The 57,671-nt window shown below is 48.5% G+C and carries 53 protein-coding genes and 1 other RNA gene (1 of these 54 running past the window's edge); 34 read left to right on the forward strand and 20 right to left on the reverse strand.

Features of this window, described 5'->3' with window-relative positions:
• Positions 1-274: 274 nt before the first annotated feature.
• Positions 275-1,669 carry a fasciclin domain-containing protein gene (locus IEV19_RS03420; protein ID WP_188369296.1) on the forward strand — a complete coding sequence of 465 codons (1,395 nt, stop codon included), beginning with the start codon at positions 275-277 and terminating at the stop codon, positions 1,667-1,669.
• Between the two features lie 255 nt (positions 1,670-1,924).
• On the opposite strand, the gene IEV19_RS03425 is transcribed toward IEV19_RS03420, so the two are convergent.
• From IEV19_RS03425 to pyrG, 3 genes are all read right to left on the reverse strand, one after another.
• A complete protein-coding gene (locus IEV19_RS03425; RefSeq protein WP_188369297.1) occupies positions 1,925-2,485 on the reverse strand; it encodes a DUF6515 family protein in 561 nt (186 codons plus the stop codon).
• A 135-nt stretch (positions 2,486-2,620) separates the two neighbouring features.
• The gene (gene yidC, locus IEV19_RS03430) at positions 2,621-4,471 is read right to left on the reverse strand and encodes a membrane protein insertase YidC (RefSeq protein WP_188369298.1); all 1,851 of its coding nucleotides are present in this window, start codon (positions 4,469-4,471) and stop codon (positions 2,621-2,623) included.
• Between the two features lie 98 nt (positions 4,472-4,569).
• A complete protein-coding gene (pyrG, locus tag IEV19_RS03435) occupies positions 4,570-6,207 on the reverse strand; it encodes a CTP synthase (protein WP_188369299.1) in 1,638 nt (545 codons plus the stop codon).
• A 174-nt stretch (positions 6,208-6,381) separates the two neighbouring features.
• Between pyrG and IEV19_RS03440 the strand changes: the two genes are divergently transcribed.
• Positions 6,382-7,251 carry a hydroxypyruvate isomerase family protein gene (locus tag IEV19_RS03440; protein ID WP_188369300.1) on the forward strand — a complete coding sequence of 290 codons (870 nt, stop codon included), beginning with the start codon at positions 6,382-6,384 and terminating at the stop codon, positions 7,249-7,251.
• Between the two features lie 7 nt (positions 7,252-7,258).
• Here IEV19_RS03440 and IEV19_RS03445 read toward each other — a convergent pair whose 3' ends face one another.
• The 4 genes from IEV19_RS03445 to guaA are packed head-to-tail and all read right to left on the reverse strand — an operon-like array spanning position 7,259 to position 11,903.
• Positions 7,259-7,798 carry a DUF922 domain-containing protein gene (locus IEV19_RS03445; RefSeq protein ID WP_229732465.1) on the reverse strand — a complete coding sequence of 180 codons (540 nt, stop codon included), beginning with the start codon at positions 7,796-7,798 and terminating at the stop codon, positions 7,259-7,261.
• Positions 7,786-8,190, reverse strand: coding sequence for an OsmC family protein (locus IEV19_RS03450; protein ID WP_188369301.1), 405 nt, complete (start codon positions 8,188-8,190; stop codon positions 7,786-7,788). Before IEV19_RS03450 ends, IEV19_RS03445 begins: the two co-directional genes overlap by 13 nt.
• Positions 8,180-10,357 (reverse strand): LysM peptidoglycan-binding domain-containing protein, encoded by a 2,178-nt coding sequence (locus IEV19_RS03455; protein WP_188369302.1) that lies wholly within the window; start codon positions 10,355-10,357, stop codon positions 8,180-8,182. Before IEV19_RS03455 ends, IEV19_RS03450 begins: the two co-directional genes overlap by 11 nt.
• Positions 10,358-10,370: 13 nt before the next feature.
• Entirely contained in the window at positions 10,371-11,903 is a 1,533-nt protein-coding gene (gene guaA, locus IEV19_RS03460) for a glutamine-hydrolyzing GMP synthase (protein ID WP_188369303.1), read from the reverse strand.
• 301 nt (positions 11,904-12,204) lie between these two features.
• Here guaA and IEV19_RS03465 point away from each other — a divergent pair, with 301 nt between their 5' ends.
• Positions 12,205-12,750, forward strand: a complete 546-nt coding sequence (locus IEV19_RS03465; protein WP_188369304.1) for a pyridoxamine 5'-phosphate oxidase family protein — start codon at positions 12,205-12,207, stop codon at positions 12,748-12,750.
• A gap of 7 nt (positions 12,751-12,757) precedes the next feature.
• Here IEV19_RS03465 and IEV19_RS03470 read toward each other — a convergent pair whose 3' ends face one another.
• Both IEV19_RS03470 and bshC read right to left on the reverse strand, forming a co-directional pair.
• Positions 12,758-14,131, reverse strand: a complete 1,374-nt coding sequence (locus tag IEV19_RS03470; RefSeq protein WP_188369305.1) for a pyridoxal phosphate-dependent decarboxylase family protein — start codon at positions 14,129-14,131, stop codon at positions 12,758-12,760.
• Between the two features lie 52 nt (positions 14,132-14,183).
• Positions 14,184-15,788: a bacillithiol biosynthesis cysteine-adding enzyme BshC gene (gene bshC / locus IEV19_RS03475; protein ID WP_188369306.1), complete on the reverse strand. Its 1,605-nt coding sequence runs from the start codon at positions 15,786-15,788 to the stop codon at positions 14,184-14,186.
• 215 nt (positions 15,789-16,003) lie between these two features.
• Between bshC and IEV19_RS03480 the strand changes: the two genes are divergently transcribed.
• On the forward strand, positions 16,004-18,460 hold the full coding sequence (locus tag IEV19_RS03480; RefSeq protein ID WP_188369307.1) for a M14 family metallopeptidase: 2,457 nt from the start codon (positions 16,004-16,006) through the stop codon (positions 18,458-18,460).
• Positions 18,461-18,473: 13 nt separating this feature from the next.
• A complete protein-coding gene (locus IEV19_RS03485; protein WP_188369308.1) occupies positions 18,474-18,668 on the forward strand; it encodes a DUF4177 domain-containing protein in 195 nt (64 codons plus the stop codon).
• A gap of 4 nt (positions 18,669-18,672) precedes the next feature.
• On the opposite strand, the gene IEV19_RS03490 is transcribed toward IEV19_RS03485, so the two are convergent.
• Positions 18,673-19,749 carry a DUF3667 domain-containing protein gene (locus IEV19_RS03490; RefSeq protein ID WP_188369309.1) on the reverse strand — a complete coding sequence of 359 codons (1,077 nt, stop codon included), beginning with the start codon at positions 19,747-19,749 and terminating at the stop codon, positions 18,673-18,675.
• Between the two features lie 129 nt (positions 19,750-19,878).
• On the opposite strand from IEV19_RS03490, the gene IEV19_RS03495 reads away from it, so the two are divergent.
• Positions 19,879-20,562, forward strand: a complete 684-nt coding sequence (locus IEV19_RS03495) for a DNA alkylation repair protein (RefSeq protein ID WP_188369310.1) — start codon at positions 19,879-19,881, stop codon at positions 20,560-20,562.
• A gap of 6 nt (positions 20,563-20,568) precedes the next feature.
• On the opposite strand, the gene IEV19_RS03500 is transcribed toward IEV19_RS03495, so the two are convergent.
• Positions 20,569-21,810, reverse strand: a complete 1,242-nt coding sequence (locus IEV19_RS03500) for a cation:proton antiporter (protein ID WP_188369311.1) — start codon at positions 21,808-21,810, stop codon at positions 20,569-20,571.
• A gap of 291 nt (positions 21,811-22,101) precedes the next feature.
• On the opposite strand from IEV19_RS03500, the gene IEV19_RS03505 reads away from it, so the two are divergent.
• The 6 genes from IEV19_RS03505 to IEV19_RS03530 all read left to right on the forward strand — a co-directional run bounded on the left by IEV19_RS03505 (position 22,102) and on the right by IEV19_RS03530 (position 27,001).
• Positions 22,102-22,989 carry a DnaJ C-terminal domain-containing protein gene (locus IEV19_RS03505; protein WP_188369312.1) on the forward strand — a complete coding sequence of 296 codons (888 nt, stop codon included), beginning with the start codon at positions 22,102-22,104 and terminating at the stop codon, positions 22,987-22,989.
• Between the two features lie 2 nt (positions 22,990-22,991).
• Positions 22,992-23,291, forward strand: coding sequence for a chaperone modulator CbpM (locus IEV19_RS03510; RefSeq protein WP_188369313.1), 300 nt, complete (start codon positions 22,992-22,994; stop codon positions 23,289-23,291).
• A gap of 135 nt (positions 23,292-23,426) precedes the next feature.
• Positions 23,427-24,617 (forward strand): cation:proton antiporter domain-containing protein, encoded by a 1,191-nt coding sequence (locus IEV19_RS03515; protein WP_229732466.1) that lies wholly within the window; start codon positions 23,427-23,429, stop codon positions 24,615-24,617.
• A 50-nt stretch (positions 24,618-24,667) separates the two neighbouring features.
• Positions 24,668-25,369 (forward strand): VIT1/CCC1 transporter family protein, encoded by a 702-nt coding sequence (locus IEV19_RS03520; RefSeq protein WP_188369314.1) that lies wholly within the window; start codon positions 24,668-24,670, stop codon positions 25,367-25,369.
• A 103-nt stretch (positions 25,370-25,472) separates the two neighbouring features.
• Positions 25,473-26,537, forward strand: coding sequence for a magnesium/cobalt transporter CorA (corA, locus tag IEV19_RS03525; protein WP_188369315.1), 1,065 nt, complete (start codon positions 25,473-25,475; stop codon positions 26,535-26,537).
• A 47-nt stretch (positions 26,538-26,584) separates the two neighbouring features.
• On the forward strand, positions 26,585-27,001 hold the full coding sequence (locus IEV19_RS03530) for a VOC family protein (RefSeq protein ID WP_188369316.1): 417 nt from the start codon (positions 26,585-26,587) through the stop codon (positions 26,999-27,001).
• A gap of 152 nt (positions 27,002-27,153) precedes the next feature.
• On the opposite strand, the gene IEV19_RS03535 is transcribed toward IEV19_RS03530, so the two are convergent.
• Positions 27,154-27,732 (reverse strand): fasciclin domain-containing protein, encoded by a 579-nt coding sequence (locus tag IEV19_RS03535; protein ID WP_188369317.1) that lies wholly within the window; start codon positions 27,730-27,732, stop codon positions 27,154-27,156.
• 114 nt (positions 27,733-27,846) lie between these two features.
• On the opposite strand from IEV19_RS03535, the gene IEV19_RS03540 reads away from it, so the two are divergent.
• Together IEV19_RS03540 and IEV19_RS03545 are read left to right on the forward strand one after the other, a co-directional pair.
• Positions 27,847-28,281, forward strand: coding sequence for an SRPBCC family protein (locus IEV19_RS03540; protein WP_188369318.1), 435 nt, complete (start codon positions 27,847-27,849; stop codon positions 28,279-28,281).
• 16 nt (positions 28,282-28,297) lie between these two features.
• Positions 28,298-29,461, forward strand: a complete 1,164-nt coding sequence (locus IEV19_RS03545) for an MFS transporter (protein ID WP_188369319.1) — start codon at positions 28,298-28,300, stop codon at positions 29,459-29,461.
• 4 nt (positions 29,462-29,465) lie between these two features.
• Here IEV19_RS03545 and rny read toward each other — a convergent pair whose 3' ends face one another.
• The 4 genes from rny to IEV19_RS03565 all read right to left on the reverse strand — a co-directional run bounded on the left by rny (position 29,466) and on the right by IEV19_RS03565 (position 31,942).
• On the reverse strand, positions 29,466-31,034 hold the full coding sequence (rny, locus tag IEV19_RS03550) for a ribonuclease Y (protein WP_188369320.1): 1,569 nt from the start codon (positions 31,032-31,034) through the stop codon (positions 29,466-29,468).
• A gap of 149 nt (positions 31,035-31,183) precedes the next feature.
• Positions 31,184-31,290: non-coding RNA, 6S RNA (ssrS, locus tag IEV19_RS03555), on the reverse strand.
• Positions 31,291-31,342: 52 nt separating this feature from the next.
• A complete protein-coding gene (locus tag IEV19_RS03560; RefSeq protein WP_188369321.1) occupies positions 31,343-31,639 on the reverse strand; it encodes a cell division protein ZapA in 297 nt (98 codons plus the stop codon).
• A gap of 12 nt (positions 31,640-31,651) precedes the next feature.
• The gene (locus IEV19_RS03565) at positions 31,652-31,942 is read right to left on the reverse strand and encodes a coiled-coil domain-containing protein (RefSeq protein WP_188369322.1); all 291 of its coding nucleotides are present in this window, start codon (positions 31,940-31,942) and stop codon (positions 31,652-31,654) included.
• Between the two features lie 177 nt (positions 31,943-32,119).
• Between IEV19_RS03565 and IEV19_RS03570 the strand changes: the two genes are divergently transcribed.
• From IEV19_RS03570 to IEV19_RS03580, 3 genes are read left to right on the forward strand one after another with little or no spacing between them, the layout of a single operon-like run.
• Positions 32,120-33,811, forward strand: coding sequence for a M23 family metallopeptidase (locus IEV19_RS03570; protein ID WP_188369323.1), 1,692 nt, complete (start codon positions 32,120-32,122; stop codon positions 33,809-33,811).
• 4 nt (positions 33,812-33,815) lie between these two features.
• Positions 33,816-36,284, forward strand: coding sequence for a TonB-dependent receptor (locus IEV19_RS03575; RefSeq protein ID WP_308418522.1), 2,469 nt, complete (start codon positions 33,816-33,818; stop codon positions 36,282-36,284).
• Positions 36,285-36,287: 3 nt separating this feature from the next.
• Positions 36,288-36,929, forward strand: a complete 642-nt coding sequence (locus tag IEV19_RS03580) for a hypothetical protein (RefSeq protein WP_229732467.1) — start codon at positions 36,288-36,290, stop codon at positions 36,927-36,929.
• Here IEV19_RS03580 and IEV19_RS03585 read toward each other — a convergent pair.
• Entirely contained in the window at positions 36,926-38,095 is a 1,170-nt protein-coding gene (locus IEV19_RS03585; RefSeq protein WP_188369325.1) for a cysteine desulfurase family protein, read from the reverse strand. The genes IEV19_RS03580 and IEV19_RS03585 overlap by 4 nt on opposite strands.
• 114 nt (positions 38,096-38,209) lie before the next feature.
• Here IEV19_RS03585 and IEV19_RS03590 point away from each other — a divergent pair, with 114 nt between their 5' ends.
• Positions 38,210-38,716, forward strand: coding sequence for a hypothetical protein (locus IEV19_RS03590; RefSeq protein WP_188369326.1), 507 nt, complete (start codon positions 38,210-38,212; stop codon positions 38,714-38,716).
• Here the strand turns inward: IEV19_RS03590 and IEV19_RS03595 are convergent, their stop codons facing one another.
• Positions 38,717-39,274: a DUF8465 domain-containing protein gene (locus IEV19_RS03595; protein ID WP_188369327.1), complete on the reverse strand. Its 558-nt coding sequence runs from the start codon at positions 39,272-39,274 to the stop codon at positions 38,717-38,719. It abuts the gene before it with no gap.
• An 84-nt stretch (positions 39,275-39,358) separates the two neighbouring features.
• Between IEV19_RS03595 and IEV19_RS03600 the strand changes: the two genes are divergently transcribed.
• Genes IEV19_RS03600 through IEV19_RS03610 form a run of 3 tightly spaced genes read left to right on the forward strand, consistent with a single transcriptional unit; the run spans position 39,359 to position 40,329 of the window.
• Positions 39,359-39,658 (forward strand): DUF2752 domain-containing protein, encoded by a 300-nt coding sequence (locus IEV19_RS03600; protein ID WP_229732468.1) that lies wholly within the window; start codon positions 39,359-39,361, stop codon positions 39,656-39,658.
• A gap of 12 nt (positions 39,659-39,670) precedes the next feature.
• Positions 39,671-40,003, forward strand: a complete 333-nt coding sequence (locus IEV19_RS03605; RefSeq protein WP_188369328.1) for a CCC motif membrane protein — start codon at positions 39,671-39,673, stop codon at positions 40,001-40,003.
• Between the two features lie 17 nt (positions 40,004-40,020).
• Complete coding sequence (locus tag IEV19_RS03610) at positions 40,021-40,329, forward strand: CCC motif membrane protein (RefSeq protein ID WP_188369329.1); 309 nt, start codon at positions 40,021-40,023, stop codon at positions 40,327-40,329.
• 36 nt (positions 40,330-40,365) lie between these two features.
• Here IEV19_RS03610 and IEV19_RS03615 read toward each other — a convergent pair whose 3' ends face one another.
• On the reverse strand, positions 40,366-42,570 hold the full coding sequence (locus IEV19_RS03615; RefSeq protein WP_188369330.1) for a RecQ family ATP-dependent DNA helicase: 2,205 nt from the start codon (positions 42,568-42,570) through the stop codon (positions 40,366-40,368).
• Between the two features lie 229 nt (positions 42,571-42,799).
• Between IEV19_RS03615 and IEV19_RS03620 the strand changes: the two genes are divergently transcribed.
• From IEV19_RS03620 to lptB, 4 genes are read left to right on the forward strand one after another with little or no spacing between them, the layout of a single operon-like run.
• On the forward strand, positions 42,800-43,765 hold the full coding sequence (locus IEV19_RS03620) for a KpsF/GutQ family sugar-phosphate isomerase (protein WP_188369331.1): 966 nt from the start codon (positions 42,800-42,802) through the stop codon (positions 43,763-43,765).
• On the forward strand, positions 43,765-44,604 hold the full coding sequence (gene tatC, locus IEV19_RS03625) for a twin-arginine translocase subunit TatC (protein WP_188369332.1): 840 nt from the start codon (positions 43,765-43,767) through the stop codon (positions 44,602-44,604). The genes IEV19_RS03620 and tatC overlap by 1 nt, the downstream gene beginning before the upstream one ends.
• On the forward strand, positions 44,588-44,938 hold the full coding sequence (locus IEV19_RS03630; protein WP_188369333.1) for a carboxymuconolactone decarboxylase family protein: 351 nt from the start codon (positions 44,588-44,590) through the stop codon (positions 44,936-44,938). The genes tatC and IEV19_RS03630 overlap by 17 nt, the downstream gene beginning before the upstream one ends.
• 54 nt (positions 44,939-44,992) lie before the next feature.
• Positions 44,993-45,733, forward strand: coding sequence for an LPS export ABC transporter ATP-binding protein (lptB, locus tag IEV19_RS03635; protein ID WP_188369334.1), 741 nt, complete (start codon positions 44,993-44,995; stop codon positions 45,731-45,733).
• Positions 45,734-45,769: 36 nt separating this feature from the next.
• Here lptB and IEV19_RS03640 read toward each other — a convergent pair whose 3' ends face one another.
• Positions 45,770-46,513 carry a CDP-alcohol phosphatidyltransferase family protein gene (locus IEV19_RS03640; protein ID WP_188369335.1) on the reverse strand — a complete coding sequence of 248 codons (744 nt, stop codon included), beginning with the start codon at positions 46,511-46,513 and terminating at the stop codon, positions 45,770-45,772.
• Between the two features lie 113 nt (positions 46,514-46,626).
• Between IEV19_RS03640 and IEV19_RS03645 the strand changes: the two genes are divergently transcribed.
• The 9 genes from IEV19_RS03645 to IEV19_RS03685 all read left to right on the forward strand — a co-directional run.
• Positions 46,627-47,814: a lipoprotein N-acyltransferase Lnb domain-containing protein gene (locus tag IEV19_RS03645; RefSeq protein ID WP_188369336.1), complete on the forward strand. Its 1,188-nt coding sequence runs from the start codon at positions 46,627-46,629 to the stop codon at positions 47,812-47,814.
• A complete protein-coding gene (locus IEV19_RS03650; protein WP_188369337.1) occupies positions 47,811-49,694 on the forward strand; it encodes an ABC-F family ATP-binding cassette domain-containing protein in 1,884 nt (627 codons plus the stop codon). The genes IEV19_RS03645 and IEV19_RS03650 overlap by 4 nt, the downstream gene beginning before the upstream one ends.
• 17 nt (positions 49,695-49,711) lie before the next feature.
• Positions 49,712-50,224, forward strand: a complete 513-nt coding sequence (locus tag IEV19_RS03655; protein ID WP_188369338.1) for a hypothetical protein — start codon at positions 49,712-49,714, stop codon at positions 50,222-50,224.
• A 28-nt stretch (positions 50,225-50,252) separates the two neighbouring features.
• Positions 50,253-50,393 carry a hypothetical protein gene (locus IEV19_RS03660; RefSeq protein WP_188369339.1) on the forward strand — a complete coding sequence of 47 codons (141 nt, stop codon included), beginning with the start codon at positions 50,253-50,255 and terminating at the stop codon, positions 50,391-50,393.
• Positions 50,394-50,412: 19 nt separating this feature from the next.
• Positions 50,413-50,988: a cob(I)yrinic acid a,c-diamide adenosyltransferase gene (locus tag IEV19_RS03665; protein ID WP_188369340.1), complete on the forward strand. Its 576-nt coding sequence runs from the start codon at positions 50,413-50,415 to the stop codon at positions 50,986-50,988.
• A gap of 136 nt (positions 50,989-51,124) precedes the next feature.
• The gene (locus IEV19_RS03670; protein WP_013551418.1) at positions 51,125-51,349 is read left to right on the forward strand and encodes a DUF2795 domain-containing protein; all 225 of its coding nucleotides are present in this window, start codon (positions 51,125-51,127) and stop codon (positions 51,347-51,349) included.
• Between the two features lie 207 nt (positions 51,350-51,556).
• Positions 51,557-54,919, forward strand: coding sequence for a preprotein translocase subunit SecA (gene secA, locus IEV19_RS03675; protein WP_188369341.1), 3,363 nt, complete (start codon positions 51,557-51,559; stop codon positions 54,917-54,919).
• 182 nt (positions 54,920-55,101) lie between these two features.
• Positions 55,102-56,319 (forward strand): sensor histidine kinase, encoded by a 1,218-nt coding sequence (locus tag IEV19_RS03680; protein ID WP_188369342.1) that lies wholly within the window; start codon positions 55,102-55,104, stop codon positions 56,317-56,319.
• Between the two features lie 96 nt (positions 56,320-56,415).
• Positions 56,416-57,671 carry the beginning of a M14 family metallopeptidase gene (locus tag IEV19_RS03685; RefSeq protein WP_188369343.1) on the forward strand. It continues 1,261 nt past the right edge of the window, so only the first 1,256 of its 2,517 coding nucleotides appear in the window; the start codon lies at positions 56,416-56,418; the stop codon falls past the right edge of the window.

Here is a 57,671-nt window from a genome sequence, read left to right on the forward strand (position 1 = left end):
ATACAAAATAATGGGCAGTTCTATACGGCACATTACGTCCTGATCCGAAGAAGATGAAACAGGAGCGATCTCATATTTATGTTATTTATTAAACAATATTCGTTAAACATATATTACTAATGAAATTGAAGTTTAAAACTTATAACATATTGTTTTTAGTAGTCTTTTATTGAGTTTAATAGAACTTTAAGTTCTTGTGTTAAAGATTTAATAAACCTTCATTTTTGTTTAATTTTTATAATACTTTCGTTAAACACTAATTTAAAAAATCGCCATGAAAACAACTTCAAATTTCTTTAAAGCATTCCTTTTTGTATTTGCCTTGGTCGTTATGGCCTCCTGTTCAAATGATGATGGGGATCTTCCTGTAGAAAATCAGGATCCCGACATCGTGGATCTGGCTGTGGCCACTGATGACCTCAGCATTTTGGTTGCTGCCCTTCAGAGAGCCGACCTGGTGTCCGCCCTTCAGGCAGACGGACCTTTTACCGTTTTTGCCCCTACTAATGCCGCCTTCGAAGCTTTCCTGACGGCCAACAATTTTGCCACTCTGGAAGATGTTCCTGTAGACGTATTAACTCAGGTTCTGCTCAACCATGTGGTTTCAGGAGAATTTACTTCAGGTAGCCTTTCAACTCAATATGTGAGCTCTCTTTCAACTGCAGGAGCCGGCGGAAACAACTTAAGTCTTTTCATCAATACCGCCTCCGGGGTGACCATCAATGGAATCTCTGATGTCACCACTGCAGATGTGGATGCTACCAACGGAGTAGTTCACATAGTTGACGCAGTCATTGGTCTTCCTGACATCGTAGATCACGCCCTGGCAAACCCTGATCTCTCTGAATTGGTCGGAGCCCTTACAGACGGAGGGAATACCACCTTCACAGATCTGTTGTCTTCTGACAATGAAGAGTTCACCGTATTTGCCCCTGTGAATGCTGCCTTTAGCGCCTTCACCAATCCTAATGGCAATGAACTGGCCAATATCCTGTCTAACCACGTGATTATCGGAGCAACTGCCGTTTCTTCCGGCCTGAGCAACTCCTACGTGAACACTGCAGGAACCAATGCCGATGGAGATTTCCTGAGCTTATACATCAATACAGACAGCGGGGTAACCCTGAATGGGACAAGCAATGTAGCCGCTGCTGACATTATCGCCACCAACGGGGTGATCCACGCAGTTGATGCCGTGATCGACATTCCTACTGTTGTGACCTTTGCAGTGGCCGACCCAAATTTCTCTACCCTGGTAAGTGCTTTGACTGAACTGACCCCGGGTACTGATTTCGCCGGTATCCTGTCGAGGACAGAGGGAGGAAACGGAGACGGATTCGACCCTGATTTCACTGTGTTCGCCCCTACCAACGAAGCTTTCGATGCCCTGGCTTCCATTCCGGATGAGCCTGTACTGACCCAGGTGTTGTTGCACCATGTGGTAGGCGGAGCCAAAGTTCGTTCAGGTGACCTCACAGATGGCATCATGGCCACTACCCTGGAAGGAGATGACATTACCATCAACCTGCCCGGCACAGGAGATAACATTGCCGATGTAACTGACGGTTCAGGAGCCAGCGACATTGGAATCATCGCTGTGGACGTTCAGGCAGGCAATGGGGTGATCCATGTACTGAACAAGGTCATGATCCCGAATACGAATAATTAATACAGGAAAATGCCCAAAAGAAAAATGGCTGCCATGTGCAGCCATTTTTTATTTCCTATTCTCAGGAGATGATGAAGAGAAAATTCAAACACAACAGGATCGATTCTCTTAGCATACAAAATCTGATTCTTCACAACTTATCTTTTTATTTGGAGCATCAATAATGCATATTTGAAATCCCAAATCTTTCCAAACATAGCCAACAAAAAAAGCTCCCTCAGTGCAGGGAGCTTTTTGATTTTCTCTGGGATGTTCTCAATCATCCTCCTCTAACAACTCGATGACCTCATACCCATCCTCAATGGCCCGGTAGAGGGTTTCATTCAGTTCGTAGGTAGTGATTCCATCGAAATCCATCTCCTCGGCATCCTCAGGCAGTTCTGAGACCACGGCCCCTACAGGTGCGGCCACTACTTCGTATTCATCATTGACATTCCGGTAAAATACTCCGGCTGCATAATAGTACACGGCGCCCCTGACCATTAGGCGGGTGAGTGCCGGTATGGCCCTTACCCGGAATCCCCTGGGAGGAAAAGCCCGAACATAAGCTCCTCTGCGGGCGATGTAATACATTCCGCCTACGGGATAGTAAGATACGTTTCTCCAGACCACGGCCCTTGTATTGGCCGGCAGCCTTCTGAGGGTTCTGCGTCTGACCCTTCTCTTCTTTCTCCTGATCTTTCGTTTCGCAGGCCTATTTACCTTGACCACCCTGGTGGTGGTAGTTCTGCGGGCGACCACCTGGGCCTCTGCCTCAGGGGTATAAAAGAAAAACATCAGTAAAATGGCTGTTGTGAAAAGTTTCCAGTTCTTCATGGACTTGTTTTTGGGTTATCCTGTATTTTCCTATGACTCTAGGTCCGGAAAAAGGTTTAATCGTATAACCCAAAACGACAGGGCCGGCCATTTAGTATGGCTTTCGCACCTCCCTGGCTTTGATGGTATAGAAAACTACCTGTTCTTTTTCTGCTGCTCGGCCTGTTCCATCATTTCCCTCATCTTCCTCTGGAAGCGATTCTCCTTCTTTGGCTTGGCCTTGTTGAGCTGGATCTGTGCGTGGATCTTGTCCTCGTCTAGGATAAACCGTTTGATGGCCAGCATGATAAAGATGGTAATGAGGTTGGAGACAAAATAGTACAGGCTGAGTCCGCTAGCATAGTTGTTAAAGAAGAACAACATCATCAGGGGCGACAGGTACATGATGAATTTCATGTTCGGCATACCCGGTTGGGTCTGCATATTCTGCCCGGTGGTCATCATCATATAGATAAAGATCGCGATGGATGCGAGGATAGGAAAAAGGCTCACGTGATCCCCGTAAAAGGGTATACTGAAGGGCAATTGTGCGATCGTATCATAGGACGACAGGTCTTCCGCCCAAAGGAACGACTTCTGCCTGAGGGCAAAAGAGGTTGGGAAGAACATAAAGAGGGCGTAGAAGATCGGGAGTTGCAACAGAGCCGGAACACACCCACTCATAGGGCTGACCCCTGCTTTGTTGTAGAGCTTCATGGTCTCCTGTTGCTTCTTCATCGCATTGTCCTTGTACTTCTCGTTGATCTCAGTGATCTCCGGTTTCAAGACCTTCATCTTGGCCTGGGAGAGGTATGATTTATAGGTAACCGGAGACATGAGCAGCCTCACAAGAATAGTCATCACCACAATTGCGAGCCCGTAGGGCAGGAAGGAACTCAGGAACCCGTAGAAAGGGGTAAATATGTGTCGGTTGATCCATCCGAATATACCCCAGCCATAAGGGATAGACTCCACCAGTCCAAGGTCTTTGTATTGCTCCAAAACATCAATATCGGTAGGGCCATAGTACCAGTTCATGGCATAGGATAACTCCCCTCCTTCCAGTTCCAGAGGAGCCACAGTTGTGTACTCCTTGGTGAATCTGACCTCTTTGCTTTCTTCCTCCACGAGGTTTTTTGAGCTCAGTTCTGCTGTTTTAAAGGGCGTATTCGTGGTGAGGATGGAACTGAAGAAGTGCTGTCTGTAGGACAACCATTTGATGTCTTCCTCGGTTTCCTCGTCATCGCTGGATTCGGAGAGCTTACTGATCTTTCCTCCCTCGTGATTATAGGTGAGTCTTGTATACCGGTTCCCGTACTGTACACTCTTATTGTGCCTGATCCCTTTGAGTTTCCAGTTTAAGGTTACAGGCCGACTTCCATTGATGACCCCGTTGAGGCCCTGAGACCTCACAGTAAAGCCCAACAGGTACTCCCCTGGTTTTATCTCATACCTGTATTCGAGGAATTGTTGAGAAGATACCTTGGCTTTCATGGAAAGCACACTGTTATTACCTTCCTTGCTCAAAGATGGTTCAAAAAAGAGGTCTTTCGTATTCAGGACCCGGTTGTCGTTGGTTGTAAAATTGAGGTCGAATAACGCATTACCGTCCTTGATCAGGTAAACAGGAATGGAATCGTAGGTGACAAACTCCTTGAGCCTTGCCTGGGTGATCTGTCCTCCGCGGTTGCTGATCTCAAGGTAGAGGACGTCGTTTTCCAAAACGGTAATCCCCTCCTCTGCCGGGGTAAAACCGAACCCGCCTACGGTGTTCCTGTAATTTGCCAGAGCCGTTGAATCCTGAAGGTCGAGCTCCGGGGTTTCGAGGACAGGGGCAATCACTTCTTGTTCTTCAGATATTTCTGCTTCCTGCTGCTGTTCTATTTTGGCCTTTTGTGCCTCGATCTCTTCCGGTGTAGGCTGGTTCTGGTAAAACCAGAATAAGAGAATCCCGAAGATCAGGACAAAACCGATGATCGAATTAAGGTCTAGTTTTTTCTCTTCCATGAAAATTGTGTAGTGTCTACCTCATTGAGTCGAACCCATCGACCCGTGAACTGTCTTTATGACTTTTGCGAATGCAAATATAGGTCCAATTGAACAGTTTACGCCAAACTGGCATTGGTTTGTTGTTTTTTGTGGAGCTGGACAGCCTTTACAAACCCGACGAACAGGGGATGGGGATTGGCAACCGTACTCCTGTATTCGGGGTGATACTGCACCCCGATGAACCATGGGTGATCCGGCAATTCGATGATCTCCACCAGCTGGGTATCCGAGTTGATCCCAGAGGCGACAAGTCCGGCCTTCTCGAATTGTTCCTTATAGGCATTGTTGAATTCGTATCTGTGTCTGTGCCTTTCTGAAATATGGGTAGCTCCGTGATATACCTTATGAACTAGACTGCCTTCCTTAAGGTCGCAGGCCCAGGCTCCCAGTCGCATCGTTCCCCCTTTGTTGGTGATGTGTTTTTGTTCTTCCATCAGGCTGATGACAGGATAGGGTGTATTTTCGTCCATCTCGGTGGAATTGGCTCCATCCAGCCCGAGTACATTCCGGCCGAACTCGATGACCGCCATCTGCATGCCTAGGCATATACCGAGGAAGGGGATATCGTTTTCACGGGCGTATCGGACGGCCTTGATCTTGCCTTCAATACCTCTTTCCCCAAATCCGGGAGCCACGAGAATTCCATCCAGGCCTTTCATCTTCTGTTCAAAATTGGCGTGTGTGATGTGTTCCGAGTGGATCGACCTCACGTTGACCTTCACTTCGTTGATCGCCCCTGCGTGGATAAAGGATTCCAAAATCGACTTGTAGGAATCCTGGAGTTCCACGTATTTTCCGATAAGCCCCACAGTTACCTCGCTCTTGGGATGCTTGTGCCTGTCCAGGAATTCGTTCCACTGGGTGAGGTCCGGAGGAGTGTCATCAGGCAGGGCCAGTTTCTTAAGGGCTACGGTATCGAGTCCTTCCTCGTGCATCATGACAGGTACGTCATAAATGGTCGAAGCGTCTATAGACTGAATAACAGCTTCTCTCTTCACATTGCAGAAGAGGGCCAGTTTTTCTTTGATCTCATCAGAGAGTTCATGCTCTGTGCGGCAAACGAGGATATCGGCCTGTATCCCGCTCTCCATCAGTGTCTTGACTGAGTGTTGGGTAGGTTTTGTTTTCAATTCTCCTGCAGCCGAAAGAAATGGCACAAGTGTGAGGTGAACCACGATGGCATTGTTATCCCCCAGTTCCCACAGCAACTGGCGAACAGATTCTATGTATGGAAGGGATTCGATGTCGCCCACAGTTCCCCCGATCTCGGTGATCACTATATCGTAATCTCCTGTTTTCCCAAGAATTTGAATGCGTTCCTTTATCTCATTGGTGATATGAGGAATTACCTGTACGGTCTTACCCAGGAATTCACCCCTGCGTTCCTTCTCGATCACACTCTGATAGATCCTTCCTGTGGTCACATTATTGGCCTGGGAGGTCTTTACATTGAGAAATCGCTCATAATGCCCAAGGTCGAGGTCCGTTTCGGCCCCGTCATCGGTAACGTAGCACTCTCCGTGTTCGTAGGGGTTAAGGGTGCCCGGATCCACGTTGATATAAGGGTCCAGTTTCTGAATAGTGGTCTTGTATCCGCGAGCCTGGAGAAGTTTAGCCAGTGAGGCTGCAATGATGCCTTTTCCCAGTGAAGAAGAAACGCCTCCCGTAACGAATACGTATTTTGTAGCTGCCATCTCGCGATCTTTGGTTACGGGATACAAAGATAAGAATTGCAATGGCAAATCCCCGGGAATACCGGGGTAAAACTTTCCTGATTTATAAACAGGGGCGTTTCGCCACTTTTCAGGATTCGGAGCCATCCTTGTAATTTATTCATTACCTTTTCAGGAAATCAAAACCTATTTTGCATGAAGAGGAGATCCTTTATCACATCGGCTGCAACAGCCTCTGCCGGGGTGATGGCGCCCGGCCAGTTATGGGGCAGAGAAGACCGCAAATCCCTGGGACCGGAACTCAAAGGCAACATCAACCACAGTGCCTGCTATTGGTGTTATGACTCTATACCCCTGGAGAACTTCCTGCCTGAGCTAAAAAAACTCGGGGTGGGTGCTATTGATCTTGTTGGTCCGGCCGACTGGCCTTTGCTGAAGAAATACGAGATCCACGCAAGTATGTGCTGGGGTGCAGAACTCAACCTTACCGACGGCTGGTGCGACCCGCAATTCCATCCTCAGCTCATCGCAAGTTACTCCACTATGATCCCAAAAGTGGCCGAGGCAGGGTATACCAACTTGATCTGCTTTAGCGGCAGCAGGCGGGGAATGGAAGATGAGGAAGGACTAAATCATGCAGAAAAAGGCCTGAAGCAGGTCCTGAGCCTGGCAGAACAGCACGGAGTAATCCTTCAGATGGAACTGCTCAATTCCAAGGTGGATCACCAAGATTATATGTGCGACCGTACCCCCTGGGGCGTAGCCTTGTGCGACAGGCTGGGTTCAGACAATTTCAAACTCCTGTATGATATCTACCATATGCAGATCATGGAAGGGGATGTGATCCGAACCCTGGAAACGTACCGGGATTACATCGGCCATTACCACACAGGTGGAAATCCCGGAAGGCACGAGATCGATGAGACGCAGGAACTATTTTACCCTGCTATTATGAGGGCCATAGTAAAAACGGGGTTCAAAGGATATGTAGCCCAGGAATTCATCCCCAGCTGGGAAGACAAGATCGCAGCGCTTGAGCAGGGGGTCAGGATCTGTGACGTATGAGTATGGATCAATCCTGTGTACGCCTGAGGGATTCGGCAATCATGCGGTTCCACTCCCTTTGTTTATCTTCTGCTCTGGAGTAGTTGGTCTCCGCATCATATCGCCTTTGAAATTCCCGCATTTCTTCAATGGTCTCGTTGTAGATCGCCCTCATCTCGGCCTTGACCTCGGAGGAAAATCTGAATCTCCTGATCTTCTCTCTCATCCGGCGGGCAAAAAGTTCAGAGATATCAAAATGCAGCTGTTCATGACTCAGGATATTGGGATTGGCCAACTCGGGCCGGTACCAGGACGATTCCGGGTAAAAGTAAGATGCCACGGTCCAATCGACCTTCATTTCCCTTCCTTCCTCAATAGCTGAAAAACTATAGGCTATGCCGCTGGCTGTGGTGGCAGCCACCTGAGAGTCGGGAGGCGGAGGTGCCTTAAAATCTGACCAGGAAAGTCGATAGTCCGGTTCCCATAAAATACTTGGGTCTTCCTGTCCTGAACAGAGGCAGGAAACGAGACCGCACAGCATCAAAGCCAACATTCTTAATCCCCCCAATGGAATTCAATTTTCTTTTCAATATCCGGATGGATGCTGTAGAGGACCGGGCAGGTCCTGGCGGTATGTTCCAGGATGGTCCTGTTCTTTTGTGAAAAATGTCCGGGCATATACAATTCTACATCAATCCCGACGATTCGTCGAGGATCTGCCGCCATGTGCTTGGTCACTTCGGCATAGGCACCGTCCAGGTCAGACTCCCAACTCCTCGCCTTGATCCCCATGACCGTAAGCATGCAGCTGGCCAGGGCCGTGGCTACAGTATCCGTAGGAGAGAAGGCCTGCCCAAGTCCATTGTTGTCAACAGGGGCATCCGTGATGAATTCATTACCGGACCTCAGGTGTACACAGGTAGTACGCAGGTTTCCTGTATAGGTTACTTTAGAGGTCATTCGAAACCGGGTTGAGTTGTACGACACGCATATTCTCGTATTTCATAATATACGTCGCCAGATTGAAATAGCCTGAGGAGAACATCCGGGTATAATCAAATTTGTTACCCGTGTATTCAGTAAGCCCGATCAGGCTGTTAACACTGAACAGGTCGGGTTTAAAGGCGAGTTTCAGGAGCAGGTCATAGGTAAGGTCGAATCCCCTTACCGCATATTTGTCGGGTTCTCCTCCAAAGCGGTCCCGGTAACGTCTTACAAAAGCGTTGTTGCTTACATCCCTGTCGATGGAAGGATATGTAAAATTGAGGTTGGAGAGATGTGATACCGAGATTACCTCATTCTCAAATGCCTTGTTCTTGTTGGTGGTGAACATCCTGACACGAGTGGTGTCCGAGATGGCCGAATTCAGGATGGAGGTCACACTGGAGACCAGTTTAAAATTATCTGTTTCCACCAGGACCCAATTCTCCTGTTCTATACTGAGCATATTGGTCAGGGCCTCAATGTCTACAGATATATTCTTCTCATTCTCTATGACTTTCAGTGACCTGGCCGCAGGGAAACGCTGTTGCACAACAGAGCGGGTGGTGTCATTCTTGGCATCGCTTATAACGATGATCTGCTCGTCGGTCCGGGTACTTGCCATATAATCCAGCATCTTGTTCCTGAGGATACTGTCTGAAGGAACGGAGAAGAATACATGGGGCGACTCCACGTCGCTTCGTGAACTCAGCGGAGCCACGATGGGAAGGTTGTAAGGCTGCGTCAATCTGACCACTTCCTTGAGGACATCGGCTTGAAGCGGACCTATAGTGGCCTGATAGGAAGACAGGTCCTCACTTGCTAAAAGGGTCCTGACATGGGTAGGACTCAGTTCAGTGTCAAAAGTGCGCACGTTAACGGAAATCCCAAGGTCTGCTAGGGAATCTACAGCCACCAGGGCGCCGCTGTAAAGTCCCAGGCTGTATTTCAAGGCGTTGCTGCGGCTGATGGCCCTCTCGGTAGAGGCAATACTGTCCAGGTTCAGCCGGTTGATCCTGAAGGGCAGCAGCACCATGACCGAAGGTCTGTTTACCCTCCTGATACTGTCGAGGAGGTTGATCTTATCCAGGACCAGGGAATTACGCACCTCCAGAGTACCCGCTTTTTCCCTGGGCAGTTTAAGGATCATACCTGCCTTAAGGCCGCGGTTCAATTCCGGGTTAAGGGCGAGCAGTTCACTGTATCCAATCCCCAGTTTCCGGGTGAGAGAAAATTCTGTTTGCTTGGGCTTGACCTCGTAAAAGATGTAATTCTCTGCATTGACCTCTTCGGTTTTGACCTTTTTAACAGGCAACCTGAGCACCATTCCTTCCTTAAGTCCACCCTGCTCCAGGATGGCAGGGTTGAGTCTGATGATCTCCTCGGAGGTGATCCCGTATTCCCCGCTCAGGCTGTACATGGTTTTTTTGGCCGGTACAGTATAGGATTCATAGATCTGGACTTCCTGTCCTTCGACCGTTGTACCCGGGCGCTTGGGAAGCAGCAGCTCCTGGCCAATGGACAAATGATTTGTCTCTTCTTCCAGGCTGGGGTTCAGGGCCACCATACTGTCTATGGTGATCCCGTATTTGTGGGCGATGCTCCAACGTGTTTCTTTAGGAGATACTATATAGGTTTCAAAATCCTCAGAGTTGTAAAGATCTTCTTCCTCCTCGATCTCTGGAAATTCGGGGATCTGCAATCTCATTCCCTTTTGAAGTGGGGTGCTGTAAAGTTCCTTGTTATAACGTTTGAGGTCGTCCTCTGTGATCTCATACCTCCTGGAGATACCGTAAAGCGTTTCTTTTTTGCGCACCCTGTGAGTCCTGAAGCGAATGGGTTTGCGTTCTTCCTCCTGCACCTTCTTTTCGGAAACATCTGGGGTTTTTTTGGCTAATTCCTCAAAGGGATCCGAGACAGATGCGGCTTCCTGCAAAGGAATGACCAAAATTGTATTGGGTTTCAAAACATCCCCCTGTTTGAGCTCCTTGTTGTACTTCAGGATGTTGTAAGGGGTGACCCGGTAAAGTTTTGAGATGCTGTAAAGCGTCTCCCCTTCTTTTACGGCGTGGGTCTTGTATTGCTGCGCCTGTACCTGAAAGGCGAAGAACAGTAAAAAAACCAGGAAATTCAGTGCTTTCATCATCAGTATATACGGTTTATTCCCACTCTATGGTTGCCGGGGGTTTAGAACTTATGTCATAAACCACCCTGTTGACCCCGGGTACCTTGTTAATGATGTCGTTAGACATTTTCTGGAGGAACTCATAAGGCAAATTTACCCAATCTGCCGTCATACCGTCCGTACTTTCCACTGCCCTTAGGGCCACGCATTTTTCATACGTGCGTTCATCCCCCATCACTCCCACACTGTGAACCGGCAAGAGCATAGCTCCGGCCTGCCACACATCGTCATACAGCCCCCATTCCCTCAATCCATTGATAAAAATGGCATCGACTTCCTGGAGGATGGTTACTTTTTCTCTTGTCACGTCCCCCAATATCCGAATGGCCAGGCCAGGACCGGGGAATGGGTGTCTTCCCAAACGCTCGTCTGCAATCCCCAGGGTCGCACCTACCCTTCTCACCTCATCCTTAAAGAGCATTTTAAGGGGTTCTACCACTTTTAATTTCATATAGTCGGGGAGCCCGCCCACGTTGTGATGGCTCTTGATGGTAGCCGAAGGCCCTCCGGAAGCAGAAACCGATTCGATCCTGTCCGGGTAGATCGTTCCCTGTCCGAGCCATTTGGCATCTTCCACCTTATGAGCCTCATCGTCGAAGACATCGATAAAGATACCCCCGATGATCTTCCGCTTCTTTTCGGGATCCTCTTCTCCTGCAAGAGCATCCAAAAAGCGTGCCGAAGCGTCCACCCCTTTCACATTAAGGCCCATGTGCTTGTATTGTTCCAGCACTTCTTCAAATTCATTTTTCCTCAGTAAGCCGTTGTTGACGAAGATACAATGCAGGTGATTTCCGATGGCTTTGTGCAACAGGACGGCCGCAACGGTGGAATCGACTCCCCCGGAAAGCCCCAGGATCACTTTGTCATCTCCTATTTCTCTTTTAAGACTGGCTACGGTAGTTTCCACAAAGGCATCCGGTGTCCAGGTTTGCTCCAATCCCGCTATACCTACAAGGAAATTTTCCAACAGCTGCTTTCCGTCAGTGGTGTGATAGACTTCGGGGTGAAACTGGATTGCATATATCTTCTCATCTGCGATCTTGTAAGCTGCGTTTTCCACATCTTCTGTACTCGCGAGCAATTCTGCCCCTTCAGGTAATTTCTGAATCGTATCGGAATGGCTCATCCAAACCTGGGACCCTGCAGAGATATTTCTGAAAAAAGGCTCACCTTCCTTGATGGTGGCCAGCCTGGCCCTTCCGTATTCCCTGGTCTTGGACGGGGCCACATTACCCCCGTGAAAATGTGCGATATACTGAGCTCCGTAACACACGCCCAGAAGGGGGATCTTTCCCTTGATCCCGTCGAGATTGGGATGAAGCGCTTCTTCGGACCGCACTGAAAAAGGCGAGCCTGAGAGGATAACCGCCTTGTATTCGAGCAGGTCATCCGGAAGATGATTATAAGGCTTTATTTCGCAGAAAATATTTAATTCCCTGACCCTGCGTGCGATGAGCTGGGTGTACTGAGATCCGAAATCGAGGATGAGAACGTTGTTTTGCATGGCCAAAAATAGCAATTTGAGGTATTTTCGACCTAAGTTTTTTTGTTATTTATCCCCCACTTATCAACGCGGAAATTCCATATGTCAATCCCTGGGCATCATTTCGTGTAAAAGGATCAAAAAAAAAGCCCTGACCCCTACGGTCAAGGCTTTTCAAATCAAAAACCAACCTAAACACATGAATTTTTATGACACTTTGCTAATTCTCTTTTTCAAAGCAATTTCTTATAGAACAACTCATCTTTAAAAAACCCTACCCCGAACATTAAAATTTTTATATTTAAGCATAAATTATCAGGGAATGACACATACGTACCTAGAGGAAGTCAAGGCGGAACTGCAAAAGGGAGCCACCCAAAAAGACCATCCTTTTCGATATTTCACACTTGCCACGGTAGGCCTCGATCAGGTCCCCAGGCTGAGGACCGTAGTTTTGAGAAAAGTAGCCGATGACCTGAGACTGACCATTTACACGGACAGGCGTTCCAAAAAAATGATACATCTGAAGGAAAATAAGAAGGTAGGTCTTCTCTTCTACAACCCGGACACCCTTACCCAGATCAGAATTGAAGGTCCTGCTCTAATCGTTAAGGATGAGGAGGCTAAGAAAAAATACTGGAGCGAGATAGACAAGAATGCGCGGAAGGACTATACCACGACCTCTGCACCGGGCACGAGCCTGGCCAGTCCTGAAAAGCTGGATTACCTGGAAGATGAGGATCATTTTTGCATCCTGGAGATCGTTCCTTTTAAGATCGAATATCTCCGGCTGAAAAGGCCCAATCATATCCGGGTGCGCTATTCCTGGGAGGACGGCCGATGGGAAGGGGAATTTATTGTTCCCTGAAAAGAGCTCAGTCTTTTAATGTATCCAAGATCAGTTTGATATCCTCCACGGTGGTATCCGGGTTGATAAAGCAAAAGCGCAGGACCGTTTCATATCCCTTTTCTGTTTTCCACTGCGTAGGGGTCACCAGAGCAATGCCTTCCTTGTGGTTTCTGTAGGTCCACTCCCGATACCTCCCGGGATCCCATCCATCCCTCCTAAATAAGACGCATGAGAGGCTGGGTGGCCGCACCAGAGAAAGATCAGACCTTTGTTCGATAAGTTCTCCTGCGATGTTGGCGAGGGAAATCCCCCTCTCAACGGCCCATTTGTATTTATCTGTGCCGTGGGTCGCCAGGGAGAACCACAAAGGCATACCCCTTAGCCTTCGGGTTAACTGGATCTGATAATCGGCGGGATTAAAGCCACTGGCGCCTTCATCATTAAAGATATCGAGGTAGGATCCTTCCTGTTTATGTGCTTCAAGCGCCAGGGACGGATCCCGGTAGAGCACTGCCCCACAGTCATAGGGGGAGAATAGCCATTTATGCGGATCAATGGTAATACTGTCCGCTTTTTCTATCCCGTTAAAAAGGTGCCTTACAGAATCCGCTGCGAGGGCACCCCCACCATAGGCCGCATCCACGTGGTACCACAATTCTTCTTCTTTGCAAACCTCCGCAATCCCCTCAAGATCGTCAATTATACCGGCATTGGTGGTACCACCCGTGGCTACCACGGCGAAGAGACATTGTCTTTTTTCCTCCGGCAGAGTTCTTATCTCCTGGCGGAGCAAATCGGCGGTAAGCCTGTCTTCGGTCTCCACCAGATGTACATCAGCATCTATGACCTTGGCCATAGCCTTGATAGAGGAGTGCGCCCCTACCGAGGTCATGATCAACCCCTTCCTGTTCACGTGCGCATCAGGCTTCCTCCAGTATTCCCTGGCGGTTACCATGGCCGACAGGTTGGCGGCAGTACCCCCGCTCGTAAAGACCCCAAAGGCGCCTTCAGGCATTCCCGTTAAGGATATCAGCCATTTCATGGCCTGGTTCTCGCAAAAAATACCCCCTGCCCCTTCCATCCAATAGGCGCCGTGAACGCTGGAAGCTGAAGTGACCAGGTCGAACATCACCGCCGCCCTTGTCGGTGCTGCGGGTACAAAGGCCAGGTGCCTCGGGTGGTCTATTGGGACAGTCGACTTCACCAGAACGTCCCTGAACAGCTGGAATGCCCTTTCCCCTCCGATCCCTTTGGGCGTAATGGTCTCGCCGACCATAGCAAATAGTTCTTCTTCCTTTTTAATGTCCCCCAGGGATGGGGTCACGTTAGTGATCCTGTTGATGGCGTATTTCATGACATCCAGGGTCATCTCCACCAGATCGATGTCGATATTGTGCATACGATGTATTTAGGTTGAAAATATACGGGTTCTGACCGAAATGCAAACCCTTCTAAGGCGTTTGCAGCACATAAAATTCTGAAGAGAACGGATCCATGGAATCCATGAGGAACGGGATCAGACCTTTGCCCATCTCTAAATAAAGCTCAGAAAAGTTGACAACCCTTTCCTGTAGGGAGCCATTTGGGAACAACTCGTTCTGGATCTCGGTCATTCGTTCTACCTGATCTACCAGCTTGCGTTTTTGGGCCTTTAGCAGCCGCTTCTCCAGCTTATCCAGCCCTTTGATTTGCTTGACCTCCTGTGCCTTTACGGCTCCGAGGAACGATTTATCCGTTTTTTCCGCCAGGGAATACAAGGCTTCGAATTGCTTCTTTAGATGTTCCCGCTGGGGACTGAAGTCGATATCTATGTTGGAGATCTCTCGTATCTTCTTGTTGATCAACCGGTTTTGGTCCAGGAAAAGATCCCTAACGTGAAGACTCATTTTCCGGATCTTTTTCTCCTGTTTTCCGGTGAGCAGAAGGGCAGAATTCCTGAGTAACAAAGCCGGGAATGGCACATTGGCTGCATCGAAGTGGGACTTCAGCTCCAGCCAGTAGGCCAATTCGCCTCCCCCTCCTATATAACAGAGATTCGGCAAAACCACCTCCTGATACAGTGGCCTGGTGATCACGTTGGGGGAAAAGCGTTCGGGATGAGCTTCTAATTCTGCTTCGATCTCTTCCCTGCTAAACACCAGCTCCGTATTGTTGACATAATATTTCCCTTCTTTCTCAATCAGGCGTTCGCGCAGATCATCCAGGATATAAAAATAGTTGATCTCCCGGGGGTTCACCTGAATGCTGCAGGAAGGGGAAGCTTTTGTCAGGGACTCAATGGTCTCGCTGACCTGTCGGTAGGAAGTATGCTCGTAAAGGTCTTGTTTTATATATGGTAAAAAGCTTCGTTTCAGGGAAGGGTCATCCCCGTCAACTATGACGAGGCCGTAATGCCCGAAAAGCTCATTGACCAGGCAGCGGGTGGCCCGGGTCAGGTTTTCATGTCCCAGATAGGCTTTTGAGAATAACTCGCTGAGTTCTGCGGCGTATTTGCCCTGTCCCATTTCCATGGAAAACAATTCCAGCACTGCTTCCAGCCCTTCTGTTGAAAGTCGTCCCACAGGTCCGGCCGACTCCCTGTTCCACTGCAGCTTTTTTCCCTTGAAATTGAAGTAGTTGATCTCGTCAAAATCGTGGTCCTCCGTCGCCATCCAGTATACCGGTACAAAATGGTTCTCGGGATATTTCTTCCCGAGTTCTTCGGTGAGTTTGATCGTACTGATGATCTTGTACAAAAAATAAAGAGGGCCTGTAAAGATATTGAGCTGGTGGCCTGTGACTACCGTAAAGGTATTTTCCTTCGCAAGGAATTCGATATTCGCACGAACTTCCGAAGGAGGGTCCAGGTGATCGTACTGCCGATTGAGTGCCTCCAGCAGCACTTTTCGCTGTTCCGGTAAGAAAGAGGCCTTTTTTTCTTTGATCTGAGCCCCAAATGATACAATGGAAGGATAACGGTGATAAAACTCCTTCAGAACAGGAGCCTGATCCAGATAATCACAAATGATTTCTGAAAAGTAGCCTGTCTCTCTGAACGGAATTCCTGCTGGCTGCATATGGGATCGTTATCGCCCCCAAAGATAAGGTTCTGGCTTTAGCGGATTCCTAAAAATACGTTAAGTTGAAGAATTTTGAGAAGGGTGATAAGAGGAATATCTTGTCGATCAGCGAGATTATCCACCCACTGCTGCACGTCGAAGAAGGTCATTGAAATCGTTATTATTTATGGATTTTATCCTTAGATTTGGAACCTTTACCTCAGAGAAATAATATGAAAAATATCCTTCCTTTCTTTCTGCTGCTTACCTCTTTTCAGGTAGTGGCCCAAAGCATTCAGTCCCCATCCGAATTTTTGGGGTATGAACTCGGCACTGAGTTCACCCGGCACCACCAGGTAGTGGATTATTACCGTTATCTGGCTACTGCTGCTCCGGACCGGGTAAAGCTTCAGGAATATGGTAAAACCAACGAGAGGAGGCCGCTCTTGCTGGCCTATGTGAGTTCTGCGGACAATATGCGCAACCTGGAATCAATCAGGGAGGCACATCTGGAAAGTACCTCGGGAAGGGGGAATGCCAGTAAGGCTATCGTCTGGTTAAGTTACAATGTACACGGAAATGAGAGCGTGAGTACCGAGGCGTCCATGCAGACCATCTATACCCTGCTGACGGAAAAAAGCGACTATCTCGAGAATACAGTGGTGATCATAGACCCCTGCATCAACCCGGACGGGCGCGACCGCTATGTAAATTGGTACAATTCCTTTAAAAATACGCCCCACCAGGTAGATCCTGACAGCAAGGAACACCACGAAGGCTGGTTGAGCGGAAGGGCCAACCACTATATGTTCGACCTCAACAGGGACTGGGCATGGCTGACCCAGGTAGAGAGCCGACAGAGAATAAAGATGTACAACCAGTGGATGCCTCATATTCATGTGGACTTCCACGAACAGGGGGTGGATAATCCTTATTTCTTTGCTCCCTCGGCTGAACCCTTTCACGAAGTGATTACCCCCTTCCAGCGTTCTTTCCAGGAGACACTGGGCAGAAACCACGCCAGATATTTTGATGCGAACGGATGGTTCTATTTTACCAAGGAACGGTTCGACCTGTTTTATCCCAGTTACGGGGATACCTATCCCACTTACAACGGTGCCATCGGTATGACCTATGAGCAGGGTGGCAGTGGTCGTGCAGGTCTAGGCGTCATCACCAGCATAGGTGATACGCTGACTTTGAAAGACCGCATCGACCACCACTTCACCACCGGGATTTCAACGGTAGAGGTAGCTGCTCAAAACCACACGACCCTCAATGAGGAGTTCCGGAAATTCTATCAAAACAAGAATTACACCTACAAAAGTTACGTCCTCAACGGAGATATCGACCATCAAAGGGCCCTTACCCAACTCCTGGATCAGCACGGGATCCGGTATGGCTGGGGTTCAGCAGGACAGGCCAAAGGATTTGTATACACTACCGGAAGGAATGGGACGGTGCAAACCGGATCGGAAAGCCTGATCGTCTCCACGGATCAGACCAAAGGAACGCTGGTAAAAGTGTTGTTTGAGCCCGATGCCCGCCTGAGCGATTCCCTTACCTATGACATTACGGCCTGGTCCCTTCCCTACGCCTACGGCCTCGATGCCCTGGCATCTACAACGCCGGTCAGATCATCCGCTGAATCAAAATCAATCTCCTTCCCCACTCCGCCTAGGAATTCCTACGCTTATGTAACTGATTGGAACAGTATGGAGGATGCCCGCTTTCTGGCTGATCTACTAAAAGCCGGGATCAGGGTAAGGACCGCCCATCTGCCTTTTTCACTCAACGGTAAGTCGTTCGGAAGGGGAAGCCTGATCATCACCAGGGCAGATAATTCCGAACCCGGGAAAACAGACCGTCTCTTCGGCATATTTGGGAAGTATGCCCATAAAGAAATCACGGCGGTTTCTACCGGTTATGTCGATAAGGGGAAAGATTTCGGGTCCAGTGATGTGAAAATGATCCCTTTTGCCAAGGTTGGTGTACTCTCAGGGGAACCTACGTCCTCCCTACGATTTGGGGAGATCTGGCACTTTTTTGAACAACAACTCCATTACCCGCTGACTGTGCTGGAAGCAGACTATTTCGGGAGGATAGACCTTTCTGATTACGACGTCCTGATCCTGCCCGATGGATGGGGTTACCGCTCATTCCTCAATGAATCGAACCTGGGTAAGATCAGGGATTGGGTAAGAGGCGGAGGCCGGCTCATCGCCATGGGGAATGCCATCGAATCCCTCGAAGGAAAAGAAGGTTTTGGGATTAAATCGCTTAAGTCGGATAATGGTGAAAACCGAGAGCAGGAAGACCCGGGCTTGTATGAAGAAGCCCGGAGGGAGCGCATGAAAGACCAGATCACAGGGGCTATTTTCAGGACCAAGGTAGACCCCACTCATCCGTTGTCCTTTGGTTACGGCGACACCTATTTCAGTTTGAAACTCGGTAATGACAGTTACGAGTATCTGAACCGGGGAACGGTGGCCTACATAGAGGGTACGGCCAGGCCCGTAGCCGGTTTTGCAGGAAGCGAGGCTCAGAAAAAAATCTCGAATTCCCTGGTTTTCGGCGTGGAGAATTCAGGACGTGGACAGGTGGTCTACATGGTAGACAATCCTCTCTTCAGGGGATTCTGGGAAAATGGCAAGCTCTTTTTTGCCAATGCCCTTTTTATGTTGGATTAACTGATTGCTAAAGATGACACATTACAAGGTTGAAACCCTGATCTATTACACCAAACCATTTGCCAACCGCAACCATATCATGGATGCCTCCAAAAAAGGGATACAGGAACTGCTGGACAAGTACGCGGCCGACCGCTGGAGGTTGGTGTCCACGGATGCTACCCAGTTTGGCTCGGCCATGTATATCTATCTCTACTTCGAAAAGTAGGCCATCAGTAGAGCATAAAAGCCATGAATACGATTCCTACAAAGGCCATAGGCAGGATAAAAAGCATGTAGATAAAGGAGATGACATTGGCTTTGAGAAAAGCACCTATCCAGCTGCTGCGATAAAAATTTCTCAGGGCCACCATGAGATATACGAGATAGGACAGGGTGATGATTACCTCTAGCCATACAGGCACGTCAATGATCTTATTAGCAAGAATTATGATACTAAAAGCCGTGAATAAAAAGGTAAAAAAGTAGAAGCTGAACACCATATGGTGGGCAAAATTCCCCCGCCTCCAGTAAAATATTTTGAGTAAGAGGGCAAAGATCGGCATCAGCAGAAACATGGCAATAGGGATGGTATCGTAAAACGTCTGCAGTATACCCCCGCCTCTTTGCACATAGAGTTTATACATCTGCTCGTAGAATCGACGGTTTAGGCCGGAGGCTTCCTCTTCCATCCCCATGGCCACTAATTTTTCATGCATAGGAGCATCTGCTGCGATCAGGGAATCCAGTACTTTTTGATCAAAATCAAAGGTCATGCCCCGGTTCAGGCTGGAAGGGTTTTCGGCCGTTTCTGTCATGACAGAGTCGATATCCGCCATATCCTCATCGGAGATTCCCCATTTATCCTTATTCATTTTTATCATCTCTTTCGTCTTTACCAATTGGAGGGAATCATTGGAACTCAACTTGAGGGAATCCGGGGCAATCTCTACCGAATCCCGGTCCATGCCCTTTTTTAAGGCCTCAGTCATTTCAGAATCGGCTTTACGGATACTGAAAGAAAACAGAAAAAAGAAAACAACCGAAATAAAGAGATAGAATTGAGCGGGATGGAGATACTTTAACCTTTTCCCGTCTACGAAACGCCTCGCCAGGACCCCGGGTTTAAAGATCAGTGGAAAAAAGCTCCTGAAGAAGCGGGCATCCACTGAAAAGTAGTCACTGATGGTTTTACTGAACAGGACGCCGAAGGTGAGATTGTCTGTCACCTCCTGCCCGCATTTGGGACAGTAATCATATGACGGATCAAGGGGTTGGTCACAGTTCTTGCAGCGGTTGGTCTGGGTCATTGGTTATTTTTATATAAATGTAGAAAAATTCAGTGTAAGGTAACAGGGCAGCGGAGATAGTTAAAATGGCTACTGTTCTCCTTCTCCTTTGTATCTTGGAAGCAACTTACTACACTGTCCATAGGACGAATGAGATCGGAAAACGTTACCACATTCTTAGAAACCCTGGATCGGCTTTGTGCTGAGAAAGCCAATGCCGAGATCGCAGCAGGCCAAAAAGCCTATATGCGTAACCAGTTTGCTTTCTATGGCGTCAAGACCCCGGAGAGAAAAGAAATCCAGAAGGTGATATTCCAAAAAGAACTGCTGCCTTCAAAGGTTGATCTTCCCACCCTGATCAGGGTGTTGTGGGAGAAAACGGAAAGGGAAAACCAGTACATCGGACAGGAACTGGCCAGGAAATTCATCAGAAAAGCAGAAGCAGAAGACTGGGAACTTTACGAATACATGATCACCCATAAATCCTGGTGGGATACGGTCGACTTCATCGCGTCGAACCTGGTGGGACCCTACTTCATGGCGTACCCTGGGAACAGGGATGGGGTTACCGAAAAGTGGATGACTTCCGGGAATATTTGGTTGCAGCGGACTGTCCTCTTGTTCCAATTAAAGTACAAAGAAGATACCGATACGGAATTCCTGAGCAAGACTATTACCCGCCTCCTGGGTTCTCGTGAGTTCTTTATCAACAAGGCCATAGGCTGGATCCTCAGGGAATACAGCAAAACCAATCCCTCATGGGTAAAAGAGTTTGCTGCACGTACACCTCTGGAGCCTTTAAGCGCAAAGGAAGGCCTCAGACTTTTAAAGTAAGACTGTCTACTCCATTAGTTTAACAAGTTTGCCAACGGTAAGGCCCTGTGCTATGATTGAGAATACTACGACCACATAGGTGATCAGCAGAAATAATTCACGATTCATCTCAGCAGTCAGGCCCAGAGCAAGTGCTATGGAAATCGCACCGCGTAGCCCGCCCCATGTCATGATGATACCGGTACGAGGGACAAATTCGAGTTTCTGTTTAAAAAATGAAATGGGTAAAAGGAGGGAAAGATAACGACAGAGTAAAACGATAGGTATAGTGATGATCCCTGCAAGCAGGTAAGTGGAGTTAAATGTAAGGACGAGGATCTCCATCCCCAGAAGCACAAAAAGTAAGGTGTTGAGCAGGATATCTATCAGCTCCCAGAACTTGTCGACATACACCATGGTATTTTCTGACATGGCACTGTTCCTAAGCTTATCATTACCGATCATCAACCCTGCAACAACCATCGCCAACGGGGCTGAGACATGGAGTTTATGAGCGATCACGGTCCCTGTCATTACCGTGGCCAGGGTAATGATCACCTCGATATCGTAATCGTCTATGGTCCGCATCAACCTGTAGGTCGCCCAGCCCAGCAACAGGCCCAGGGCAATCCCCCCGAATACTTCCACCCCAAATAGTTTTATCACACCCAAAGCCGAAACAGCTTCCTCCGAAGGAGATGCAATCTCAAACAGGGTAAGAAAAACCACTACCCCTACCCCGTCGTTAAAAAGGGATTCTCCCACGATCTTAGCCTCCAGTTTCTTCGGTACCCCAGCCTGTTTAAGGATACCCAGAACGGCGATAGGATCAGTAGGGGAGATCAGGGCACCAAATAGCACACAATGGAGATAAGGCACGTCCATGCCAAGTGCCATCAGCAGGTAGTAGGTCACGGTCCCAACAAGGAAGGTGGAGGTCAGCACCCCAAGGGTGGCAAAGCTCAGAATGGGCCATCTCAGTTTTCTGAGTTGTTCGAAATCGGTATGCAGGGCCCCCGCGAAAAGCAGGAAACTCAGCATGATATCGAGCAAGACCGTCTTAAAGTCGATGCGTGATAGAATGTAGCGTTCTACATTCAACAGGGTGGGATCCACATAACTCCACGCGAATACGGCCAGAGTTAAGAGGATGGTTATGAACATGAGTCCGATGGTATTGGGCATTTTCAGGAAGCGAACGTTGATGTACCCGAAAATGGCCGAGAGGAATACCAAAATAGTGGTGATGGTAAACAGGTCTAACTGCATGTCCCAAATGTACTCCTCCTTAAGGAGATGACAAAAATGAGTTGTATAATTTAAAATTTTACGAAGTCCGTTTACAGCGGTTTTGGCCTGTGGGTAAAGGAGATGTAGGATGTTGAATTCCTGCCGTTCTCATTTGAAATATGCTGATTATTTGCGAACTTCAAACACCGAAATATGAGACAGGCAAGGCGATCTGCGTGAATGAAAATTCAACGCCGCTCTGAATCGTTTGGATCGATCGCCTGCCTCACCTCAATAGATTTTTTAACCTTTTGAAGGGAGTATCGCATAATGAAGTACATCGACTATTACGAGGTCCTGGGGGTTCCAAAAAATGCCTCCCAACAGGACATTAAAAAAGCCTACCGTAAGCTGGCCCGAAAATATCATCCCGATGTAAATCCCGGGGATGCCGCCGCCGAAAAGAAATTCAAAGAACTCAACGAGGCCCACGAGGTCCTGGGAAATCCTGAAAACAGGGCCAAGTACGACGAATATGGGAAGGACTGGGAGCACGCCGAAGCATTCGAAAAGGCTAAAAAGGAACAGGCGAGGTATCAGCGGTCGCACCAACAGTCCGGAAGGACCACTTTTTCGGAAGACGACTTTTCCGACTTTTTCAGCGCCATGTTCGGGGGAAGGGGCAGCCGACAGGACCGCAGCATGCAGTTCAGAGGTCAGGACATCCAGGCGGAGCTAGAATTGCCCCTGGAGGAGGTATACAGCACACACAAACGTACCCTTACCGTTGATGGCAGGAACATACGGCTTACCATCCCTGCCGGGATCCGCAACGGGCAGGTGATCAAAATAAGGAACCACGGGGCAGAAGGGATCAATGGAGGGCCCAGGGGAGACCTCCACATTCGTTTCTCCCTTGTGAACAAAACCCCTTTCAGAAGGGATGAAGACAACCTGTACACCATAGTAAAATTAGATCTCTACAAAGCCCTGCTGGGCGGTGAGATCATCGTGAATACCTTTGATGGCCAGGTAAAACTGAATGTGAAACCGGAGACTCCGAACGGGACACAGGTAAAACTGAAGGGGAAGGGGTTCCCGGTTTACAAGAAGGAAGGGCAGTACGGCGATCTCTATATCACCTATGAGATAGAACTCCCGAAAAAACTTACGCCCCGGGAGAAAGAATTATTCAAAGAACTTGCTAAATTGAGGTAATTATGGCCAAAGATGAATTATTTCCGGTAGTGCGATTATGCGAACTCTACAATCTAGAGGCAGCATTTTTCGAAGAGTTGGGGGAGTTCGGTATGATAGACCTCAGAATTTACCGGGGGGAAAGGTGCATTCATCAGGATGCCCTGCAAAAGGTCGAGAAGATCATCCGAATACACAGGGACCTGCACGTAAACCTGGAAGGCATAGACGTGGTCATGAACATGCTGAGGAGACAGGAGGAACTGGAAGAACGGATCCTCAGACTCAACAATAGATTGAGAAGGTATGAAGATCCTTTTTGATCAACTGAAGTCTATTTTCCCGGGGATTTTTTCCAGAGAAGATCGACTTACATTCATTAGTTTTAACCCTTTAGAAACGCCGTTGAAAAAACCCATTTCAGACAAATATCTAACCCTTAAACCCTGACACGTCTCATGGATTTGATATTTCTCTCATCCTTTCACTCCTCCATCACCCTGATCTGCATTGTCGGCCTTGGGGTGGTCCTGTCGGGTTTCCTTCTGAGCAAGATCAAACAACCTACCCTGATTGCCTATATCCTTATCGGGGTTTTGATAGGTCCTTTTGGGCTAGACCTGCTCGGAGAGCAGGAGACCATGATGCACATAGGAGAGCTAGGGATCATCCTGCTTTTCTTCTTTATCGGGATGGAGATCGACCTATACTCTTTTATCGGTAACTGGCGCCTGGCAGTTTTCGGGACCCTGGGCCAGATCCTGCTAAGTATTGGGGCTATGGGTGCGATCGGACTCCTCTTTGGCTGGAACAATACCCGGATCGTGGTCATGGGTTTTGTCATCGCCCTATCCAGCTCTGCCGTGATCTTTAAGTTACTTGAAGACAAGAAACTGCTCGACAAGAAGATAGGCCAAAACGTGTCGAGTATCCTGCTCGCCCAGGATATCGCTATCGCTCCCATCCTCATCCTCATCTCTATCTTTGGAGGGGAGGATACCTCAACCGAATCCATCCTCCTGAAAATCACAGGGGGTGTCCTGATCATAGGTACCATTTTGTATATCTATATCAAAAAAGAGATCTCATGGCTCCCCTTTCAAAAATCGATTATGAGGGACCATGAGTTGCAGGTCTTCCTGGCCCTGTTCTTTTGTTTTGCAGGGGCGGTGATCGCCGGGCTTTTCGGAATCTCTGAAGCGCTTGGGGCCTTTGTGGGAGGCCTTGTCATGCACGCCGGGAAGGCAACCCGCTGGATACACGATGCCATACATTCCTTCCGGATCCTATTTGTCGCTGTATTTTTTATAGCTATCGGTGCCCAGATCAATATCACTTTCTTAATGGACAATCTCCTGCCCCTCGGACTATCATTGGTCATTGTGTTTGTCCTGAACCACACCATAAACGCCCTCATCCTCCGCGCCTATAACAACAGCTGGAAAGAAGCGATCTTCGGGGGTGCCATGCTGGCCCAGATCGGGGAGTTGAGCTTCCTGATCTGCATCACAGCTTTCAATCTGGATATCCTGACCCAATACGCCTATGATTTTACGATCTCTCTAATCTCTCTGACAATAGGTATCAGTCCGTTTTGGATCGTCCTGACAGAAAAGTTGAGCAGTCGAAAACAAAAAATAATTGCCTAATTCCGTACCTTGAAAGAAAAGGACGCACCCTGTAGACCGGGATAGAATTTATGGACAACCTGACCAAGAAAGAGGATCATTACCTGGGCCGGAGCAATTGGCTCAGGGCTTCCATTCTCGGCGCCAATGACGGTATCCTCTCTACTGCGAGTATCATCGTGGGGGTGGCCGCTGCTTCCGCCTCCAGGGAACCCATCGTGGTGGCGGGGGTGGCCGGACTTGTGGCGGGCGCTCTATCTATGGCCGCAGGAGAATACGTCTCTGTAAGTTCTCAGACCGATATTGAGACTTCGGACCTCGACAGGGAACGCAGGGAGCTCAGGGATATGCCTGAGGAAGAATTGAAAGAACTGGCAGGTATTTACAGATCAAGAGGTCTGAGTCCGGACCTGGCTATGAAGGTAGCTCAGGAACTCACGGCACATGATGCCCTGGGGGCGCATGCAAGGGATGAACTGGGTATCCACAGCATGACCCGGGCCAAACCCCTGGAAGCTGCTTTGGCATCAGGCGCTTCCTTTATTTTCGGGGGTATACTCCCCGTGATCGCTGCCCTGCTGATCCCGGTAAAGCTCATGATCCTATGGCAATACATCCTGACCATCCTTTTCCTGATCATTCTGGGGGCCTATGCCGCAAAGGCAGGAGGTTCAAGCGTGAGAAAGGCCGTCATCAGGATCACCTTCTGGGGAACCATCGCCATGGGAGTCACGGCATATATCGGTCACCTTTTCGGGGTTTCGGTCTCCTGACGATCCGACCTTAAATCCGGTTTGATATCATAAAAATTCGTAGCTTTTTAGAGAAATTATGTCTGACGGGACATGAGTAAAAGCAATGGTAAAAAAAATCAATATGGCTAGATTCGTCAAAAAGGCAAAACAGGATATTGGTCTGGCTCCTGATGATCTGATTTTTCGGGGAAAGAAAAAGGCCAACGAGGTACTGCTTCGCATCATAGACTTCAATGAGAACACCCTGGAAGAAGATGCTTTACAACTGGTTCGGGACGTACTCAAATACAAGGAAAAGGATACGGTCACCTGGCTGAATGTTGACGGGCTCCACAATGAGGCAATCATGAAAGAGATCGCCGAGACCCTGGACCTCGACACACTTGTCCTCGCTGAGGTCATGCAAACTCAGGCCAGACCCAGGGTGATCGAATACGACAATTGCATCCTGGTCACCATTAAGATGATGCAGCAGAAAGAAAACTCCCACCAGATCATCGTGGAGAACCTGAGCATCATCCTTACCGAGGATATGCTGATCTCCTTCCAGGAAAGAAGAGGGGATGTTTTTGAACCGGTTCGCGAGCGCATACGGAAACAGAAAAAGAGAATCCGTCACGGGGGAACGGATTACCTTGCATTTGCCCTGTTGGATATCGTCATCGACAATTACCTCTACGTACTGAGCGTCCTGGGAGAAAAGATTGAGGCCCTGGAAGATACCCTGGTGGTCAATCCCAATGAAGTGATCATCAACGAGATCAATAACTACAAAAGGGAACTGAATTTTCTGCGGAAGAATATCAAACCGGCAAAAGAGATGATCTTTTCCCTGGGGAAACTGGAAACAGATTTTATTGATGAATCCACCTATGTTCACTTCAAAGAGCTGGAAGACAACATCAGCCAGGCTAATGAGGTTTCGGACAGTTACAGGGACATCCTTTCCGACCAGCTCAATATCTATCACACCACCATCAGCAGCAAACTAAACGATGTGATGAAGGTACTGACCATATTCTCCGTGATCTTTATCCCCCTCACCTTTATCGCCGGGATCTACGGGACCAATTTTGATTTTCTCCCGGAACTGCATTACCAGTACAGCTATTTCATTATGCTGGGGGTGATGATCGTGATCGCGTTGGGGATGCTGGTATACTTTAAGAGGAATAAATGGTTGTGAAAATTCCGGCTAAATCCTGGCCCCGGAATCACTAAAATTAAAATTCTATGAAATCCTATTTCGACACCTACAGGCCTGAAGGCTTTAGCACAGTTACCCCTTACCTGTTTGCTGAAGACCCTGCCCGTTTGATCGATTTCCTCACCCATGGATTGAGGGCGGAGGAGTTGCAGCGCACCAAGGATCCGGAATCAGGCACCATCAACAACTGTATCTTAAAACTCGGAAGCAGCTGTTTCATGATAGGGAAGGCACGGCCTCCTTTTTCAGGAATGAGAGCGTCTTTCTACCTCTATGTTAGAGATGTGGATGAGATGCACAAACTGGCCGTTTCTGAAGGGGCAAAAGAAATCATGGCTCCGGCCGACATGGATTACAATGACCGCCAATCCGGTATTCAGGATCCTGAGGGAAATTACTGGTGGATTTCTAAGCGACTCGTAGAAAAAGCATATGATGATTAGCCCCGACTGGTGAAACTGTGGCTAGCAGATAGGACCATTGATTTTTTATCGATAGTCCTTATCAATATCATGAATAAAAAAACCGCCGATGCTTAAACACCGACGGTTCCACTAAAAAACCAACCTAACAACTAACTAAACTGGAAATGAATCTACATGACCGGTAAAACCACAGTATCGATCACATGAATGACACCATTAGACTGGTTTACATCGCTGATAGATACAGTTGAAATATTTCCGGCTACATCTTTTAACTGAACTTTTTTTCCTTTGAGCATGGCAGTCAGGGTAGCTCCATTAACCGTGGAAAATGTAGCCTTTCCCTTTCCTTTTTTAATGGCCTCAACTATATCTGCCGCATTGTACTTGCCGGCCAGAACATGATAGGTCAGTACCGCTTGCAGCGTCGATTTATTTTTTGGTTCCAGTAGGGATGAAACCGTACCCTCGGGTAATTTGTCGAAAGCCTCGTTAGTTGGGGCAAAAACGGTAAACGGGCCGTCTCCCTGCAGGGTCTCCACCAGACCGGCAGCCTTTACAGCTGCTACAAGAGTAGTGTGATCCTTTGAGTTAACCGCGTTGGATATAATATCCTTGCTCGGATACATGGCGGCTCCACCGACCATCTTTGTTTTTTGCTCCATCATGGATTCCTGAGCCATCAGCGTTGTGGCAGAGAAAAGGATCAGCGCGAGGGAGGTGATTTTGAACATTTTACGTGTCTTCATAATTATTTATTTATTTTAGGATTTGCCTTACCTACGGAAGGTTGGAACCGGAGGTTTGGTTTTTTACGACCTTTTTCAAAAATTTAACATATGAGCGTGTAATCACAGTTAATCATGAAAAAATCAGACCCCCCGATCATCGTCAAGGCCTCTTTTGAAAGGAGTGCAGCCTCCCTTTGGAAGGCCCTCACCTATCTACCCGAGATGAAAAAATGGTATTTTGAGATGATCCCGGCTTTTAAAGCTGAGGAAGGTTTCCAAACATCCTTTAAAGTGCGATCCGAGGAACGCCAGTTTACCCATCAATGGGAAATACTGGAGGTTATCCCGGGATCAAGGATTACCTATCGCTGGACATTTGAGGAATATCCGGGGGCCTCAACCTCTACCTTCGAGGTTAGCGGAGATGAGGATCAGGCTCATTTGCTACTTACCGTCCTTGTTCAGGAGGACTTCCCCGACCAGGTTCCGGAATTCAGGCGGGAAAGCTGTATAGGAGGATGGGACTACTTCATTCACGGGAACCTGAAAAACTACCTTTCTGCCTAATCCACATAAGTGACCTATGCAGAGAAATACTATCCTGCTCCTTATCGTAGTATCCCAATTCTTCTGTACTTCCCTCTGGTTTGCGGGAAATGGAGTACTGGAAGACCTGATCCTGGAATACGGTCTTACCTCCTACTCTCTCGGGCATCTCACTTCTGCAGTTCAACTGGGCTTTATTTCCGGCACGCTTGTTTTTGCTGTGACTACTCTAGCCGACCGGTATTCGCCCTCCCGGGTCTTTTTTGTTTCTGCCCTGGCCGCGGGAATCGCTAACCTCGGTTTGCTGTGGGTGGGGAATACGCTGCTCACCCTCTTTGTATCGAGACTTTTCACCGGATTCTTCCTGGCAGGTATTTATCCTGTTGGGATGAAGATCGCCGCAGATTATTTTGAAAAAGGGCTGGGCAGATCACTCTCATTCCTGGTAGGAGCCCTGGTGCTGGGCACGGCGCTTCCCCATCTTCTCAAGGGTAATTTTTTACTGTCAGACTGGAAGTACGTGGTCATTGTGACCACCGGCCTTTCTTTCACAGGGGGCACTCTGGTCTGGATCGGAATCCCGGACGGACCCTTTCGAAAAGCGGCCACTGATTTTAGATGGAATGCCGTTTTCACGGTCTTTGGAAATTTGAAACTCCGACAGGCAGCCATAGGGTATTTCGGGCATATGTGGGAACTCTATGCCTTCTGGGCCTTTATCCCCTTTGTCTTAAGGGCTTATCAAGTTCGGTGGGAGATCGCCGTCGATACCTCCTTCTGGGCCTTTCTGATAATTGCCATAGGTTCTCTCGGATGCGTGATGGGCGGATTCCTATCTGATCGATTGGGAAGTAAGAAAACTGCGTTCCGCGCTTTATTGTTTTCATGCACCTGCTGCTTGTTATCCCCCCTGGTCTTTTTTCAGGCGTCCATTACAGTGTTCCTTGCTTTTTACCTGCTCTGGGGTATGTTTGTGATTGCAGATTCACCTTTGTTCTCTACTCTGGTAGCACAGAACGCAGAAGGGCCTCTGAAAGGATCCGCACTGACCCTGGTCAATTGTATAGGGTTTGGAATTACCGTTGTGAGCATTCAATTGCTCAACACCTTACAGGACATTGTCCCTCCGGCCTGGATCTTTACTGTCCTGGCGCTGGGGCCTGTGATCGGACTGGTGACGCTGAGTAAAAAGTTAGGGTGATCCCTTACTTTGCCACATTCACGGCCCGGGTCTCCCGGATCACGGTCACTTTTACCTGCCCGGGATAGGTCATATCGGTCTGTATCTTCTGGGAGATCTCGAAGGACAGCTGAGCTGCCTTTTCGTCACTGACCTTTTCGCTTTCGACAATGACCCTTAATTCCCTGCCCGCCTGGATGGCATAGGCCTTCTGTACCCCTCCGAAACCAAAGGCGATATCTTCGAGGTCTTTGAGTCGCTGAATATAGGAATCCAGGACCTGTCTTCTGGCACCCGGTCTGGCTCCACTGATCGCATCGCAGACCTGAATGATTGGAGAGATCAGGGTATTCATCTCAATCTCGTCATGGTGTGCCCCTATGGCGTTGCACACTTCTGGTTTCTCCCCGTATTTTTCTGCCCATTGCATCCCCAGGATGGCGTGTGGCGTCTCGAGTTCAGTTTCCGTATTGGGTACCTTACCGATGTCGTGCAGCAGGCCTGCCCGTTTCGCGAGTTTAGGGTTCAGTCCCAGTTCAGCTGCCATCACCCCGCAGAGTTTGGCCACCTCCCTGGAATGCTGCAACAGGTTCTGGCCATAAGACGACCTGTATTTCATGCGGCCCACCGCCTTGATGAGCTCCGGGTGGAGTCCGTGTATCCCGAGATCGATCACGGTGCGTTTCCCGATCTCCACGATCTCCTGTTCGATCTGTTTTTCCGTTTTGCGAACCACCTCCTCGATGCGGGCAGGGTGGATACGACCGTCAGTCACGAGTTTGTGAAGGGACAGTCTGGCCACCTCCCTGCGTACACTGTCAAAACAGGAAAGAATGATGGCTTCGGGGGTGTCATCCACAATGATCTCTACACCCGTCACGGATTCCAGAGCACGGATATTTCGTCCTTCCCGGCCAATGATCCGACCTTTCACATCGTCAGACTCCAGGTTAAAGACGGAGACACAGTTCTCCACGGCCTCTTCCGTTCCTATTCGCTGGATAGTGTTGATCACTATCTTTTTCGCCTCCTGCTGAGCCGTGAGCTTCGCTTCTTCAAGGGTGGATTGCATAAAGGCCATGGCGTCCGATTTTGCGGTCTCCTTTAAGGATTCCAGCAACTGGTTCGTAGCCTCTTCCGCTGAAAGTCCTGAGATCACCTCGAGTTGCTGCACCTGGCTCTTGTGTAATTTTTCCAGCTCAGTCTGCTTCTTTTCGTACAATTCTACCTTGTGGTCTAGATCCCTGATCTTGCCCTCCAGTTGTTCGTTCAGCTTTCTGTTCCTGGCCAGTTCACTGCTTACCTGGGATTCTTTGTCCCGGGTTCGTTTTTCAGATTCCGAGATTTTCTTCTCCTTGTTGATAATGACCTTTTCGTGCTCGGCCTTCAGTTCCAGGAACTTTTCCTTCGCCTGGAAGATCTTGTCTTTCTTGATACTTTCTCCCTCTGATTCTGCATTCTTCAGGAGGGCGGCTGCCTCTTTCTTAGCATTGGCCAGGGTTTTCGAGGCCTTCCCTTTTTCGAGGAATTTGGCGATCAAAAAACCTATGATCAGCCCTATGACCCCTGCTATGAGTATTGTTGTAGTGTCCATGAGTTAGTATTGTTTTAAGAGGACAACTGTCCTCCGAATATATTTCGGGGAATCCATGGCGTCTGCACATACGGATTTCCCCTGATATCTTTCCTTAAACTCTTGTTAGGAAAGAATAAAAAAAGCCCACATTGATGGAAGTTTTGTACAAACTCCTATAAACAGGTTTAGGGCTAACAGACTGCTCAAGGATCCTTTCTGGAAGGCCTGCTTTTACAATCTAAACTCACCCTTTTTAATCTAATTAATGTTGAGTTTGTCAAAAATTATTTACCAATGTGGGCAGTAAATTATGTATGTTAAAGAACTTATTTCAAACTAAGCTTTTCGTTTACCAGCTGGTCGAGGGCCGTGAGTCGTTCCACGACTTCCCGGGTATCCTCTACTCTATCTATACCGCGTTGTTCGATTTTTGAAGCAAACTGCAAGGCACACATAGCCAGTACATCCTGCTTATCCCTCACGGCATAATTCTGCTCAAATTTTTTGGCGAGTTGCTCGATATTCTTAGCGGCCTTTCGCAGCCCTTCTTCCTGACTCGGGTCGATCGTCAGAGGGTAAACACGGTCTGCAATCGACAACTTGATTTTGAGTTTCTCCGCCATATGTTGAGTCCACTATTCAGCGAGTTGGGAGATACAATGGTCCAACTCCCTGATCAAGGTATTTATTTTGAGCTTGGCTTCTGTTTTATTGTTTTCACTGCCCAACATTGAATTTGCCAGCTTCAGGGATTCATATTTTTCCTCCCATTCTTTTACGGAGTTCTTTGTGGCTTCATGATCCTGTCTTATCTGGATCAATTCGTCCTCCAGTCTTCCTTTAGCTTGATTGAGCAATTCTACCTTGTGCAATAACTTACTGATCTTATTTTCAAGGGAATCAACTATATCAACCAATTCGCTCATAGGCAATCCAATGCTTTCAAACAAAGTTAACATTCCTGGAACGACTTCGCAATAGTTTTTCAATTTATTCCTGCAGGTCCCGATTCCCGGGATTTTGGAGCTGGAGAATTGAGTTAACCTCCCAGTTTTATTTTAAAATATTCGCCCTATTATTTAATTTCGTGCCAACCCACGTCTATGAAGAAGAGTCTCATCCTGCTTTGCCTTTTATCAGTGCAGCACATCCTGGGCCAGGAGAATTATCCCAGAGATGCCTTTCGATCCCCTCTGGATATTCCGCTCATCCTTGCGGGGACCTTCGGGGAACTTCGATCGAATCACTTCCATTCAGGGATAGACATAAAAACCCAGCAGCGTCAGGGCTTACCGGTGTATGCCATTGCCGACGGCACGGTCAGCCGGATAAAAGTATCCCATTGGGGGTACGGGAAGGCACTGTATATCGCCCATCCTAATGGCTATACTTCGGTCTATGCGCATTTACAGAAATTCAGTCCGGAAATCGAGGCCTTTGTAAAGGAAACCCAGTACCGCAACCGGTCCTATGAGATCGAGGTTTTCCCCGAATACGGTCAGCTCAGGGTCAGCAAGGATTCCCTGGTAGCCTATTCAGGAAATACCGGTGGATCTTCTGGGCCCCATCTTCATTTTGAGATCAGGAGCAGCCTCACAGAAAGACCCACCAACCCTCTTCTCTACGGGTTAGATGTCCGGGATGCCACCAATCCCACCTTGGAGGCGCTTTATGCTTATCCCCTGTCCCGGGATGCCGTGGTCAACCAAAGTGAGGACAGGGTGCAACTGTCCCTGACCAGGCAGGACGATGGGTCTTACCTCGCTTCTGAGGTCGCAGCTATAGGCACCATCGGTTTTGGGGTGGCCGCATATGACCGGCAGGACCTGGCAGCCAATCAGAATGGGTTGTATGAACTCGAACAGAAAGTAAATGGCCGGGTTACTGCGGCTTTTGATTTCGATTCCTTTTCTTTTGGCGAGACCCGTTTGATCAATACCCTGATCGATTACGAATATCTCTCAAAATACCGCAGGCGTATCCAGCGCTGTTATAAGTTGAATGGAAATGATCTGAGTATCTATAAGCAGCTGGAAAACGATGGCAAACTATCTGTTTTGCAGGGAATGAACTACACTGTAGAGATCACCCTTAAAGACCTTGCCGGCAATACCAGCAGGGTTGTGATCCCCGTGGTGGGAAGAAGGGAAATACCTCAGGAAAAGAAAGAGGTCCAAAAGACAGATCATTATATCTCTGCGGGCAAACCCAATAATTTCGACCTGGGTAAGGCCAGGGTTTTCTTTCCCGCCAATACATTTTATGAGGATTTCTACATAGACCTGCAGTCGAGTAACGATACCATCACCGTCCATAACAACTCCGTTCCGGCACACAAGAACTTCACGCTTACCTTTGATACCCAGGGGTATGACGAGGAATTCCTCAAAACCGCATTCATCGCCCGTCTGGATGAGCGTTTGAGACCGGATTACATGAAGACCTACAAGAGAGGCAATACTTTTTCTACGCGGACGAGATCATTGGGCACCTATACCCTGGCCCGGGATACGGTTCCGCCGACCATCCGGCCAAAGAATTTCAAATCGAAACAATGGCTGACCAATTACAGATACCTAAGCCTGCTCATTTCGGACGACCTAAGCGGGATAGCTTCCTATGAAGCTACTCTTAACGGGGAGTGGATCCTGATGGAATACGAGCCCAAGAACAACACCATCACCTATAACTTTGACGACAAGATCCTGGATAAGAAGCAATGCGATCTCAAAGTAGTGGTCACGGACAATGTCGGGAATTCCACTACCTTTACGAGTAGTTTTTTCAGAAGTTAGGCTCTTGAACCCCTTCAGACTATTACTGTTTTCCCTTTTTTTCTGTTTCGCCTGTACTTTGTCCGGACAAACGGCAACGATCACGGGTATCGTCCTCGGCCAGGAGAACCAACCCCTCAGCAATGTGAATATAATGGCGGGAGGCAGGGGAACGACCACTGACCTCAACGGGTTTTACCTGCTGGAGGTCGAATCAGAAGTGGTCCTGACCGTAATCTTCACCCACCTCGGCTATGAACGGATCGAACTGCGTGACCTTATCCTGACCTCAAACCAGGTGTTTGCTTTTAATCCGGTGATGAAAACAAACGCCATCCAAATAGACAGTGTGGAGGTTACAGCCAGCAGCACCAGGGCCATATCCGGAATCTCCAACCTTTCCCCGGAAATGGCCCGACAGATCCCGGGAGCCAATGCCGGGGTTGAAAATCTGTTAAAACTCTTACCAGGAGTGTTTGCCAATAATGAACTCAGCACACAATACGGTGTCAGGGGAGGGAATTACGATGAAAATCTGGTATATGTCAACGGTATTGAAGTATACAGACCACAACTGCTGCGATCAGGGCAACAGGAAGGCTTCAGCTATGTGAATCCCACTATGGTTGAGCGGCTTTATTTCTCCCCCGGAGGTTATCAGGCGCGATATGGGGACAAGCTCTCCTCCGTCCTGGACATCTCCTACAAGACACCCACCCGTTTTGCCCTTCAGGCCGAGGCCAGCCTGCTGGGCTTGAGCACCACCCTGGAAACCCGGTCTGAGGACAGGAAATTCAGTGCCCTGATGGGGTTTCGCTACCGGGATAACAGCCTGCTCGTGAACAGCCAGGAGACCAGGTCGACATTCAATCCCCTGTTCACGGACCTTCAGGGTGTCCTGACCTACAGGTTCTCCTCTCGCTTTCACCTGAATTTCCTTGGATATCTCGGCCTTAACAGGTACCGAAACCGACCTGTTTCCAGGCAGACGAATTTCGGAACCCTGGCCAATCCACAGGCCTTGCAGGTATTTTATCTCGGAAGAGAAGAGAATTCTTTTGCCTCCGGAATGGGAGCGATCAAGGCCGACCTGTTTCCGACCGAGTCCCTGTCCCTGACTTTCTACTCCGCCATCAACCATTCCGTGGAAGAGGAGTATTCTGATGTGATCGCCCAATACGAGCTGGGAGAAATAGAAACCGACCTGGGCAGTAATTCGCTGGGGGAGATTACCTCCTCCCGGGGGATAGGATCTCAGTACAACCGGGCTCGAAATGATCTGGATGCCCTGATCCTCACCCTGGCCCACCGGGGCCATCTCAACAAAGGGAGCGGCCAGCTTTCCTGGGGACTGAAATATACTTATGAGGATGTGAGAGACCAGATCAGGGAATCAGAATTTATTGATTCGGCAGGCTTTTTCATCAGGCCCCCGAGAGAGGAGTTCAACAATAATCAGCCTGAAGAACCCTTTACAGCCCCCCTGGTGGCTTATAATGCCGTTAGCGCGCGCAATTTTACACAGACAAATCGAATTCAGGGATTTATCGAATATACAGACAGGTTGAAAGCAGGTAAACACCTGCTGAACTATTCGGTCGGAGTCAGGTCTCATCACTGGGTCCTCCGGGGAGAGGGTGTTGAGAGGAAGGCCCAGACGGCCTTGAGTCCGCGAGTACAGATCTCCTTAAGGCCGGATTGGGAGAAAGACGTTATTTTCAGGCTGTCATCAGGCATCTACCAGCAACCTCCATTTTACCGGGAGTTGAGGAATTCGGAAGGACTGATCGTTTCGAATGTCAAAGCCCAGAAATCGGCTCACCTCCTGCTGGGAGCAGAACACAGTTTCAGGATCTGGGACCGGCCTTTCAACCTTCAGACTGAGATTTATTACAAAGATCTCTGGGATGTGAACACGTACACCCTGGAAGACGTGCGGATCCGCTATGTTGCCAATAATGATGCCGAGGCCTATGCCTATGGGGCAGACCTTCGACTCTACGGGGCATTTATTTCGGGGACGGAGTCCTGGATCAGTTTGGGATTTCTGAAAACCATGGAGAACTGGGATGACAGGGGGTTTATATCCAGGCCGACAGACCAGCGATTTAAAGCAGCAATTCTATGGCAGGATTATGTACCTGACTTACCTCAACTGAGGATGTACCTGAACCTGGTGTACAGCACAGGCGTTCCTGGCGGGTCGCCCAGTTACACAGACCCTTATTTTTTCCAGAACAGGCTCAGGGATTACAAACGGGCCGATTTGGGAATTTCTCATATTTTTGTAGACGAAAACACCTTTCTCAAGGAGGGTCATTGGCTGAAGAATTGCAAGGAATTACAGGTTGGTCTGGAGATCTTCAACCTGTTCAACAACCAGAATTCCATCACCAATACCTGGGTCAGGGATGTGGACAGCAAGGCTGAATTCGCTGTACCCAACTTCATGACCTCCAGGATCCTGAATGTTAAACTAAGAATGCGGTTTTAGAAAATGGAGTTTATTAAAAGGTTCTTATTCGTCCTCTTCCTGTTTCAGGGGTTCATTCTGATCGGACAAAAGAACATCTATGAGAGCGACAGGTTTGAGGATCTGAGTTCTGACCACAAAATTCTGGCGATCCTGCCTTTTTTCACCAATCTTGAACTCAAGGAAAATGCTGATGGTTCAGACCTGAACAAACTGGAAGAAAGGGAGGGATATGCCGTGCAGGACGCCCTGGAAACCTATTTCGGGAGGGGTAAGAAAAGGAAGAAATTTTCCGTGGATTTTCAGAATACTAAAAACACCAATGCCATCCTCTCACAGAACAACATCACCTATTCCAATATCGACACCTACACCATAAAACAGCTCAGTGAGATCCTGGATGTAGACGGTATCGTGAGCGGGAATATGGATCTGAATATCCTGCTCTCCGAGGGTATCCCTTCTGATTTCAGTTTTATCGATTACCTGCTCGGAGATGCCAATTACGGCCGAATCGGTATCAAGGTCAGTGACGGGAAGACCGGAAAGCTGCTCTGGAAATACGAAAAGGAGATCAATAAGAAATCGGGGAGGAATACTACCGACCTGATTGAATCCATGATGAAAAAGGCGACCAGAAAGTTTCCCTATGACAAGGAACGCTAAGTGATCATTGGCGCTTTTTCGTCCTTGCTGAATTCCTTCAACACCTCCACGGTGTAATCAATGTCCTCTTTTGTATTGTAGATAGAAAAAGAAAATCTCACAGAAGGGTTTTTCAGTTCTTCCTTTGTGAGGATCTGGTTGAGCACATGAGAACCGGTGTCACTTCCGGATTGACAGGCGCTTCCTTTCGAGCAAGCGATCCCTTTTATGTCAAGATGGAACAAGAGCATCAGGGCTTTTTCCTGTGAGATAGGCAACCTGACGTTGACCAGGGTATAGGTACTTTTCTCCATATCTCCCGAAAGCCCGTTGAATGCAGCATCCGGGAAAGCCTTTTTGATAGAATCTATGAAATACTTTTTCAGGGATGCCACATACTCCCTTTCCTCATCCAGGTTATCATAAGCCAGGACAAAAGCTTCTTCCAGGCCTACAATGTTGTGGAAGGGTTCCGTTCCTGCCCGGTATCCCCTTTCCTGGGAACCTCCCACTATCATGGGTTTCAGGCCCGAATTTTTTCTGATATAAGCAAAGCCTACACCTTTTGGGCCGTGGAATTTATGGGCCGCGGCGGTCATGAAGTCGATAGGTATCTCCTGCACGTCCCAGGGATAATGGCCGATGGACTGCACAGTGTCTGAGTGCAGATAGGCTTCGTTTTCCCGGCATAAGGCCGAAACCGCTTTCATATCGATCTTATTGCCGATCTCATTGTTGATGTGCATCAGGCTCACCAGTTTCTGCCCCTTCTCAGTTTCCAACAGGGATTTAAGATGGTCCAGATCCGGATTTCCATCGGCTGATAAGCGGACGTAATGCACCTTCACCCCTGCCTGAGCCTCCAGTTCTTCCACTGTATGCAGCACGGCGTGGTGTTCCACACGCGAAGTGATGATGGTATCTACCCCTAAGTCGCGCACCGCACAACGCAGGATCATGTTATCTGCTTCGGTTCCCCCTGACGTGAAAATGATCTCAGAAGGCTGCGCATTGAGATACTTGGCAATGGTCTTTCTGGCTGTTTCAATGGCCGTCTTGGCCGTCCTTCCAAAGCCGTGGGTGGAAGAGGGATTTCCATAACAATTGGCCAGGGCCGATTGCATTTTCTCTATCACCTCATCCCTGACTCGGGTCGTAGCTGCATTGTCCAGATATATTTGCTTCATGATCGATCCTCATTTAAAAAACCGGTTCAAAAATAAAGGAAAATAACCAAAATTCTCCTGAAAGGAGAGAGAATACCCTAGGTTTTTCCTCTCAATTTGTTTTACTTTTGAGCCATGAAGAACAAGGTAATCCTGCTCCTGTCCCTTTTCCTGTGGGCTTGTAATGACGGTGATCTCGAGATCGCTTCCATCGACTTTGATGACATCTCCCTTCAGACCTGTGAAACCACAGTGACCACAGGGACCACCGTCTTTTTCAAAATCGATGGAGATGAAAGCCTGATCCTGGACTTGCAGGATGGGATCCTGGCCAACGAAGAATCACAGGATACGATCATTAGTACTATTCCCGGGCAGAGTACCCTGGTGTACAGAATTTTCAGCGGGACGGTTACCAAGAATTACTTCTGTGATGCCATTCCACCTGCAGAACCTACGGTAGAGGAAGAAATAGAGGCGGTTAGCGGGGAGGTCCTGGTGAGCACGGTGAGAAATGCCTTGGATACGCTCCAGTTCGACCATACCATACAGCTTAGGAATATCACCCTGATCAATGCTCAGGGCGAGAGAATCACGGACACGAGCATTGACGATTTCGGCACAGTGTCAACAAAACAGTAATCAATTCTCCCTGGGATTCTGCAGGATATAGGCTTCGGTGGCCCCCAGGCCGTACTTCTGATAATCGGCATCGTAATAGTTGATCTGTGGATAACGGCGCAGCAGAAAGCCGAGCTCTTCTTTTAATACCCCTGCCCCTACTCCGTGAATAAAAACTACTTTCCGGATATTCTTCCTCAGGGCAAATTCCAGTTGTCTTTTTGCCGTGTCTATCTGTATATTGAGCATGTCGAAATTGCTCATCCCCCTGGTATCAGGCACCAACTGATGGATGTGCAGGTCTACCTCCATGGCTGGGACATCACGTTCCTTTTTCTTGGAAACCCTGACACCCGGTTTCCGGCTTACTTCCTTCTCCAGACGGGAGGCGTTCACCTCATCGGAGCTCACCCGGATGCTCTGCTGTCCTTCTACCAGAATGATTTCCTGAGGAGTAAATTCCAGTTCGAAATCCTCATCCGTCCTGATCCTGATCACATCCTTACCGATTCGCATGACGATCCCCTCAATGGAATCATCGAGTACCTGTACCCTGTCACCTATTTTTAGTTCTCCCATATATGCCAGAAAATAATGCCGGGTTTTATTTTCATTCCCTAAAAATAATAGTATTTTTCGGTTGGAGAATGATAAACAAGACCAGTGAATCTCATCCCATTCCTATTTGCAGCCAAAGATCTCATGCTACCTTGTCTGAGCAAACAATTGCTCGGGATGGATTGCCCCGGATGTGGTATTCAAAGATCTGTGTGGCTTTTATTTCAGGGTGAATTCCTGGCAGCGTTCAAAATGTACCCTGCCATCTATCCTATCCTTGGTTTATTTGCCTTTCTCCTGCTCGATCAGTTTTACAAAATTAAATACGCCAATACCGTCAGCATCGTGCTTATGATCTCAAGTGTGGCAATGATCCTGGCTAATTTTGTTTATAAACTCCTCTAACCAAAACTTTTTATGGAACAACAAAAACTACCTAACGTAACCATCGCTATTGTCCTCGCTATCCTGTCTTATCTGTGTTGCTGTATCTATGGGATTCCGGCTATCATCATGTCGGGGATTGGGTTGTATCTCGTAAAAAAAGACGAGAAGACACTCATGGAAAACCCGGAGGGCTATTCTAATCAGGGTCAGCTCAGGACGGCTAAGATCCTGGTCATCATAGGGCTTGTCCTCGGGGTCTTGTACCTGTTCTGGACCATCTACCAGATTCAGGCCATGGGAGGCTGGGAAGAAGCCATGAGAAGATCGCAGGAGATGATGGAGCAATTCGGTATAGAAGAATAACCAACTAATAACAGATCATGAATCAACAATCACTGCCCGGAGCCAGCAACGCACTGACGATGGGGATACTTTCCGTAGTACTCACCCTGCTTTGCTGCGGGCCTTTCGGGATCATCTTTACCATCCTCGGCCTGAACAGTGCCAGTAAGGCGGAACGTATTTATAAAGAAAATCCCGGGATGTACACCGGATATGAAAATGTAAAGACAGGGCGGGTTTTGTCTTATGTCGGACTGGCACTTGCCCTCCTGTATATCGTCTTTATCATCCTGTATTTCGGGGCCATCATCGCCCTGATCTCGGCTGGTGAATTCGATAACTTTTAAAAGAAAACCCCGGACATCCGGGGTTTTTGTTAAGCTTTAATTGGCTACCTCACTCATAAATTTAAGGCGGTACAGCCGGAGTTCCTCGTCTTCGTAGTCCCCGTTGAACTCTTTCATGGCTACCTCTATGTTATCTGTCTCCGCATCGAGGAAGTATTCGTGTATCTCTTCCTGCTGGTCCTCATCGAGGATCTCATCGATCCAGTAATCGATATTGAGTTTGGTCCCGCTGAAGACGATCTGTTCCATCTCTTTGACGAGTTCGGGGAGTTCGATTCCTTTGGCAGCCGCGATATCATCGAGAGGTAGTTTCCTGTCAATATTCTGGATGATATAAAGTTTGAGCCCGGAATTCGCACCCGTACTCTTCACTACCAGGTCATCGGGGCGTACAATATCGTGTTCCTCCACATAATCTGCGATCAGTCGAAGAAATGGCTGACCGAACTTCCGCGCCTTGCCTTCTCCCACCCCGTGGATATTAATCATCTCCTCAATGCTGACAGGATACTTCAACGCCATATCCTCTAGGGAAGGGTCCTGGAATACCACGAAAGGTGGCACGTCCAGTTTTTTGGCTTCATTTTTCCTCAGATCCTTCAGTAATTTCAGCAATCGCTCGTCTGCCACCCCTCCTGCTTTCTTTGTGGCACCGACGATGGCGTTATCGGTCTCCTCATTGTAAACATGGTCCTTGGTCATCATAAAGGAAGAGGGCGCTTTTAAGAACGCTTCTCCTTCCTCCGTAACATGCAGGATGCCGTATTGCTCGATCTCCTTCCTGAGGTATCCGGCGACCAGGGCCTGCCTGATCAGCGCCATCCAGTATTCCTTGGGATGTTCGCTTCCACATCCGAAAAAATCCTTTCCGTCTATTTTGTGAGAGGCTATCAGGGCGTTGGTAGAACCGATAAGGGTCTTTACGATCTCCTTTGACCTGAACTTTTCATTAGTCCCCTGGATCACCTTCAACAACTTCACCAGGCTGTCCCGGGCTTCTTCCTTCTCCTTGGGGTTCCTGGCATTGTCATCCATATCGGCTCCCTCCCCGTTCACCTCGTCAAATTCCTCTCCGAAATAGTGAAGGATGAATTTCCTCCTGGAGATGGAGGTCTCGGCGTAGGCGACGATCTCCTGCAACAGGGCATTACCTATTTCCTGCTCAGCCACGGGTTTACCGGACATGAACTTTTCCAGTTTTTCCACATCCTTGTAGGAGTAAAAAGCCAGGCAGTGTCCTTCTCCCCCGTCTCGACCGGCCCTCCCGGTTTCCTGGTAATAGCTTTCTATACTCTTGGGGATATCGTGATGGATCACATATCGCACATCGGGTTTGTCTATACCCATCCCGAAGGCGATGGTAGCCACCACCACGTCCACGTCCTCCATCAGGAACATATCCTGATACTTGGAACGGGTCTTACTGTCAAAGCCGGCATGATACGGAACGGCACTGACGCCATTCACCTGGAGCATCTGGGCGAGCTCTTCCACCTTTTTTCGGCTGAGGCAATAGATGATACCTGATTTTCCGGGATTCTTTTTGACGAAACGGATGATATCTGCTTCCACGTTCTTGGTCTTGGGTCTGACCTCGTAGAACAGATTGGGCCGGTTAAAGGAAGCTTTAAACAGTGCTGCATCCTGGATACCGAGGTTTTTGACGATATCTTCCTGCACCTTGGGGGTGGCCGTCGCTGTTAGACCGATGATAGGGATTTTCTCTCCCAGCCGGTCGATTATTGGCCTTAAGTTGCGGTACTCCGGGCGAAAATCGTGTCCCCATTCCGAGATACAGTGGGCTTCATCAATGGCCACGAAAGATATCTTTACGGACTGCAGGAATTTTATATACTCTTCTTTGGTGAGGGATTCCGGGGCGACGTACAATAATTTAGTAACACCATCCACGATATCCTGTTTTACCTGCTTCACCTCTGATTTATTCAGGGATGAATTCAGTACATGGGCCACCCCGTCCTCATTGGTGGATATACCGCGCAGGGCGTCTACCTGGTTCTTCATGAGGGCGATCAGGGGGGAAACCACGATGGCGGTGCCTTCCTTGAGCAGGGCCGGTAATTGGTAACAAAGCGATTTACCCCCTCCGGTAGGCATGATCACAAAGGTGTTGTTGCCTTCGATCACATTTTTGATCACTTGTTCCTGAAGTCCTTTAAAGGAAGAAAATCCAAAATATTTTTTCAGAGAGGTCTGCAGTTCCAAATCATTCAATACCATTCCCTAATTCTTTACTTAATCCCACATGCACAAAATTCATCTGCTCTACAATAAGCTTTATTCAACGACAAGGTTGTTCGGGGTCGCAGCAGTATTTTCTCGAAGTATTAGAATACCCTATTAATAAGTTTGCGTAATTTTGTTTTCTTAAATATAATACATTCTTTTAGATTGATATTGCCCTTTGCGATAAAATCTACATTCCGAATCACCAAATCATAGCCCTGTCTTGAGCAAGCATAAAGCCATATTGGAACTGGCAAAAAAAACCATAGAAACGGAAGGTAATGCCATACAGAACCTGGTCTCACAGATCGACCATCAATTCGCGGATGCAGTAGACTGTATCTACGAGGCAGAAGGTCGGGTGGTCATCACCGGGGTTGGGAAAAGTGCGATTATCGCCTCCAAGATCGTCGCTACGCTGAACTCCACCGGAACCCCGGCTATCTTCATGCATGCCGCGGATGCCATTCACGGCGACCTGGGAACGATTCAACAGAAGGATGTGGTGATATGCATCTCGAAAAGCGGGAATACCCCCGAAATCAAATTGCTGGTTCCCCTGATCAGGTCGGGAGGAAATAAACTGATCGCCATCACAGGCAATCCCGAATCCTATCTGGCAGAACAGGCAGACTACGTATTGAACACCTATGTCGAAAAAGAAGCCTGCCCGAACAATTTGGCGCCTACCACCAGTACAACAGCCCAGCTGGTCATGGGAGATGCCCTGGCTATTTGCCTGCTTGAACTCAGGGGTTTCAGCCCCCGGGATTTTGCCAAGTTTCACCCAGGAGGCACCCTGGGAAAAAAATTATATCTGAGAGTCTCAGACATCTCCTCCCAGAATATGGTCCCCCGTGTGGATGCCCATTCCCCGGTAAAAGAGGTTATCGTTGAAATCTCTGAAAAGATGCTGGGAGTGGCCGCTGTGCTCAGGGAAGGTAAACTCGTAGGCGTGGTCACGGACGGGGATATACGCCGGATGCTCAATAAATACGAAAATATCAATGGTCTTACAGCTCAGGATATCATGAGCACACACCCCAAGACCATAGAGCCCGACGTGCTGGCTGTCAAGGCCCTCAACGAGATGCAGTCTAATGAAATATCTCAATTACTGGTGGAAAAGGACGGAAAGTACCTGGGGGTGGTCCACCTTCACAACCTCATTAACGAAGGTATCCTATAATGGCCAGGAAGAAGAAGGACCCAAATGAAATGTCGTTCCTCGATCACCTGGAGGAACTGAGATGGCACCTGATCCGATCCACGATGGCTGTGGTCATTGTTGGTTTTGTCGCCTTTCTGATGAAGGATTTCATCTTCGACACGGTGATATTCGGCCCCAAAAAACCCGATTTTCCCACCTATGGAGTTTTTTGCAAGCTTTCTAAGATGCTGGGCTTCAGCGAGGCGTTTTGCAGTAACGAACCCCTCTTCCGGATACAGAGCCGGGTGATGGCAGGACAGTTCTCGGCCCATATCTGGACCTCAATCTGGGCGGGTTTTATCGTTGCCTTTCCCTATGTGCTCTATGAAATGTGGCGATTTATCAGCCCGGGACTTTATGAAAATGAAAGAAAGAGCTCAAGAGGTTTTATCCTCGTGGCTTCCCTTTTGTTTTTTATGGGAGTGTTGTTCGGATATTACGTAGTAGCACCGCTCTCTATCAACTTCCTGGGGGGCTATACAGTCAGCCCGGAGGTGTATAATGACATCGACCTGAGTTCGTATATCTCGACTGTTCGGGCGGCTGTGATCGCATGCGGACTCATCTTCGAACTGCCCATCATCATTTACTTCCTGACCAAAGTGGGTCTCGTCACGCCCGAGATCCTGAAAAAATACAGAAAGATAGCCCTGGTGATCGTGCTCATCATTTCGGCTGTCATTACCCCACCCGATGTGGCCAGTCAGATTATTGTTGCCATTCCCGTACTTATCCTGTACCAGGTGAGTATCTATATCTCGGCCTACGTGTTGAAACGGGAGGCCAAAAAAGCCAAGAAATATGCCAAATCAAGTTGAGGAATTCAATGCGTACCGCTCCAGGATGAATGAGAAACTGCTGGGGGCGAACAACAAGCTCATCAAGCGGATCTATAACCTGGACACCAATGCCTATGCCGAAGGTGCCCTTGACGTGAAGACCAAGGAACTTCTGGGACTGGTGGCTTCTGCGGTACTCCGTTGTGACGACTGTGTTAAATACCATCTGGAGAGCGCCCGAAAGGCCGGTGCCCGGACAGAAGAGGTTATGGAGACCCTGGGGATCGCCACCCTGGTCGGAGGGACGATCGTGGTTCCCCACCTGAGGAGAGCCTACGAATTCTGGGAAGCGCTTGAAGAACAGGAAGGTTAAAAAAAACGTAATTCCTTTCCCCCTCCCTGTTTAATACCTTAGTTTTGGACCTTAATGAAACTCAGAGCCGAAAATATCATGAAAGCCTACCGCGGCCGAAAGGTCGTGAAAGGGATCTCCCTGGAGGTGAACCAGGGGGAGATCGTGGGGTTGCTGGGTCCTAACGGAGCGGGTAAAACAACCTGTTTCTACATGATCGTCGGCCTGATCAAACCCAACGGAGGAAGGATCTTCCTGGACGATACCGAGATCACCAAATTCCCCATGTACAAAAGAGCCCAGAACGGGATCGGATACCTGGCGCAGGAAGCGTCCGTCTTCAGGAAACTCAGCATAGAAAAGAACATCCTCAGCGTGCTCCAGCTGACCAAGCTCAGCAAAAAGGAACAACACATGAAGATGGAGCAGCTCATCGAGGAATTCGGCCTGGGACATATCCGAAAAAACCGTGGTGACCTTCTATCGGGTGGGGAACGCAGGCGGACCGAGATCGCAAGGGCGCTTGCCACAGATCCCAAATTTATCCTTCTGGATGAACCCTTCGCCGGGGTCGACCCTATTGCCGTTGAGGATATCCAGCGGATCGTCGCCCAGCTGAAGGACAAGAATATCGGTATTCTCATCACCGACCACAACGTGCAGGAGACCCTGGCCATCACGGAACGTTCTTACCTGATGTTTGAAGGGGGTATCCTTAAATCCGGTGTACCGGAGGTACTGGCTGAAGACGAAATGGTCAGGAAAGTCTACCTGGGGCAGAACTTCGAACTCCGCAAAAAGAAACTCCAGTACTAGGAGCTTTCCCAGCATTTTAAGGCAGGATCATTTAGATCAGGCCTGCTCAACCGGCCTGAAAAAAAAGAGGGACATCAGGAGGTAGATCAGGATTATCACCGGAACACTCAGGAATTTCATCGTACCAATACAAAACAGGCTGATAAAAAGGAAAATATACCTGAGGGAATTATCCTTGAATCCCCAATTCTTGAATTTCAGGGAGAACAGGGCGATGGGAGCATTGAGGAGATAACAGCTCAGGACTGTGTGGATGATCAGGAACCACGGATTGAGGATGATGTTGTTAAGGGCATCATTCCCATTGTACAGGAGGATCATGGGCAGAGATACCACCAGCAATGCATTTGCAGGGGTCGGCAGGCCGATAAAGGACGTAGCCTGTCTCTCATCGATATTGAACCGCGCGAGCCTGACAGCAGAGGCCAGGGTGACCGCAAATCCTGCATAAGGAAGTAAAGCAAAAAGCTGAAACACATCTTTCCCGCTACCTGCTTCCATACCCTGATGACCGCCAAGACTCATGGTGAAGAGCTGGTACATCACGATCCCCGGCACAAGGCCGAAAGTAACCATATCGGCCAGGGAGTCCAGCTGCAAACCCAGCTTGCTCTGCACCTTGAGAGCCCTTGCGCTGAGCCCGTCCAGAAAGTCGAAGATCAATCCCCCAAGAACCAGCAGAGCCATAGTACCCCATTGGTTGTCAAGGGCAAAGACGACCGCCAGTGATCCGGCCAGTACATTCATCAAGGTCAGTAAATTGGGGATGTTTTTTTTCAATCCGGGCTTCTTTCCTGCTAAAATAGCATAATTTTTACGTTAGCTGTTTTCTCATATTTTTTATTCAGATATTTGCGGGGTAGCCGGCTTCAGCCTAAAGCAGATCATGCCAGATGACCTTAAAGCAGCTTTTTTTTCTCCTCACCTTCCTCTTTGTAATTCCCCTGAGACCTCAGGCGGATCCCCTGTCTGACAAAGCCGTTATCAGCGTGATCACCTGCGGCCCGGGAGCTGAGCTATACTCCTCCTTCGGACACAGTGCATTCAGGGTACAGGACAGAGAGAAAGGTATTGACTGGATATACAACTACGGCACTTTCAACTTCAACACCCCTAATTTTTACGGCAAATTTGCCCGGGGGAAACTACTGTACTCCCTGAGCAAACAGCGATTCGAAAATTTCCTGTACGCCTATGAACTGGAAAACCGCTGGGTGAAGGAGCAAATACTGAATATTTCCCCCGGGGAGCAAAACGAGGTATTTGCCTTTCTTGAGAATAATTACAAACCTCAGAACAGGGATTACAAATACGATTTTCTGCTGGAGAACTGTTCCACTAAAATCCCTGAAGTACTCAAACGGGTCCTCGGAGAGGATATCGTCTTCACTAACTATCTGCAGGACAACCCCAAGACTTTCAGAGACCTCATTCAGGAGAATCTGATCTCGAATTCCTGGTCGAGTTTCGGGATAGACCTCGCCCTGGGTGCTGTGATAGACCGGCAGGCTAATTACCAGCAATATATGTTTCTCCCGGAATACGTCTTTTTTCAACTCGAACACACCCAGATTGCGGATCAACCCATCGTACTGCGCGAAAGGACCATCCTGGACTACAATCTTCCACTCGGAGGAAATTATTTTACGGCATCCCCCCTGTTCTGGCTGGGGTTGCTTTTTCTCTTTACAGCGACCATAACATACATAGACTTCCGGAATAAAGTGAGAAGCCGGGTTTTGGATGTCATCCTATTCCTCTTGACAGGACTCGCCGGATGCCTGATGGTCTTTCTCTGGTTCTTTACTGACCACACCGCTACGGCCCAGAACCTCAATATATTATGGGCCTTTCCTCTGAACCTGATACCTGCCTATTTCCTGATCAGATACAAAGCATTGCCAAATTGGCTGCCCCTTTATCTGACCTTCTTGCTCATCCTCCTGCTGATTATAGTCCCGGTATGGGCTCTGGGCATACAGGTCTTCTCTCCTTTGGTTGCCGTCCTTCTCATGGTCCTGGGCTTAAGGTTTGGGTTTCTTCTCTACCACGCCAGGAAAATTGAACCATCAACGCCATGAATCTGGTCTCTGTAGAGGAAATCTCCAAAGGATTCGGGGAACGCATCCTGTTTTCCGGACTTTCTTTTGGTATCAATGCCGGACAGAAGATCGCCCTGATCGCACAGAATGGGACGGGTAAAACTTCCATCCTGAATATTCTGGCAGGGAAGGATCAGCCGGACACCGGCATGGTCAACACGCGAAAAGGACTGCGAATCTCCTATCTGGAGCAGGATCCGGATCTCCAGGAGGATCTGACCCTTGAAGAAACCGTGTTCCGTTCAGACAATGAGATCCTCAAAGTCATCAGGGATTACGAGAAGGCCCTTGATAATCCCGGGGACCAGAAGCGGTATCAAAAGGCTTTCGAGGCCATGGAACGCAATAGCGCCTGGGATTTCGAGACCCAGTACAAACAGATCCTGTTCAGATTGCAACTCACCGACCTCCAGGCCCGGGTCGGGACTCTTTCCGGAGGACAGAAGAAGAGACTCGCCCTGGCACATGCCCTGTTGAACAAACCGGATCTCCTCATCCTGGATGAGCCCACCAACCACCTGGATCTGGAGATGATCGAATGGCTGGAAAATTATTTTGCCAGGGAAAGTATCACCCTGTTTATGGTGACACACGACCGGTACTTCCTGGAAAGAGTATGTGACGAGATCCTGGAATTGGACGGGGGTAAACTCTATTCCTATAAGGGTAATTACAGTTATTTCCTGGAGAAAAAAGAAGCCAGGGAAATGCGCGATGTGGTTGAACTGCACAAATCGAAACAACTCTATAAGAAGGAGCTCGACTGGATGCGGCGGCAGCCCAAGGCACGAACGACCAAATCCAAGTCGCGCATCGACGATTTCCACGAGATCAAGAGCAAGGCCCTGCAGAGGAGGAAGGACCACGAGGTTCAGCTGGAGATCAACATGGAACGCCTCGGCAGCAAGATCCTGGAATTCCACAACGTGGTCAAGTCGTTTCCCGATACGCCCATCCTGAATAAATTCAACTATTCCTTTGTAAAAGGGGAACGTCTGGGGATCATTGGGAAGAATGGGACAGGGAAGACCACCTTCCTCAACCTGCTGACAGGAAATGCTCTTCCTGACGGGGGAAAGATCATTACCGGTGAGACCGTAAAGTTTGGCTATTACACCCAGGAAGGGATACCGGTGAAGGAAGGGCAGAAAGTGATCGAAGTGATCCGGGAGATCGCCGAGTACATTCCCCTGAAAAAAGGCAGGCAACTCTCTGCCCAGCAACTCCTGGAACGGTTTCTTTTCGACAGGAAAAAGCAGTACGACTTCGTGGAGAAACTCAGTGGGGGAGAGAAAAAACGTCTATATCTCTGTACCGTACTGATACAAAATCCCAATTTCCTGATCCTGGATGAGCCGACGAACGACCTGGATGTGGTTACCCTCAATGTCCTGGAATCTTTCCTTCTCGATTATCCGGGTTGCCTGGTGGTAGTATCACACGACCGGTATTTTATGGATAAGATCGTAGACCACCTCTTTGTCTTCAGGGGTGAGGGCGTAATAGACGATTTCCCGGGGAATTATTCAGATTTCAGGGCCTATGAAGACAGTTTGGACGCTTCTAAAAAGGCGGAGAAAGCCTCGGATGCCGAAAAGGGCCAAACTACCGGATCTCCCTGGCGGGAGGAAGGTAAAAGGAGTAACCTCTCCTACGCCGAACAAAAGGAGTACAAACAGCTCGAGCGGGAGATACAGAAACTGGAGACGAGAAAAAAAGAATTGCAGGATGCCTTCCTGAACCCCGACATCACCCCGGAAGAGATCGCCGACCTGTCTAAATCCCTGCAGGAAACAGAACAGCAGATAGACCAGAAAACCGAACGCTGGTTTGAGATCTCTGTACGGGCAGAAAGCTAAATCGTCCAAAAAAGTAGATGAGCAGAAGGTTATTTCAAATCGGATCCTATCTCAGATTCCTGATCAGGTCGACCAACCAGCACGGGGTGCATTCCCCTTTTCTCTTTGCCTACCTCACGAAATGTCTCTATAAAAAGCTTAAAGGACCTCATAGCAGAACAGAAAAGATCGCCCTGAAGAGCATTCCCTATTTTAATTATCAGTCGGTATATGTTGAAGGCAAAAAAGAAGAATTGGAGGGACTCCTGAAAAAGGAGTTTGGGAACCTCAGCTTTGGTCGTCCCCCATACGATTTGGTATGTATAGACCGGGAAATACTTTCGGATACAATTCTGGATAGGATACTTCCACTATGCCACAACAGCAGCATGATCCTGATAGAGGGTATACACAAATCCCGGAAAGACCTCGGCCTTTGGGAATTGCTTTGCGATGATCCCAGGGTCACGGTATCTGTTGATTATTTCTTCGGAGGTATCCTCTTCCTCAGGGAGGAACAGGCTAAGCAACATTTCCGGATTAGGATATAATGGCTTAATTTTACCCCAATTCAGGGCTATGGATAATACTATCTATTACGTTTTAGGTCTGGTTGCCGTCATTTACATCGCCCTCTCCACCTTTAATCGCAGAAGGTCTAAGGAAAGAAAGTCACGTAAATTTATGGACGGTTATCAGCGCAAAAAGAAAGAGGAATAAGGCCTCTGCAGCAACACCTATGAAGATCTACACCAGAACAGGAGACGAGGGTATGACTGCCCTTTTCGGAGGGACCCGTGTCCCGAAACACCATATACGCATCCAGAGCTACGGGACCGTGGACGAATTGAATTCATGGCTGGGGCTTCTCCGTGACCAGGAGGTTCATCCCCGTTACAAAGAGGTCTTGATGAAGGTGCAAAAAGACCTTTTTACCATTGGGGCCATCCTGGCGACGGATCCCGAAAAAGCGGTCCTGAAAAGCGGAAAAGAGCGGCTGAACATCCCTAAGATCAGTAAGGAGGATGTAATTTACCTCGAAAAGGAAATGGACCATATGGAAGAATCCCTTCCTCAAATGACCCATTTTATCCTGCCCGGGGGACACCCGGCCGTGTCATACTGTCATATTGCCAGAACCGTCTGCCGCAGGGCAGAGCGCATGGCCTGCCTTTTACATGAGAATCAACCTTTTGACGCTGAGGTTCTTTCCTACTTAAACCGGCTTTCCGACTACCTGTTTGTACTGGCTCGTGCGTTCACTTACGACCTCGGAACAGAGGAGGTAAAGTGGATTCCCGAGAAAAAAGGCTAATAAATTTCCTTTTTGAGCGTTATTTCTTTAACAAAATTGAGATTTTGTAAAAAATAGTGTAAATAAACCAGTAAAAACTTGACTGTCTGGGTTTAAAAATTATTTTTGCAAAAATTTCAAAGTAATACTTTTTACCATGTATTGGACCTTAGAACTGGCATCCTATCTCAGCGATGCACCCTGGCCGGCCACTAAAGATGAACTGATCGATTACGCGATCAGGACAGGAGCACCATTGGAAGTGGTGGAAAACCTTCAGTCCATGGAAGAGGAAGGTGGAGAAATCTATGAAAGCATAGAAGAGATCTGGCCTGATTACCCTACCGAAGAGGACTACCTCTGGAATGAGGATGAATACTAACAGAATCATCAAATAGCTATAAAAAGTCTCTTCGGAGGCTTTTTTTTTATGTAATTTTGACAGACTTGTAGCTGAAATACCTTGTAAGGTAAAAGTGGAACGGCTTTTGACTGTTTAATATTCGTGAATACCGCAAAAAAATCGAATTAAAATTGCATTCCTGCCCATACCACCACCTTAGACAGGGATGTGGAAAAGAAGAATTTCATGAGTTTATTAAATAATGTCTTAAAAGTCTTTGTTGGCGATAAATCCAAACGCGATGTCAAGGAGATGCGACCTTTGGTTGAGCAGATCAACGCCCAGTGGGAAAAATGCCAAGGTCTGACCCATGATGAACTGAGGGCAAAAACAACCGAATTTAAATCCATCATTGCTGAGGCCTGTGCCTCTCTGAATGAGCAGATCGAAGCACTGAAGGCCGAAGTAAACGAGTCTTCGGACATCGACAGGAATGAGGAATTGTATGCCGAGATCGACAAGTTGGAGGAAGAGGCCTACAAGATTACACAGGATACCCTGGACCAATTGCTTCCCGAAGCCTTTGCCGTGGTTAAGGAAACGGCGAGAAGGTTTAAGGAGAATGAGACCCTGGAAGTAGTTGCCACGGAAAATGACAGGATTCTCTCCGGGTCTAAGGATTATGTGAGCCTGGAAGGTGAAAAGGCCATCTGGAAGAATTCCTGGGATGCCGCCGGCAAGGAAGTTACCTGGGACATGGTGCATTACGACGTTCAGCTTATCGGGGGGATCGCCCTCCACCAAGGAAAAGTGGCGGAGATGCAAACAGGGGAAGGTAAGACCCTTGTGGCCACCCTCCCACTTTACCTCAATGCGCTGCCCGGAAAGGGAACCCACCTGGTTACCGTCAACGACTACCTGGCCAAAAGGGACAGCACCTGGATGGGACCCATCTTTGAATTTCACGGCCTTACAGTGGATTGTATAGACAAGCACCGACCGAATTCCGATGGAAGGCGGGCTGCTTACAATGCCGATGTCACCTATGGTACCAACAATGAGTTCGGGTTTGATTACCTCAGGGACAACATGGCCCACACTCCGGGCGACCTGGTACAGCGACCTCATTACTACGCCATTGTGGATGAGGTTGATTCCGTATTGATAGACGATGCCCGTACCCCCTTGATCATCTCAGGACCGGTTCCTGAAGGAGACCGGCATGAATTCAACGAGCTCAAGCCCAAGGTCGTGGACATTGTGGAAAAACAGCGAAAACACCTTACGGGCGTTCTCGCCGAAGCCAAAAAGAAGATCGCGGAAGGGGACACAAAAGAAGGTGGGCTCCTGTTGCTCAGGGTACACAGGGGACTGCCCAAGAACAAGGCCCTGATCAAATACCTCAGTGAGGAAGGGATCAAACAACTGCTTCAGAAGACGGAGAACTTCTATATGCAGGACAACAACCGGGAAATGCCTGTGGTCGACTCAGAATTGCTGTTCGTGATCGACGAGAAGAACAACCAGATAGAGCTGACAGACAGAGGTATAGAATATATCTCCGGGGATCAGGCCAAAGACTTCTTTGTGATGCCGGATATCGGCAGCGAAATCGCCAGGATCGAAAGTCAAGACCTGGAGATCGAGGAAGAAGCCAAGCTCAAGGAAGAGCTCTTTAAGGATTTTGCCGTAAAAAGTGAACGCATACACACCATGAGTCAGCTCCTCAAGGCCTATACCCTTTTTGAGAAGGACGTGGAATACGTGGTCATGGACAACAAGGTGATGATCGTCGACGAGCAGACCGGAAGGATCATGGACGGCCGGCGGTATTCAGACGGATTGCACCAGGCTATCGAAGCCAAGGAAAATGTGAAGATCGAGGCGATGACCCAGACCTTCGCCACCATCACCCTGCAGAATTACTTCCGCATGTACAACAAACTGGCGGGGATGACGGGTACAGCGGTCACAGAGGCCGGGGAGCTATGGGAGATCTACAAGCTGGACGTAGTGGAAATCCCGACCAACAAACCCATTGCACGGGACGATCGCAATGACCTGATCTACAAGACTAAGCGGGAAAAGTACAACGCCATCATCGAGGAAGTGTCGCAGCTCTCTGAGCAGGGCAGGCCGGTCCTTATCGGAACCACTTCGGTAGAGATCTCGGAACTGCTTTCCCGAATGCTGAATATCCGTAAGATCCCCCATAACGTACTCAACGCCAAGCTCCATAAAAAGGAAGCAGATATCGTCGCCGAAGCCGGAAAGGCCGGAGTAGTGACCATTGCGACCAACATGGCCGGTAGGGGTACGGACATCAAATTGTCTGATGAGGTGAAGCAGGCTGGCGGACTCGCTATCGTAGGAACCGAGAGACACGACTCCAGACGGGTAGACCGGCAGTTAAGGGGTAGGTCCGGCCGGCAGGGTGATCCGGGAAGTTCACAGTTCTATGTCTCTCTCGAAGACAACCTGATGCGACTGTTCGGGTCTGATCGTGTGGCCAAGATGATGGACCGCATGGGACTGGAAGAAGGAGAAGTGATACAACACTCCATGATGACCAAATCCATAGAACGGGCGCAGAAAAAAGTGGAAGAGAACAACTTCGGAATCCGGAAACGCCTTTTGGAGTATGACGATGTGATGAATGCGCAGAGGGAGGTTGTCTACAAAAGGAGAAGGCACGCCCTCGAAGGTGACAGGCTGAAGGTGGATATTGCCAATATGATCTACGACACCTGCGAGGTGATCTCGGAGACGAACAAGGAAGCCAACGATTACAAGAATTTCGAATTCGAACTGATCAAATACTTTTCGATCACCTCCCCGATCTCTGAACAGGAATTTACAAAGCTCAGTTATCCTGAGATCAGCAACAAGATCTACGCCGCTGCCTATGAACATTACAAGGACAAGATGGAGCGGAGCGCATCGGTTGCCTTCCCTGTGATCAAGAAGGTTTACGAAGACAAGGCGAATTCATACGAGCGGATTGTTGTGCCCTTCACTGACGGGATCAAGACCCTCAATGTGGTCACCGACCTCAAAACTGCCTATGAGACCAACGGGAAACAACTTATCACGGATTTTGAGAAGAATATCACCCTGGCAATCATAGACGAGGCCTGGAAAACCCATCTCCGCAAGATGGACGAGTTAAAACAGTCTGTGCAGCTGGCGGTGCATGAGCAAAAGGATCCCCTGCTGATCTACAAGTTTGAAGCGTTTGAGCTCTTCAAGTCTATGATCGACAAGGTCAACAAGGATGTGGTCTCCTTCCTGTTCAAGGGGGAACTGCCTTCAGGGGATACAGACGAAATACAGGAAGCCCGGAATTTACGCAGATCCCGTGAATCCCTGAAAACCACCAAGGAAGAGATCCCCAACAGCGATGAACTGGCAGCCCGGAACAGGGCCGCAGGACAAACCCAGGGCAACAGACCCCAGGTCACTGAAACCATCGTCAGGGAAAGACCAAAGATCGGTCGCAATGACAAGGTGAAGATCAAAAATGTCATGTCTGGGGAGAGCAAAACCCTCAAATTCAAACAGGCCGAACCCCTAATTAATAAAGGGGAGTGGGTGCTTGTGGAAGACTAAAGAACCTCTTTGACATCAATAAATAGGATAGCCTGAAGGTTATCCTTTTTTTGTTTCATCGATCCCATGTGGCAAGTTTCGAGGCCGGCAATGTTGAAAATCTACCAAAACATACCTAGCTTTACAACAGCAGACTTAGTAAAATAACCAGGATAGATAAGGGATCCGAAAATTCGAGACTGATGAAAAAAAATTACATCGACCAGGAAAGGTTCAGGGACAAAGAGAAATTACTGATCAAGGCGACCAATTACACTTCGGTGCTTTGCCTTGCTTTTTTCCTGTTCTGCTATTTTTTGTTGGATATACAAACCTCCCTTTCCTTCGTCTTCCTTTTTTACGCCTTGCTGAGTCTCGCCAATACCTTTGCCTACAAAGCTCATAGAAATTTATCCATTACCTATAATATCGCTTCCATCGCAAGCCTGGTATCTACTTTGCTCGTGGTCTCCTTCAGTGGGGGCATCATGAGTCCGTTTATCTTTACTCTCAGCCTCCTGGTCCTGGCCGGTTATGCCACCACCCGCTCCTATGGAAAGACTTACCTTTTTATCATTTGTACCCTGGTGGTACTCCTTTTCATTCAAAACAGGTTCTTCCCTTTGGATCTTACCAACCAGGTCCCTGAGATTTCCCGTGATATTTTTGCTCTTCTGAGCGTTCTGTTTACCGTTTATCTCCTGGGCGGCATCTTTGGAAAGGACCTTATGATCGTTCACCATCAACTCTATAAGTCCAAAAGGGAAATGCAGGCCCGCAGCGAAGAGAAAGACACCCTGCTCAAGGAAGTGCACCACAGGGTCAAGAATAATCTGCAGACAGTTTCCAGCCTGTTGAGCCTGCAGGGAAGAAGCATCTCCGATGCGCGTACCAGAAGCATACTGAAAAGCAGTCAGAACCGGGTGATCTCCATGGCCATGGTCCATGAAATGCTGTACATGAGGGACGATCTCTCCAAAATACAATACAGGACCTACGTCAGGGAATTGAGTGAATACCTGGTAAAATCACTTAAAGGAGCCAATAACAAGGTATCGCTTAATATCGATATTCCGGACATAGAACTGGGTATTGACACCGCCATCCCCCTTGGACTGCTTATCAATGAGGCCATCACCAATTCTCTGAAATACGGGATCAAGGACGACCACGAAGGAGAGATACATATCGCCATTGAACAGGAAGATGAACACAGCTATGTGCTCGAGATAGGTGACAATGGGTCCGGGTATTCGGATACAGTGAACATGAAGTCGAGCAGCTCCCTCGGGCTCAAGCTTATCCACAATCTGGCTAGACAACTCAAGGGAACAATCACCCGGGATCCTTCTAAAAAAGGGACCAACTACATTGTCAAATTCAGGGAGATCGAACCCCAGCCCTTTCCTTCAGTGGCTTAGAGGAATTGGCTTATTCCCAGGTAACACAGCAGGCGGATATTCCGGTCGGGCCTTTGGATTTATCCCTATATTTATGGGCTAACTAATTTCAGACCTATGCGCAAACTCTTTATGCTGGCCATTCTGTGCCTGAGCTACCAACTTTCTGCCCAGGATTACTTTCTGGAAAAATTCAAACCTTTTAATAAAGAAGTCCCCTCCCCCGAAGAATTTCTCGGATATGGTATTGGGGAACGCCATACGCGACACGACCTTATTGTCGCCTATTTCAAAAAACTGGCAGAGGTCTCAGCCAGGGCCAGTTTCGCTGAATACGGGCGTACCCATGAGGGAAGGATTCTGAGTATGCTGACCCTGAGCACACCGGAAAACCTCTCAGACCTTCCCAGCCTCAAAGCAAAACACCTGGCCTTTACAGATCCGGCCCAAAATGTTTCTAACTACGAGGAGGTACCCGTGTTTATCAACCTGGCTTACAACGTACATGGAAATGAACCTTCAAGTTCGGAAGCGGCCTTGCTCGCCGCCTATACTTTTGCGGCTTCAGAATCTCAAGAGATCCAAAAATATCTCAGCAATGCGGTGATTTTTATCGATCCCACTATCAATCCGGACGGTCGCGACCGGCATACCCAATGGGCCAACAGCTACCAGGGTAGCCCTCTGGTGGCAGACCCCCAGGATGCAGAACACGATGAATACTGGCCGGGCGGAAGAACTAACCACTATTGGTTCGACCTAAACCGGGACTGGCTCCTGGGGATCAATCCCGAAAGCAGGGGCAAGCTGAACTGGTACCATCAATGGTATCCGAACGTGGTGACCGATTTTCACGAGATGGGCAGCCAAAGCACCTATTTCTTTGAGCCCATGAAGGCCAACGGTTCCCTGGATCCCATCATGCCCAGGGAAAATTACATCGACCTCAACAACCTGTTCGGGGATTATTTTGCCAAAGCGCTGGACAGCATAGGCTCCCTCTATTTCACCAAAGAGGTCTTTGACGGCACCTATCCGGGGTACGGTTCCTCCTATCCGGATCTGCAGGGCGGACTCGGATTGCTGTTTGAGCAGGCGAGTTCGAGGGGCCATAAGCAGACCACGCCCTTTGGGGAGATCACCTTTCCTTTCACGATCAGGAACCAGTTCACCTCGAGCATTACCACGGTCAGGGCAGCTGTTGAGAATAAGGCCCTCCTGAGGAAATACCAGCAGGATTTCTTTAAATCTGCACTCACAAGAGCAACCGCTTCACGCGTTAAAGGCTACACTTTCGGGGAGGCCCATGACCAGAACAGGCTTAAGGCATTTGTCGATAAGCTCCTGCTGCACAGGGTGAAAGTCTTAAAAAA

Origin of the sequence: Muriicola marianensis (assembly GCF_014638095.1) — a bacterium.
Lineage (GTDB): Bacteria > Bacteroidota > Bacteroidia > Flavobacteriales > Flavobacteriaceae > Muriicola > Muriicola marianensis.

Coding starts and splice junctions, on each gene's coding strand:
- IEV19_RS03420 (WP_188369296.1), top strand. CDS start 275: ATGAAAACAACTTCAAATTTCTTTAAAGCATTCCTTTTTGTATTTGCC.
- IEV19_RS03425 (WP_188369297.1), bottom strand. CDS start 2,485: ATGAAGAACTGGAAACTTTTCACAACAGCCATTTTACTGATGTTTTTC.
- yidC (WP_188369298.1), bottom strand. CDS start 4,471: ATGGAAGAGAAAAAACTAGACCTTAATTCGATCATCGGTTTTGTCCTG.
- pyrG (WP_188369299.1), bottom strand. CDS start 6,207: ATGGCAGCTACAAAATACGTATTCGTTACGGGAGGCGTTTCTTCTTCA.
- IEV19_RS03440 (WP_188369300.1), top strand. CDS start 6,382: ATGAAGAGGAGATCCTTTATCACATCGGCTGCAACAGCCTCTGCCGGG.
- IEV19_RS03450 (WP_188369301.1), bottom strand. CDS start 8,190: ATGACCTCTAAAGTAACCTATACAGGAAACCTGCGTACTACCTGTGTA.
- IEV19_RS03455 (WP_188369302.1), bottom strand. CDS start 10,357: ATGATGAAAGCACTGAATTTCCTGGTTTTTTTACTGTTCTTCGCCTTT.
- guaA (WP_188369303.1), bottom strand. CDS start 11,903: ATGCAAAACAACGTTCTCATCCTCGATTTCGGATCTCAGTACACCCAG.
- IEV19_RS03465 (WP_188369304.1), top strand. CDS start 12,205: ATGACACATACGTACCTAGAGGAAGTCAAGGCGGAACTGCAAAAGGGA.
- IEV19_RS03470 (WP_188369305.1), bottom strand. CDS start 14,131: ATGCACAATATCGACATCGATCTGGTGGAGATGACCCTGGATGTCATG.
- bshC (WP_188369306.1), bottom strand. CDS start 15,788: ATGCAGCCAGCAGGAATTCCGTTCAGAGAGACAGGCTACTTTTCAGAA.
- IEV19_RS03480 (WP_188369307.1), top strand. CDS start 16,004: ATGAAAAATATCCTTCCTTTCTTTCTGCTGCTTACCTCTTTTCAGGTA.
- IEV19_RS03485 (WP_188369308.1), top strand. CDS start 18,474: ATGACACATTACAAGGTTGAAACCCTGATCTATTACACCAAACCATTT.
- IEV19_RS03490 (WP_188369309.1), bottom strand. CDS start 19,749: ATGACCCAGACCAACCGCTGCAAGAACTGTGACCAACCCCTTGATCCG.
- IEV19_RS03495 (WP_188369310.1), top strand. CDS start 19,879: ATGAGATCGGAAAACGTTACCACATTCTTAGAAACCCTGGATCGGCTT.
- IEV19_RS03500 (WP_188369311.1), bottom strand. CDS start 21,810: ATGCAGTTAGACCTGTTTACCATCACCACTATTTTGGTATTCCTCTCG.
- IEV19_RS03505 (WP_188369312.1), top strand. CDS start 22,102: ATGAAGTACATCGACTATTACGAGGTCCTGGGGGTTCCAAAAAATGCC.
- IEV19_RS03510 (WP_188369313.1), top strand. CDS start 22,992: ATGGCCAAAGATGAATTATTTCCGGTAGTGCGATTATGCGAACTCTAC.
- IEV19_RS03515 (WP_229732466.1), top strand. CDS start 23,427: ATGGATTTGATATTTCTCTCATCCTTTCACTCCTCCATCACCCTGATC.
- IEV19_RS03520 (WP_188369314.1), top strand. CDS start 24,668: ATGGACAACCTGACCAAGAAAGAGGATCATTACCTGGGCCGGAGCAAT.
- corA (WP_188369315.1), top strand. CDS start 25,473: ATGGCTAGATTCGTCAAAAAGGCAAAACAGGATATTGGTCTGGCTCCT.
- IEV19_RS03530 (WP_188369316.1), top strand. CDS start 26,585: ATGAAATCCTATTTCGACACCTACAGGCCTGAAGGCTTTAGCACAGTT.
- IEV19_RS03535 (WP_188369317.1), bottom strand. CDS start 27,732: ATGAAGACACGTAAAATGTTCAAAATCACCTCCCTCGCGCTGATCCTT.
- IEV19_RS03540 (WP_188369318.1), top strand. CDS start 27,847: ATGAAAAAATCAGACCCCCCGATCATCGTCAAGGCCTCTTTTGAAAGG.
- IEV19_RS03545 (WP_188369319.1), top strand. CDS start 28,298: ATGCAGAGAAATACTATCCTGCTCCTTATCGTAGTATCCCAATTCTTC.
- rny (WP_188369320.1), bottom strand. CDS start 31,034: ATGGACACTACAACAATACTCATAGCAGGGGTCATAGGGCTGATCATA.
- IEV19_RS03560 (WP_188369321.1), bottom strand. CDS start 31,639: ATGGCGGAGAAACTCAAAATCAAGTTGTCGATTGCAGACCGTGTTTAC.
- IEV19_RS03565 (WP_188369322.1), bottom strand. CDS start 31,942: ATGAGCGAATTGGTTGATATAGTTGATTCCCTTGAAAATAAGATCAGT.
- IEV19_RS03570 (WP_188369323.1), top strand. CDS start 32,120: ATGAAGAAGAGTCTCATCCTGCTTTGCCTTTTATCAGTGCAGCACATC.
- IEV19_RS03580 (WP_229732467.1), top strand. CDS start 36,288: ATGGAGTTTATTAAAAGGTTCTTATTCGTCCTCTTCCTGTTTCAGGGG.
- IEV19_RS03585 (WP_188369325.1), bottom strand. CDS start 38,095: ATGAAGCAAATATATCTGGACAATGCAGCTACGACCCGAGTCAGGGAT.
- IEV19_RS03590 (WP_188369326.1), top strand. CDS start 38,210: ATGAAGAACAAGGTAATCCTGCTCCTGTCCCTTTTCCTGTGGGCTTGT.
- IEV19_RS03595 (WP_188369327.1), bottom strand. CDS start 39,274: ATGGGAGAACTAAAAATAGGTGACAGGGTACAGGTACTCGATGATTCC.
- IEV19_RS03605 (WP_188369328.1), top strand. CDS start 39,671: ATGGAACAACAAAAACTACCTAACGTAACCATCGCTATTGTCCTCGCT.
- IEV19_RS03610 (WP_188369329.1), top strand. CDS start 40,021: ATGAATCAACAATCACTGCCCGGAGCCAGCAACGCACTGACGATGGGG.
- IEV19_RS03615 (WP_188369330.1), bottom strand. CDS start 42,570: ATGGTATTGAATGATTTGGAACTGCAGACCTCTCTGAAAAAATATTTT.
- tatC (WP_188369332.1), top strand. CDS start 43,765: ATGGCCAGGAAGAAGAAGGACCCAAATGAAATGTCGTTCCTCGATCAC.
- IEV19_RS03630 (WP_188369333.1), top strand. CDS start 44,588: ATGCCAAATCAAGTTGAGGAATTCAATGCGTACCGCTCCAGGATGAAT.
- lptB (WP_188369334.1), top strand. CDS start 44,993: ATGAAACTCAGAGCCGAAAATATCATGAAAGCCTACCGCGGCCGAAAG.
- IEV19_RS03645 (WP_188369336.1), top strand. CDS start 46,627: ATGACCTTAAAGCAGCTTTTTTTTCTCCTCACCTTCCTCTTTGTAATT.
- IEV19_RS03650 (WP_188369337.1), top strand. CDS start 47,811: ATGAATCTGGTCTCTGTAGAGGAAATCTCCAAAGGATTCGGGGAACGC.
- IEV19_RS03655 (WP_188369338.1), top strand. CDS start 49,712: ATGAGCAGAAGGTTATTTCAAATCGGATCCTATCTCAGATTCCTGATC.
- IEV19_RS03660 (WP_188369339.1), top strand. CDS start 50,253: ATGGATAATACTATCTATTACGTTTTAGGTCTGGTTGCCGTCATTTAC.
- IEV19_RS03665 (WP_188369340.1), top strand. CDS start 50,413: ATGAAGATCTACACCAGAACAGGAGACGAGGGTATGACTGCCCTTTTC.
- IEV19_RS03670 (WP_013551418.1), top strand. CDS start 51,125: ATGTATTGGACCTTAGAACTGGCATCCTATCTCAGCGATGCACCCTGG.
- secA (WP_188369341.1), top strand. CDS start 51,557: ATGAGTTTATTAAATAATGTCTTAAAAGTCTTTGTTGGCGATAAATCC.
- IEV19_RS03680 (WP_188369342.1), top strand. CDS start 55,102: ATGAAAAAAAATTACATCGACCAGGAAAGGTTCAGGGACAAAGAGAAA.